The organism is Psychrobacter luti (assembly GCF_014192115.1).
GTDB classification, from domain to species: domain Bacteria; phylum Pseudomonadota; class Gammaproteobacteria; order Pseudomonadales; family Moraxellaceae; genus Psychrobacter; species Psychrobacter luti.
In genome coordinates, this window is sequence record NZ_JACHXL010000006.1 from 1 (window position 1) to 55,474 (window position 55,474).

A 55,474-nucleotide genomic window follows, 5' to 3' on the forward strand; every position below is an offset into this window, starting at 1 on the left:
TATTCAACTTAAATTAAAAGGACTGAGTCCTGTGCAATACAGAACTCAGTCCTTGTTATAAACTAAACCGTCCAACATTTGGGGGTCAGTTCAATCTCATTTAATAAGATAGGCGCTTTTTATGGCATAAGTTTTATTAATAAAACTATTTGCTGCTTACTTTCGCTATGACTTCTTCACGGCTTAGCATTTGCTTTTCTGTCTCACGGCGATTGACGTATTCGTACTTACCTTCAGCCAAGTTACGGTCTGAAACTACAATACGATGCGGAATACCAATCAGTTCAAGATCGGCAAACTTAACGCCTGGACGTTCATTACGGTCATCGAGTATGACATTGACGCCTTGAGCCTTTAGCTCTTCATACAAAGCGGTCGCCGTTTGCATGACGGTTTCTTCTTTTGACTTCATCGGAATGATAGCCACTTCAAAAGGCGCAATCGAGTCATCAACGGTTGGCGTTTTTGGCCACATGATGCCGTTTTCGTCGTTGTTCTGCTCGATAGCAGCAGCGATGATACGGCTAACGCCAATACCATAACAACCCATCATTAGGGTAACAGGCTTACCATCTTCACCAGATACGGTACAGTTCATCGCTTGCGAATACTTATCACCCAACTGGAAGATATGACCGACTTCGATGCCGCGTTTGATTTTTAGTGTACCTTTACCATCTGGAGAAGGGTCGCCTTCTTGTACATTGCGCACATCAACAATACGAGTAATACTTGCGTCACGTACCCAGTTCATGCCGATAGTATGTTTGTCCACTTCATTCGCGCCCGTGACAAAATCTGACAAGGTGGCGGCTGAGCGATCGACAAATACTGGCATATCCAAATCAACACCGATGAAGCCTTTATGTAGGCCAGCGGCTTTTAGCTCTTCATCAGAAGCCATCGTAAGCGGCACATTGGCTTCTTCGATTTTTTCAGCTTTGATAGTATTCAGCTGATGATCACCACGTAAAACGATAGCGATCAACTGCGGCTCATCATCTTCAGTATGACCATGAACGATTAAAGTTTTCACCGTGGTTGCTAGTGGCACATCTAAATGCTCAGCAACCATTTTACAGCTGGTCATATTTTCTGTTAAGACGTCTTCGCGTTCCAACTTTGGCGGCTGACGCTCAGCGATGCTCACCGATTCAGCCAGCTCAACGTTAGCTGCATAATCAGAAGAGTCAGAGAAGGCGATATCGTCCTCGCCGCTGTCTGCCAACACATGGAACTCATGCGAAGCAAAACCACCGATAGAACCCGTATCCGCTTGTACCGCACGGAAATCTAAACCCAAACGGGTAAAGATGCGCGTATAAGCGTCATACATATCATGATAAGTCTTGGCGAGTGACGCTTGGTCAACGTGGAACGAGTAGGCGTCTTTCATAGTGAATTCACGCGCACGCATTACGCCAAAACGCGGACGAATCTCATCACGGAACTTACCTTGGATTTGGAAAAAGGTAATCGGCAACTGCTTATAACTGCGCAGCTCGCCTTGGGCAAGATTGGTGATGACTTCTTCGTGCGTCGGGCCCAAGACAAAATCGCGGTCATGACGGTCTTTAAAGCGTAATAGCTCAGGACCATAATCGTCAAAACGACCGGTCATCTGCCAAAGCTCAGCAGGTTGGGTCATTGGCATCAGCACTTCTTGAGCGCCTACGTTTTGCATCTCTTCGCGAACGATGCGTTCGACTTTTTGCAACACGCGCAAACCCATCGGCAACCAGATATATAGTCCAGAGGCGATTTTACGAATAAGACCTGCTCTTACCATTAATTGGCTTGAGGCGATATCAGCGTCGCTGGGAGTTTCTTTTAGCGTGGCAAACAAAAATTGACTGGCTTTCATAAATAAAGCATAACCTTATCAACGATAAAATAAATAAGAAATAGGAGGATATTGAGCGTGTGCTTTGATGGCCGACGCCAGCTTACCTTTTATCACTTGGTAATAGTCTAGGGCATGCCTAGCTAAAAAGTACTGCAACAAACAGTACATCAGTAGAAAGTACGTTCATAAAACGCCTTGCAAAAAGGCTGGAACTTTTCATTTCGTATTAAACGTCTATATTGGCAACGTCATATTTTAGACAGATAAGCCAGAAAAGTAGGTGTACGCCAACATTTTGCTTATACAATCTGACTATGTTAGGTAAAGTTCGCCTAAGACGCAATGACTTTTTGTTTTTTCAGTCAGAACATTACTTAAAGAGCCAAATATGTTGGTTTTAATTCGATTGTTTACCAATTTTAAGCATATTTATAGCAAATAATTAGCTGACTTCTTCGCCATAGCACTATTGAGAATTATGTAGAGTATTGGTAGTTATTACTTGAAGTTAACGTGAGCAACTAGCATTTATATCTTAGATTTCGATACTAAATATTTAGATTTTTAACTCTCTTATAAAAACAAAAAAAACTTTGAGGTAGTTTACATGACCAATCCTGAGAACCATTCTTCTACCAGTAATAATAATGCCAATCAGCCGCCCACGAAAAAACCCATCGCTATGATGTCGTGGCTGGTATTAATTATCGGTCTTGCCGCGCTCGTTTTTGCGATTTATAGTCTGCAAAAAAGTAGTAAAGAAGAGCCGATAGAAACCATAACCCGTGAAGGGGTGGTAATGCAGATTCAGAAATTGAATCGCTTGGAGACGGTGGCGTTTAGTGTCGATACGGTGATTACCAGTCAAAAACCAGGCAGTTGGATGAAGTTATGGCAAGATGAGCAAAAAGGCTTGTTTATCGCCCGTGGGCGCGTAGAAGCAGGGATTGATTTGAGTGCTTTAACGCCTGAGATGGTACAAGTAATAGCGCCTGCTGAATCTGCTATAAAAAATGCTGAAAGCGTTGATGCCAATAATCCCGTCTCTATCATGCCGCAGATTCATATTACTTTGCCGCCATCAGAGATATTTTCGGTCTATTTAGACGATATTGAAATTTATGATTGGCAGACGGGCGCTTTTGGCATGATGCAGGTTGATCCAAAGATTTTGCAACAAGCGCAAAGTATGGCAAAGAAAGAAGTGCTTGAACGTGCTTGCCACGGTGATGTGATGAATATGGCATTAGAAAATGCGCAAACCCAGTTGCAGCAGTTGTTTTCATTAACTGGCGCAGTAGTCACGGTAACCACGCAGGGCGCAGGGGCGTGTCAGATGCCAGTGGTGACTAAAGCTTAAATGACTTAGACTTCGGCATTATAAGGGGTTAGGACTAGGAGACAGACTTAGACAGTTTAATAGAGATCCTTGCCAGTTAACAAATGTTGCTTGAAGTTATGAGTAATAAGCTTACTATATTATATAGCAGTACTTATTTATCATTATCGATATCCTTATAGATGTTATCGATAAATAAGTCCATATAATATAATAGGTGGCCTATATGAAAACTCCTAATAATCAGCTGTCTGCTAACGATAAACAACGTAAACTAACCAAACAACCTAAGGCGAAAGAGTCGCTCTCGTTTGCTACTTGGGTTTTATTAATAATAAGTTTTACCTTATTAGCTTATGCCATTTATACCATCAAGACGCGGATATTAGAGTCAGATACTGATAAAGAGAGTGCGCCACAAAGTAGTTTGGTGCAAATAGAAAGCTAAGATTGTTTAAATCATAACTGTGTTTTAGTTCATGACTTTTTTCAACTCATGACTCTTTTTAAATGTAGAGCTGTTTGAACTTAATCTTATTTTTTAAATTCAGCAATGGCTAATTGGCGAGCTGCTTTATGTTCAACCATCGGTAGTGGGTAATCGGTATCAGAAAACTTACCACCCTTTGCCAGTTCTTTACGCATTTTATCTTCGCTATGCAAGATGCTGGCAGGAACGTCTTTTAATTCTGGTAGCCAAGTCTTGATAAATTCGCCATCGGTATCATGGGTCTTGGCTTGGCTAAAGGGATTCATGATACGGAAGTATGGCGCAGAGTCCGTACCTGTCGATGCGCTCCATTGCCAGCCGCCGTTGTTGGAAGCAAAATCTGCATCTATCAGCTGCTGCATAAAGTAGCGCTCGCCTAAGCGCCAATCAATCAATAAATCCTTGGTTAAAAACATCGCTGTGACCATGCGCAGCCGATTATGCATAAAGCCTGTCGCATTGAGACTGCGCATCGCGGCATCGACTAAGGGCACGCCAGTCTCGCCTTTACACCACGACTTAAAATCATCCTCACTATATGACCAATGAATCTTGCTATCTGTTTCTTCTTTATAAGCCTTGTGGCGTATCAACGTAGGTTTTTCGACCAGTACATGACGATAAAAATCTCGCCAAGCAAGCTCGCTTATCCAGCGATTAATGTCATTATTGTCAGAGTTTCTAAGAGTATTGCCATCATTACGGTGCAATTCTTCCAGTGCTTTCGTGGCTTGCAAATAGCACAGTCTGGGACTGATTGAACCAATGTTAAGGTAGGCTGATAGCTGGCTAGTCGCGTGCAAGCTTGGCACATCGCGACTGATATCGTAGTCATCAATATCAGTCGCGATAAACTCATCTAAACGTTGGCAAGCTGCCTCTTCGCCAGCAGGGTAAGCTTCTCGAGCGTAATCAAGCTGTGCGTCTATATCAATGTGTGCTAATAGACCATTAGTTTGCAGTACATTTTGATAATTGTTGACGGTCTTTTTACTTAAATTTTCGATATCGTTGATAGTAGTGGCGCTAGATTTTGAGGTTTTCAGCTTGGCTTTGTTATTTACCGCTGGTGCTTCATGCGTTTGTATGGTGCTGACATCTAAAGTATGCCGCCATTTTTTATAAAACGGGGTGAATACTTTATACATGCTATCGCCATCGTTGGTCATAATGCTTTGCGGCGGTAAGATACATTGGTCGTGCCAGCGGATAAACTCGATATCATTTTTTGCCAGTTGTTTGGTGAGTCGTTCATCACGCTCAATCTCATTGCCTTCATACTCATGATTGGCCATGATAAGGCTGATTTTATTCGCCTCACATAATGTGCTTAACGCATTCACGCAATCAGCAAAATTGAGGCAGACTTGCACCGTTAAGTTGATATTCAAGTGTTTTTGCAAAGATGTTGCTAAGATTGGCAATGTGCGGGCGATATGGTCGAGCTGTGTGAGTGACATATCATGCGCGTGCCATTGCTCAGGCGTCATAAAGAAAATAGCACTTACTAAGGCGTTATCCTCATTCGCCCGTTCACTAAGCGCAGCCAGTGCCGTATTGTCATGCAGCCGCAAATCACGACGAAACCACATTAAGTAATGCGGCATACTGACATTCGTATTATCATGGTTTTCGCCATTAGCTGACGCCGTCTTAGACATTCAATTATCCCTATTTTAATCAATCGCAATCATAAACAAAACTACGAATAAAAGTATGCTAGGATAAGTTTTTGGATGCAATTGATTTACCATTCAATTAACAAATCATCATATTTACGCTTTAGCGTTGGCAAAGGACATTTTCCCTCAGTCAATTTAGCTAACACAGTCTAACTCTAACAATGTCATATTCAGTGTTATATCTAAGGTCGCATCATGCACGTTAAGTTTTGTGGTTTTACCCAGCCTAGTGATATTAAAATTGCTGCCCAGTTGGGTGTTGATGCGGTTGGCTTGGTATTTTATCCACCCAGTCCGCGCGCTGTAACTATTGAGCAAGCGCAATTACTAAGTGCTTCTTTGCCAGCTTTTATAAGCGTTGTGGCATTAGTGGTTAATATGAGTCAAGATGAATTGGTTAAGCTAGCAAACCGTGTCTCTTTTGATATCATTCAGTTTCACGGTGATGAAACACCTGAGCAGTGTCAGCAGTTGGCAAGTGCAGTCAATAAACGTTGGATAAAAGCATTGCGTATCAATACTGAACAACACACCGCTGCTAGCGTAAGCGTCGAGATTAATGAATTTGCCGCAGCGGGAGCGAACAGTATCTTGTTAGATGCTTACCATCCTTATAAGTATGGCGGTACTGGGGCACGATTTGATTGGAATCTATTACCGCAAGACAGCTCGCTGCCTATTATTCTAGCGGGTGGGCTCGACGCCGATAATGTCGCTGCTACTTTAGAGCTGCCTATTTATGCTGTTGATGTCAGCGGTGGGATTGAGTCTGACAAAGGCAAAAAAGACGCTGCCAAAATGCGCGCCTTTATGAAAGCGGTCAAACGCGACCGATGGCAAAACGAGACGCTTAGCGAACCTTCGAATATCAGTAATTAGCTTTGTAGCCGTGAACTTCTAGCCTTTAAATAGCTAATTACGTAAAATATTTCCCCTTATTTATTCTAAAAATACCACTTATTATAGTAGGAATTATCATGAGTCATGTCGCGAGCAAAGATGTATCTGCCACTGCTAAAGCCATCAATACCTTTACCAATCCAGAAAATGTACAAGACTTTAATCAATATCCTGATGCGCGTGGACATTTCGGCGTTCATGGCGGTCGTTTTGTTTCTGAAACGCTGATGGCAGCATTAGAAGAGCTAGAGGCGCTATACACCAAAGTAAAAGCCGATCCGGCGTTTTGGGAAGAGTATCACAATGATTTGGTCAATTATGTTGGTCGTCCAACGCCGCTTTATCATGCTAAGCGTCTCAGTGATGAGATTGGTGGCGCGCAAATTTATTTTAAACGTGAAGACCTCAACCATACTGGCGCGCATAAAGTTAATAACACCATTGGACAAGCGCTCCTTGCCAAAATGAGTGGTAAAAAACGTATTATTGCGGAAACTGGAGCAGGGCAACATGGCGTTGCGACGGCGACGATTGCTGCGCGCTTAGGGTTAGAATGTATCGTTTATATGGGCGCGGACGATGTCGAGCGCCAAAAGATGAACGTCTATCGTATGCGTTTGCTTGGTGCGACAGTGGTGCCAGTGACTTCAGGTTCACGGACGCTGAAAGACGCCATGAACGAAGCCATGCGTGATTGGGTCACTAATGTAGATAGCACTTATTATATTATCGGCACAGTTGCAGGCCCGCATCCTTATCCATTAGTGGTACGTGACTTCCAAGCGATTATCGGCAAAGAAGCGCGCATTCAGCATTTACAAAAAACCGGCAAATTACCAGATGCCTTAGTCGCTTGTGTCGGTGGTGGCTCGAATGCCATTGGTTTATTCTTTGACTTTCTCAATGACACTGAAGTCAAAATGTATGGCGTTGAAGCGACAGGTGACGGCATTGAAACCGGTCGTCATTCAGCGCCATTAGCTGCTGGTCGTATCGGCGTGTTACATGGCAACCGTACCTACCTGATGGCAGACGATGAAGGTCAAATTCAAGAGACGCATTCTATCTCAGCTGGTCTTGATTATCCTGGTGTCGGTCCTGAGCATAGCTTCTTAAAAGATATGAAACGTGTTGAATATGTTGGCTGTACCGATAAAGAGTCGTTAGAAGCTTTCCATGAAGCGACACGTAAGGAAGGGATTATCCCTGCGCTTGAATCTGCCCATGCGGTTGCTTATGCGCTTAAGCTGGCTAAAACTATGACCCCTAATCAAACCATTATCGTCAATATGTCAGGTCGTGGTGATAAAGATTTGCATTCGGTAATGAAGGCGGAAGGGATTGAGTTGTAGTAAAAACAGAAGAGTTTAGATTATTGTACAAGAAGGTTTAGCAGCGTATTAAGTTGAATAAATTTTCTATATCTCAATACGGTAATTACTTTGCTCTATAGAGTAAAGTAATTACAAATGTTGCTGGCTATGTTTTTATTATCGATAGTATACCTTCATGAATTTGAACCGCTTAATACCTAGTAAGCCTAGCCAGTTGAGCAAGTATCCAGATCAAGCGGTGCTAACAGCGCCAGTCACAATAAGTGTGGGCGTGCCTACTGAAAGAGTCAGTTTTTGGCAGAGTTATGGTTTCTTTGTAGTTGTCACTGTATGGGCAGTGATGTATGTCTTGATTGTCGTTTGGGAGTTTTCGACAAGTTATACGGTTACGACAATTGATGAAATTGTAAGAAATATCCTTGGGCTTTGTTCTCTTTTAACTATACCCATGTTGTTTTTCGTTATGATGACGTATTGGGTGCATCGTGCCTATAACAGTTTTGTCGTTCCAAATCCATGGGTCGCAAAGCGGTTGACTTGGAAGCATGTGCCAATTATGGTTATCAAAGAAGATAGTATTAGCTTTCTATCTAATTTCTTTATATTTATTGATAATCTACATCATGATCAAATAGTAAGCTTTGATGATGTTGAAAAATTTCTCTAAATCAAAGCAGGTATTCTGGTATTGGTTTTTCGATAATATATAAAAAACAACATGTTGAAGCTATGAAAAATGAAGGTAAAAGGATTCACGGCTTGTTGGCTCACAAAAAATTTACATTATATGAGCATTACAATATTTTGAATGGTCAACATTATATTGATCTACGTGAAATATTAAATATTATGAATACCTTTCATAAGCAAAAAGCTAATAGTATCGAATATTTGTCGCAGGATAATCCTGATAATTTAATGGATGTTGGCTGGTAAAAACACGTTCAGATAAGCTGAAAATTTATTTAACAAAATTATAAGAGAATACTATGACTCGAATTGAAAGCACTTTTGAAACCTTAAAGTCACAAAATAAAAAAGCCTTGATTCCCTATGTAATGGCAGGCGACCCAACACCTGATAGCTTTGTTGGCTTACTACATGACTTGGTCAAGCACGGCGCAGATATGATTGAAGTAGGCTTACCATTCTCTGACCCAATGGCAGATGGCCCAACTGTTGCATTGGCTGGCGAGCGCGCCTTAGCAGCGGGTACCAGTACTCGCGATGCGCTAAAGATGGTCGCAGAGTTCCGTCAGCAAGACAGCCAAACGCCAATTATCTTGATGGGTTATCTGAATCCAGTGGAGATTATTGGTTATGATAACTTCGTTGCGCTATGTGAGCAGTCAGGCGTTGATGGTATTTTGATGGTTGATTTGCCACCGGCAGAGGCGGGTAGTTTTACTCAGCATTTAACTGAGCATTCGATGAATGAGATTTTCTTGTTATCGCCGACGACCTTACCTGAGCGCCGTGAACAAGTCCTAACCCATTGTGGTGGGTATATTTATTATGTGTCGCTGAAAGGGGTGACGGGCTCGGCAACGCTAGATACCGATGATGTTGCGACCCAAGTGCAAGCGATTAAAGCGGAGACAAATTTGCCAGTATGCGTGGGCTTTGGTATTCGTGATGCAGCATCAGCTAAAGCAATTGGCGCTCATGCGGACGGTATTATCGTTGGTAGTGCATTGGTGCAGAATTTTGCGGATATTGATGCCAATGATGCATCGGCTGTTGCTAATGCGCAGCAAAAAATCATGGCGAAAATGGACGAGCTACGCGGCGCACTTGATAGTTTAACAGCCTAATATTATATCGAGTTTATTAGTATCTAAATTTGAAAGACGTAGTAAAGTCGGCGCTTCTTTATTTATCATAGAAACGATAACGGTATTTTTATAACAATGTTTATAAAGACACAGGCAAATGACTTTGCTAAAGTTAGTTTACGTGTGTAAACTAACATCATATATAAATTGTTACAGTTGCGCATAAGCGTGCTTTATAACTGCTGATGTTATAAAGATATGTGACTTTTAAATTGATTCTTATAAACGGACTTCTTAGGGGCAAGTAACTAAGCCAACTTGTCGATAAGCCTTTGATAATGGCGAATACTATGACTGATACTATAACACTAGATACTATAAATAATGCTGCTGCGAATAACGGCGTTGCGCCAAACGGTAATACCGCAGGACAATCGTGGTTTAACCGCCCGATACCGGGTATTAAGCAGCAATTGACCGCACCTTTGACGGCGGTAGAAACCGAACCGTCAACGAAATGTAGCAGCTGTCATTCAATGATTACCAATACCGCGCTGATTTTTAATTGTTATGTCTGCCCGCATTGTGATCATCATTTACCGATGAGTGCACGTGAGCGCTTAAACTGGTTGCTCGATCAAGTAGAAGGCGAGCTAGGACAACAGTTTACTGCCAAAGATCCATTGAGCTTTGTGGATAGTAAACCTTATCCGCAGCGCATGACCGAAGCACAGGACAAGACCGGTGAGTCTGAAGCGCTAATTGTGATGTATGGTAAATTACGCAATCTTGATATCGTTACGTGTGCCTTTGATTTCCGCTTTATGGGCGGCTCTATGGGCTCGGTGGTCGGCGACCGTTTTGTAGAGGCGGCTGAAAAAGCCCTCAACGATAAATCTCCTTTGGTCTGCTTTGCTGCTTCTGGCGGTGCGCGCATGCAAGAAGGTTTGCTATCATTAATGCAAATGGCTCGTACTGCGGCGGCGATTGAACGCTTACGAATTGCTGGCGTGCCATATATTGTGGTATTGACCAATCCTGTTTATGGCGGGGTGACTGCATCGCTTGCTATGCTTGGTGATATCCATTTAGCAGAGCCAAAAGCTATGATTGGCTTTGCAGGTAAACGCGTTATTGAACAAACCGTGCGTGAGACGTTAGAAGAGCCGTTCCAGCGTGCCGAGTTCTTATTAGAGCATGGCGTGGTTGATGAAGTGGTGCATCGCCATCAGCTAATTGATACGATTTATCGTCTGCTCGCCAAGCTATGCCGTGTTCCGAATGTCGATGCTTAATACGCTTAACTTGTTAGCAAATAAGAACATTAGAAATAGCGTTTTTCTGGTATAAATTTTCCTTGCTTACTGTGTGCTTCGCATTCCAGAGACTTTGCAAATTTATCCCAGTAGCACTGTATTCTTTTTAAATTAAATCGACTAAGTCACACTCACTAATAGCATTTATCGTCAATAACGGTAAATGCTATTTTTGCTTTTTGGTCAGGTAGTTATATACTGTCTCTATTTTCTTAATGAATGCTTTCTAATCCTCTATTTTTTATTCGAAAAATTCTATATAGGTTCCGTCCATGTCTGACTCTTCACTTTCTACCTCTAACACTCCTACTGAGCAGTCGAGCTTAACTGAATGGCTTGATTATATGCAGCAGATTCATGTCTCGGCGATAGATATGGGGTTGTCGCGAGTATTGCCGGTTGCTGAGGCGTTAGGCGTGGTACAGTCAGCCAAAGACGATGCTTATGTATTTACCGTAGCGGGCACCAACGGTAAAGGCTCAACGACTGCGGTCATTGCGCAAATGTGCCAAGCGGCAGGTTATAAAATTGCGCTGTATCAATCACCGCATCTGAGTATATTTAACGAGCGCGTGCGCATCAATGGTGAGATGGTCAGTGATGAGACCTTAATTGATGCCTTTAGCAAGGTAGAGGATGCGCGGTTACAGTGCGCTTTGACCTTGTCATTCTTTGAGATGACAACGCTTGCAGCATTATTAATATTTGCCGAAGCAGATTGCGATGTTTGGGTGTTAGAAGTTGGGTTGGGCGGTCGCTTAGATGTGGTCAATATTATCGATCCTGATATGGCAGTGATTACCAATATCGCTATCGATCATGTCGATTGGCTAGGGGATAATGTCGAAGATATCGGCCGTGAAAAAGCGGGTATTTTACGTGATGGCATTACTCTGGTTTATGGCGCTACTGCGATGCCAGCTAGCGTGCAGCAAGCGATTGATACGCATCAGGCAACCTGTTATCAAGCTGGGCAAGACTTTGATTATCGTGAAGTGGATCCCGACGTTTGGCAATACAGTAATGCCGCTGTCACCATGCAGCTACCACGTCCAGCACTGTCATTGACCAATACGGCCAATGCCTTATCAGCGGTGCTGGCAAGTCCATTAAATATTGATAAAAAGGCTATCGAACAAGCGTTACAGACGGTCAAGCTCGCTGGTCGTTTTGATTGTCGTGAGACGCATAACCGCCATTGGCTGTTTGATGTGGCGCATAATGAGCAAGGCGTTGAGTTTTTATTGGCGCAATTATTACCGCTTTGGCAACAGCATCTAGCGAAGAAAAATAGTTCCGAACAAGTAACTAGTAAATCTGCTAGCATTAAAATGCTGTTTTCTATGTTGGGCGATAAGGATGTTAATAAGGTCGTTCAGCGTTTGACCGAAGCCGGCTTGCCTATTAGCGATTGGTTTATTGCTGAGATTGATTATCCACGGGCGGCGAGCACTGAGCAGCTGCAAAGTATCTTAGCAAGCTATGTCGATAGTGCGCAAATACATGAGTTTAAACGTTTGTCAGAAGCCACCGATGCCATTATAAATGATAGTCAAGCGCAAGACTTAATCGTGGTATGTGGCTCGTTCCATACGATTGGCGAAGCGCTAGCGGCACTTGCCGATGATGATTTAAGTTAAAATCGTATTTATATAATGTTAATCTTAGCAGTAGCATGATGGCAGACAGTATTAAATATATGCTTTATAATCAAATTGATTTAGCATCCTGCTATACAATGCTATGAGATAGATGCTCGGCATAAGCTTTATAAATGGATGGACGTAACCGGCGGCAATGGCAACTATTTAACTATCAAAGCTATTTATCAAAGCGATTTAAACTATTTAAGCATAGTTTTAAGACGACCGTTTTTGAAATAATAGTTTTTGAGACGACAGTTGCGCCGCTCAATCAACCTTATTACCAACTAAGAGACGTAAACGGATGAACTTTTCGAGACAAGCCTTATTGGGCATTGGGATGATTATAGGCGGTAGCGTGATGCTATACGCCATGGTGCAACAAATTGGTGATAGCAATAAGCCCCAACCAGCGTCAGCAATGATAGATAAGCCAAGCCCCGCGCAAGAGCCTCCGCAGCCATTGACGACTGATATCGAGACTGAAAAGCGCATCTTGGCACAAAAACAAAAAGAGCGCGCTGCTCGTGTTGCAGAACAAGAAAAGCGTGCTCAGCAGTTCTTAACCGAACAAGAAGCGGCTGAAGCACAAGCATTGGCAAAAGCCCGTGCGGAAAGTCAGCAATATATGGCCAGTAGCGCACCAGCTGCTGAAGAAAGTAAAGAGTCAGAGGCTGCAAAAAACAACCTTGCAACGCCAACGGTAAAGCCTCGTACTGATAGCAGTGATAGCGCTACTGCTTCAGCTGAAAATGATGTAAAAGCTCGAGAGCAGCAAGAGCAAAAAGCTGCCCAGGCGCAACAAGAAGCTCAGCGCCAAGCTGCTCTTAAAGAACAAGCGGCTGCTAAGAAATTAGCAGATAGTAAAAAGGAAGCTGAGGCAAAAAAGCAGGCTGATGCTCAGAGACAATCGCAAGCTGCCGCTGAGAAAAAGCGAGAAGCAGCAGAAGTAGCTAAAAATGAGCCACCAAAGTCGCCTTCTGACTATCAAGTGAAAAAAGGTGACGGGCTGATTAAACTGGCGCGGCAATATAACATGCCCGTGGAGGTCTTGGCACAAGCGAATAATCTATCACCTTCGACATCTCTACAACTGGGTCAAAGTCTTGCCATTCCATCGCGTAAGCAGGTAGAGCGGTTAGCGCGTGAAGCAGCGGCAGCTGAAAAGGCACGTGAAGATAAGCTTCAAAAAGAGGAAGCGTTAGCCAAGAAATCGGCCGATGCCAAGCGTGAAGCGCAGCAGAAACTTAGCGAAGCGCGTAAAGAGGTCAAAGAAACCGATGCTAAAGGTAGCTTTGGCGTACAAGTAGCATTGGCAAATGATCAAGCCAAAGCGGATGAGCTGGCAAAGAAATTCCAATCTGCCGGCTATCAAGTTAAGACCAGCTCTACCAGTCGCGGTGTGCGCGTTATCGTTGGTCCTGAGCGTGGTAAAGTCGCGGCATTGGCGTTAAAAGATAAGATTAATAGCGACCCTAAAGTTAATACAACAAGCGCTTGGGTCTTATACTGGCGTTAAAATGGCATTTATAGCGCTGTAACCTAATGACCATTATTGCTAAACAACTAGCTATATTTTAATTAGGCTCGTTTATATTTCTATCGCTGTAGCTAGTTTTATTCAAACACGACATCTATTGTCGTGTTTTTTGTTTTATCGTTTGCTGATTGGCGTAAGCTTGGTTACGATGAGCGCCGCTCCTTTTTGTTCCTCTCTGTATAACCTGTCAGCCTACAAAGGCTGCCCTGTCGCGGTTAGGTATGTGTCGTCACTTTACTGACATCATTACACATAGCTGACGGCTTTCATTATGTATAAGGTAAAACCATGTCATTTGGCGTTATATTTTTAATATTGGCAGTTGGATTTGTAGGGCTGATCACCTTGCCAAAACTGTTTTCTTCTAAACAAGTTACTGAGCCTGAGCCGCCCCCTGTGCGTGGTGATGAGCTGGCTATTTGGCCATTTGCGATGATGCCCATCATGACGGACACGGAAGTGATATTCTTTAATAAGTTAAAAAACGCTTTACCTGAATATCATATTTTTGTCCAAGTTCAGCTGTCACGTATCATCGAAGCCAATAGCAGTGAAACCTCAGAACGCAGTTTTTGGTTTAATCGTATTTGTCGTCAAAGTGTCGACTATGTGATTGTTGATGTCGATGCCCAGACTACTTTGCTCGCTATCGAGCTTGATGATTGGACGCACAGCAGTAAAGCACGTCAAAAGGCCGATGATAAAAAAGATAAAGCGCTTGCCAGTGCGGGTATTGCTATCGTGCGTTTTCATGCCGAGCGTATGCCAAGTGCCGATATGCTGAGATATGAGCTGATGCAGGTGATTGAGAGTTATTAAAAATTATTAAGATTATAATAAAAGCTTAAAGTTAATCTTCTGCTTGGTCGGATTTTTTAGGATAAATGACAATCGGTCTATCTCCTTCAAAGTATAGCCCTGTTTTTAAGATACCGTTTTCAGAAATAATAAGTGGCGATCGACGGTCATCGTAAAAGTCGCGCTTGCTAAACCATTCTATATAGTGAGCTGCGCGCAATGCGCTGATGTCAATCTTCGCAAGGGTTTCGTTATCCGTCTTATCGCACCATTTATGCATGGGGAAGCTAGGTGTTAGCCAATGAGGATAGACGAAATTAGCGATGTTCATTGGCAAAAAGAATCGCCCTTTTATGACGCCATAACGTTTATCAACCTTAACTTGCCCATGCTTTTCAGTATTCACCCAAATGCTACAAAACTGCTTGGTTTGCATATGAATCATTTTGCGTTGTAGATTGTCGTTGGAGTTTATGCCAACCCAGTTTATCGGCGCAAAAGGGGCGGCGCCCATAAAAAACTTAATCGCCAATTCCCAATGTTCAGTGAGCTTTTCCTCATGATTATACAAAATCAAATCCAGCTCACCAGTCGTCTGTTTGCCATTGTATAACTGCACATTATTAGCAAGGGTCTCGTACGGATGCAACTTGCGCGCAAAGCCATCCTCTAGCCAAAATGACAATAAGCCTTCAAAGTGAAAACCCAAACGATTAGGGCTGGGACGTTTTAATAAGTAGCGGGTCAGCGCCTGATAAGCACTGGTAGTATCCAACTCTTTCAAACGCTGCTTATATGCCTCAAACTGCATTTGCCAAAATGCTGCGTTATGTACTGAGATAGGATGAGTATTTTGATGAGGTGCAAAGTCTAGCCACTCGGTCAATACATTAGGGCACGCAAGCACATACGCCAAGTCACGCACATAAGGTCGCTGGTAAGCTTCCCAGGGCGCATAAGTTTTAGGAGTGGTATGGTATAGAGTGCGAAGCTCAGACATAGGTCAAATCAGAATAGATATAAAGTATTTACCCTAGCGTCTCAATTGCTAAAAGTCTATAGGCAATCGTAATATGTTAAGATTGTAGTCATCTGGCAGCATAATATTTTGCCGACCTATTTGATAATAATGAGGATTAATAGATGAAATATCTTTTACAAATCGACTTTCCCTATAGCGGACCTTTTGGCAGTGCGTTTTTTGATGCCATGAAAGAGCTGGCCGAAAACATCGCCACTGAAAACGGTCTGGTCTATAAACTATGGACAGAAAACGAAGAGACGCAAGAAGCAGGTGGTATTTATGTATTTGATAATCTGGACGATGCCAACCGATATTTAGAGAAGCATACCCAAAGACTGACCTCATTTGGTTTTAAAGACATTAAATCTAAAGTATTTGTCATCAATGAAGCGTTAAGTGCGATTACTAAAACTTCTTTGTAATATTAAATGAAAAGTAATGAACATAAAAAAAGCCAACCATTAAAAAATGATTGGCTTTCCTGTATTACTGCTATGTTTGGTCGGAACGGCAGGAAGTAAATTGTAAGCTGTATGCCTTGTTTTATAAAGGTCCGATATTATTTTATATTGACGATACCAACAATAATACCAACAATCGTTTTTAATATTCGATATTCATCCCTATTTTTGACTATCTAATATAATGCACTCTTAAACATCGGTGTTAGTAACTTATTGCCGTATTCATTCCTATGGTCTGCGTAAAGGGTTCCTTACGTAGACCGAAACTTCAATGAGTGGGAGTTTCAATCGATTATTTGGAAATTAGATCCTGTAGTAACCTAATATGCTACTTGCCTTATCTCTAATTCTTATTTCCAATGTAATTAATTAAATTAGCGTCGTATCTATTATCTTTAAAAAACTTGTACGCGTACAAAGAGCCTTCTTGTGATATGTGACCTCCGTCAAGACTATAAGGAAATTCTAAATCACTCTTTAAATAGAAATCTTTTTCATCAAAAATGGTATCTCTTTTAACAAAGAAAACTCCTTTTTCATCCGCTATGTTATGAACGTAGTCATTAGCCTCTTGATTAAAAGTATCATTACTTTTTTGATGCTTGTAAGCTTTCTCTGACCATAACGAAGATTCCATTCGAGCAATTGGGTTTGATGCATAAGCTACAGGACTAGCCATTAAGATAACTTTAACTCCTTTAGATAATGCTAAGTCAATTGTTGGTTTAATATAGTGTAGTGATCCAGATTGATATCTAACCGACCATAAACCTGCAAGGACTATAGCATCAAAATCTTCTATATTTTCAGAGACATACCTTCTGTTATATAGACACTGTGTATGTTGCTCTGTATTTAGCTGTGTTTTTGGAAAGTCATCATTAAGATAAGGTGCGCACCATGACGTAGTTATGGACTGCAGAAGGTAGTTATTATCTTTTGCAAACTCTTTCCAAAAAGGTTCGTACATTCCAGCATACGAAGAGCCGAAAAGTAAAATCTTTTTATCTCCAGTGTTAGTCAATAAACAAGAAGTTCCAAGATCTTTGTCGGGATAACCTAGGTCTGTGTCATTAAAGAAACAGTATCCTGTTGCTCTTGAAGGAAAAATGATATTTTTCATTTGCTCTTTGACGTATGGCTCTCTATCAACAAACCTTGTTTTGGCTCCATCAGTTGCAATTATTATGATTGAAATTAAAAAAATTGAGGCAGCAATATAAATAGGCTTACATTTTAAATAACTTAAAAGAGTTGGAAAACTTCTTGGGAAATTAATTTTTTCAACATACTTATAACTTAGGAAGCCAAGAAGTATTGATAACGCCAAGCCTAAATAAATATAGTATTCAGGCAATGCGAATGTATAAATAATGACTACCAAAGGCCAGTGCCACAAATAAATAGAGTAAGACCAAGTACCTATTTTTTGGAATATGATGTTGTTTGTGATGATACTGTCATTGCGTTGTGCCTGAATAATAAGAAACGAACCCACAACAGGAAATAGTGCTAAGTAACCTGGCCAAGCGTTTTCTGCTGAGATGAGGAAGTAAGACCCCACCACTAAAACTAACCCTATTCTCTCTAAAAGCTTTTTTCTATTCTCTTGTAATGCAAAAGGATAGAGATAGGCGACCCCACCAATCATCATCTCCCATGCCCTCATAGGGAGAAGGTAATATGATGCGTTAGGTAATTTGTAGGTTGCTATAACAGAGAATATAAAACCAAGTACTGTCCCCACTATTAGTATAGATTTCATCGTCTTGATAGACAGAAACTTGCGCATAGCGACTAGTATTAGCGGATAGATGATATAAAACTGCCACTCTACTGATAGTGTCCAAGTGTGTAACAGCCATTTCTCATGAGAAGCCGCGTCAAAATAACCTGCTTCTGACCAATAAACAAAGTTAGATAAGAAACCGACACTACTGGCAGCATGCTTCCCTAATGCTCTGTACTCTATAGGTGTCAGATAGAACCAGCCAAAGACTAACAATACCAAGCACAGTAACGCCAAGGCAGGGATAATCCTATTAGCACGAGCCACATAGAAATTTAGAATAGAAAATTTTTCTTGCTCAATACCTCTAAATATAATTCCAGTCATTAAAAACCCTGAAATTACAAAGAAGACATCAACACCAGCAAAACCACCAGGCATCCAAGAGGCGTTAAAGTGAAATAGCAAAACACCGATGACTGCAAATGCCCTAAGGCCATTGATATCTTTTCTAAATTTCATAGAGTTATTTACCGAACATGATTATTAAAAATGTCGGTAGTATATAGCTTGTGTAAGTATATGTATATCGAACTAATGTTTTGGCATTTATTATATCTGCATAGCAGGGCATTGTAATTGTTCAAGATGTTTTCACTAATTCATCAATAATCCTTATCCTATCTAAGTAACTATCCTCTATATCCATATATTCTAAAAATAGCCGTTTATGTGTAGCGCGGTGCATACCTTTGGGCTTACGTTGATATGCGCCATACTGCCAGCCTAAACGCTTTCTAATTGCTTGCATACGTGCATCAGGTCGCTGCCACGGCTGCATAAGTTGTGTTTGATAGTTCGCTCCTATGCAATGCCTACAAACGTAAATCCCAGCACAATAAAGCACGCCCACACGTTTACAGCATTTAGGGCATGACCACCAATAGCGATAATGCCCATAGTTGCACGGTGTCGTTAATAGATCAATGTTATAGCGGTATGCTTTGCCGTTGTAGTTATAGCCCACTGGTAGGCTGTCAGGCTTTGTTATGCGTAAATACTCACGATAGCTCGCTATGCTTAGCTGTGGGTAGTCATCAAGGCTGTAAGTATTTGCAGTGGTAGGCATGGTTATATTTCGTAGGTTATCTAAATCATTAAGCAAGTTTGCCTTTTCTATCATATCTTGTCTGTTTGCTGCTCTCAATCACATGGCTAGCATCTTGGTTAATGGGTCGTTTCTGTCTTTTTCTCTATACTCTAAGCGTATGCCACCGCCTAGCAGTTTTGATTTGCTCATGGTGCATGACAACGCTGTTTTATAATCGTCATCAGTGAGTGCCATTTGCCTAACTTGTTCTATTTCATCGAGTAGGCTATCTAATGTAATTATATCCCTTGTTCTATCGCTCATAGCTTGCCCTGCCTTTGTTTTTATTAATTGCCACCATAGTTGCACCGCATATCTTTTGTACTAGCTTGTTATGCTCATTTATTAGCCTGTAGTAGGTAGAGAAGTGCATGTGTTTTGGTCTGCCTTGATTACCATGCGCTATCCCTGCTTGCCAGCCTAAACGCCTCCTGATTGCTTCAGCACGGCTAAATAAACGGTCTATAGGTTGTTTTAGCTGTGAACCATAATTAGCACCTATGCAGTGTCTGCAAACGTATAAGCCAGCACAATATAATACTGATACTCTTTTGCTGCACTTTGGACATAACCACCAATGACGGTAATTGCCATAGTGACAAGCGGTGTTATCTAATTTTATGCTGTAGCTGTAAGACTTGCCACCATAGCTATAACCTAACTCGATACTGTAAGCTTTGCCTTGCCTCAACTGCTCACGATAGCTGCTAATGCTCAATCTAGGGTAGTTATTCAAGCTTGAAGTAGTGGCAATGGCTGGCATGATGATTTCTAATTGTTATCTAAATCATTAAGTAGTTTTATAACCCTTATTCTAACATGGATTAATTTATATCTATTTCAAAGTAAATTTTTATAAACATCAGGCACAAAAAAAGGCAGACGCTAAACGCCTACCTTTGATTATTATGCTGTACCTTAGTTTTTTGCTTGGGACACTTGGGACAACGGGACAACGCCCGTCCTTAATGGCTTGTAGCTGTCCCAGTCTATTTTTAGCCTTTGGGACACTTGGGACAAACTAGCATATTGATGTATTCTGTCCCAGCTGTCCCAGTGGTTTTTTAGTGCTTGGGACAGTGCTTATCCCTTGCGGTGTATGGGTTGTCCCAGTTGTCCCGCCTGTCCCAATGCTTTTATCAGTTTCATAACTTAATATGTCGTTTTTGATAGCATAGACACGCTTACGGTTTTTTTCAAACGGTAAAGCAATCCTGCATGTTTTGCGGTCATTCTCAGTCACATTCAGTAATTTAGCATCGTCTAATACCTGTAGTACTTTGCTTTTACTAAATGGTGAACATACTTCATCAAACATGCTAGTAGAGAAATAATATTCGCCTGTATCGTAGTTATGATAGCCTGCGCGGTTAATGATTTTATGCTCAAAATCTTGATAGGCGGTGCTGTGACAAGGCTGAAAGCGACTTGATCCGTGCTGTTCAATAAATGCTTTGATATGTTCTATAATTTGGCGTTGCTCATGCTCACCATCACGGCCATAGTTATCAAGCCAATTATCTAAACATACCCTAACGGCTGTGGTTGCTTGTCCTACTTGCCAGCCTGTAATGCCTGCGCTTGTTGCTATCTCTCCAGCTGTTGCCACAATAGCGAACCGTTTAGCCACTCTATGCGCTTGCGGTGCTAGCTTTGGGTAATGGCTCATAAAGTCGTTTACAAGCTGCCTAGCGGTTGCTGTGGTCGCTGCTTTGTCATTGGTGATATGTTCTAGCCACGCCATACCAGCTACACCATAGAAAGTATTTGATAACTCTTTTATTTTATCGGCTTGTGCTGCGCCCGTTTTTGCCATTACCAAACTATCAAACGTCTTTAAGCCTTTGCCAGCATCAGCATCTATATGAGCTATGCGAACCTCAATACCTGCATTAGTCTTTTGACCTGCTTGCGCCATAAGGTTCTGTAGTGACTCCTCACCATTAGATAAAAAAATAATGCGCCATGTTTTGGCTATACGGTTATGCCCTGTAGTGGTGCTGCGCCCTTTACCTTGACCATTAGCTAGCATATAGCTACTTTTGCCAATAATTTTGGGATCACATTCGCTTATTTCATCGAGGGGTAAAAAACTATCGTTATACTCGCTTGCTGTGCCCTCTAAGGCGTTATCTGTGCTGCGCCATGTCTTAGTGTAGCTGTCAGGCTTGCCCTATACACTAGCAGCCGTTTTTAGCGATAATGACTTACCCATACTTGATGAACCTAGTATGTGAAAACCGCCTCCGTCATCATCTAGTAGCGCGAGTAATTGCCCTGCAAACGCGCAAGCAATAGAGAAAACAAAACGGCTTTGTTCGGCTAGTGGTTTGCATAATTCATCACGCCATTGTTCTAATGTCCCTTGCTGGGTTATCGTGCTGTTGATTGCATGGGCAGACTGGTAAACAATCAACTCCTTACCATCACTACCTATTGCACCATTAGGCAATATATATTGCTCATCGTGCCAGCCTAGCTTATCCACGCATAACGCCCGCTTGTGAATAGGGTAGTCCTGAATATAAGTATCTAAATAGCTACGCTGTTTGGGGTTGGTGGTAATGTTCAAGCCTTGACTAGCCAATTCTCTACGATATTCACGGGCATCACCTTGTAGCAGTGATAACGGCATTGACCACGTATGTAGCACGCTATCATCATCACGCCATTGTAATAACCGCCCCCATGTACCGCTGCTTGTGTCCCTTACTTTTGCGATAACCTCAATCGGTGAACAAACAAACGCCTTAAACTTAAAGGTTATATTTGCTGGGTTATCATCGTTATACTTCACAAAAAACAATCCATCGTGATATAGCTCAAAACGTCCATCAGCATAAATCATCGGCTCATTCAGCTGTGGATCATCGCGCCATTCAGGATAGTAGGCAGACTCTTTTAAATTAATGATTTGGCTGTCATCAGCTGCCAGTATCGCCTCATAGCTATGGTTAGCATGTAGCAAGGTGACAATATCAGCCATAGTAACCAATGCCCTAGCATTCACACCTGCTAGTAGATTTATCATGCGTTTGTTATCTATGGTCATTGGTACGGTTAGCAGTGATCCGCTACTCCAATGCTGCACCATCTTTTTGAGGTGCTGACTTGTCTTTTGAGGACTAACAATAATAGTTATATCATCAGCTGCCATACATTGATAAGCATCAATAGCATGGGTTATATCATCAAACGCTATCACCTCATTGGCTTTGTTTAGCTCACCCATGACGATAGCGCCATACCCCGTAGGGTCAATAACAATGGGCTTTGCTTTGCTGTTTGGTGTGTAGAATACCGCGCCTACAATATCGCCTTGTTTATCGGTCAATCTTAGGGCTATCGTGCCAGCTGTCGGTACTACTTTGTCGTCATCTGTAGTAAGATTGTCGGTGACGTTAAGCAAGCTATTAGGCGGTAGTAGGTCAAATAGTTTAAGCAATAGCTTATCGTTTGCCAGTCCTTGCCGTGTGACTGCATCAAAGCTATTTATTACCACTGTAAAGCCTGTGCTAAATGCACGGGCTTTTTCATGGACGGCTGTTTGTGGTGTAGTGGTCATCTAGTCCCCCTTGCTTGCGACTGGTTCGGCTGGCGTGTGGCTCTATATTTTTTATAGTAGCTTTTGCGCTTGGCGTGCTTGCGGCTTTGCTTTGGTGGGTAGCTCTTATTAGTAGGCACAAGCATCTACCTTACCAAAACCAGTTTGGGCTAAGGGTTCGTTGATAGTGTCCAGTTGGCTATAAAGCAGATTAATCCAAGTATCGGCGGCATCTTGTGACAGACGCGCCATTGCTATAACTGTACTTGGCTCTACTTTTTGCTGATAGACAAGGTTTAATAACTGCCCTAAATCATGTAAGACAGTAGCAGCCCCGTTAATGTCACAAGCAATATCCGATAGCATGATAGACGGCATTAAAATAACTTCGTCATCATCAGCACTGGTTAAGTCGATAACCTTACGCTGTTTGTTTTGCACAATAGACACGCCGTTATCATACGAACCATTAAGGGTTTGATTAGATAGTGTAGGGGTGTTTGTGTTTGAGGTCGTGCGGATTGAATTAGGCATGATAATGCCCTCCTTGCGTTGTTTTTTGAGTGAATGCCACGCTATACGGTAAAAGTATAGGGTGACGGGTCTTACTCTCGGTCACGCAAGCAACCGCCCTGCATATTCGCCTTTCGGCTATTGTATTTTGCAGCGTCAACCCGTCATAGTCGGTTAGCAAGTGATTTGCTATAGATATGATGGTTTGCCCCCTTGTTGCACTCGAGTGTGCTTGTGGGGTTATGCTTGAATAGATAGGGACAGCTTGAGAGGCTGCGCTATTATCAGGCATAAAAAAAGCCAATAAGTAACGGTATGGCTTACCGCTTGCGTGTTTTGAGAGGTCTATATAGTAACCGCTGCTATCATCAGTTGCAATCTGTTTTGCTTGTGCTGGCTGGCAAGCTACCAGTGAGAGTAGCAAGCCAATACCTATCACCCATGCCATAAAGATGATAAAGCTAAGTAGTAAGCCACGCTTATGTGGCTCATTGCGATTGTGTGCCCCGTGGCTGGCTTTTAGACTGGTTCTGTTATCGTTGGTCATTTCTTACGTCCTCCACGTTGAAAGCTATTTCTGCTATTTTTATAGATAGGTTTTTTAGCGACTCCACTTGTCGGCTGCCTGTAGGTAACAAGCTGCCTAACATCTTGGTTTCAAGTTCTGCAAGTTCTGTCATGGTTTTAATGATGGTCACATTGGCGTGTAAGGTAATGATTAGCTGGTCAATAAAGTCATCAGGTATCATTAACATACCCTCTCTTTTCAGCCCGTCCATGACTTCGTTTATTAAATCGTCACTACTCATGATCTGCTACCTCCTCTTGTGGCGCTGACAACATGCCGTGTAACTGGTCGGCTATGTCCTCAGTAGTAGCGGCATTGCCTGATAGCGCCATGATGACCGCATTGATAACGCCACCTGATACCGCGCAATCTACTTGCACGGCTTGTAATGCCATTGCTAGATGACCGTTATCAATATTCAATAAGACTATCTGCTCACTGATACTTTCCAAGTGGTCGGCTGATACTAATATTTGATTACTCATTAACTTTCACCTCGTCTTGTGCGATTAGGTCGCTCATGATGTCAGCACTCATTTTGCTGGCATGTTCGCTGTGTGCCAGTAGCGCGGAACGTATCGCCACAATCACGCCCTGACTTGCTGGGTCGGTTGTTTCGATGGTGTTCAGCGCATAAGCAAGGCTTTCACAATCGTTCGATACGTCTTGTATGTAGTCGTCCACATGGCACAGCGTATAAGTGTCCACTGCTACCAGTCGCGGCTCTAATACTTCCAATGGTTCGGTTATGCTCATGGTGTCACCTCGCTGTTAGATAGTTCGCTTTCAAGTAAAGTCTGCTCATCAAGCCAATAGACTGAAAAACGCTTGTCATTGTGCGTGACCATCTCACTTTGAATGGTTAGCCCTGCGGTTCTTAGGTCGTGTATGCGCTGCGCTAGGCATGTGATTTGATAAAGGCGGTATGCGTCCCATGTGGTGATCGTTGCCCCTGTCATCAGGTGTGCTCTAACAATATCAATCTGTGTCTTAGGCGCTGGCTGGTTGGTCACTGGGGCGGTGGTGCTGGCTGTAGTCATCATGGGTTACACCTCGCTAGTGGTTGAGGTGTGAGAATTAAGCCATTCGTGAATGTCTGCATAGCTCCATGCGGTCATAGTAGGGCTTAACTTCTTGCCAGCTGGGAAACGTCCATCTTTTGACCATTCAAAAAGGGTGGTTTTGCTAAAGGGTAGGAACGGCAAAATGTCCTTTGCTCTGCCCATACCAGTAGTAGGCATTTGCATAGCTGGACTGTTTGCGTTGGTTGGTTCGGTATCGTGCGAGGTGTCACCAGTAAAAGGAATTACTGGCGCGTTTTGGGTGGCTTGTTGCTGTGTCATTTTCATATCTCCATGTTAGCCGTAAAGGTGTTCTACGGCTTTCAACATGGCTCTATGGTATGTGGTGGGGTTGTTCGATAGTTCTAGTTAGATAGTTAAGAGTTCTAACTAGAAGCTAATTAGAATTAAATACTATTTTCATGGGCAAGTTTTAACCAGTAAGCAATAACGTCTTTACTCATGGTATTACCTTGTTTCTCAATAGCTTTCTGTATTCTCCCATTACTATCAATCGCATAAGGTTGTGTTAAGTCTATGTTTAACAGCTCACTAGTAAGTGCTGATATTATTTTACTAGCATTATTAGCTGTTCTAGGGTGCATTGGCTCATCTTCACTTGATAAAGACTTACTTTCTAAATTTCTTATTTTTTCTAGTAAACCTTTTACTTCAGCTTCCTTTTTCTTCAACTCTTCAATAGCACTATCATATATATCAAGGTCAATATTCTGACTTCTAGCTGTCTTTTGCTGTTCTATTTTTAGTTTCTCTTTGAATTGCTGTCTTTCTTTTATATAACTAAGAGTTGTGCGAGCGTCTATCGTTAATGCTTTCTCACATTCTCTATATGAATGCCTATCTAAGCCTATGTGCTGCATACAATCTAATTCTAGTATGTCCTCTATCTTCCAGCACTTATCGTTAAAAGAATCATCTATGTCATCTTCTAGCAATCGCTCTAAGAATTCTTCAGTTGGGTAAAAGCTCGGGTCATCGTTGCTATAGGCATCATAACTATGACGGACATAGGTAGGAACATGGTCTAAAGACTCTATAAATTCTCTACTAGTCCCTTCGTTAATACTACACAATATATCTACTTCTGCTCCATTTTCATCTACTGCCATATAGTCATAACGGTAAAAATCTAGCTTTAAAAATTCATCGTCATTGATTAAATATTGGATTATCAGTTGCTTTCTATCATCAGCATAAAGTTCTAGCAACTCTATAAACAAGTGGAAGCTAATAAACTTGTCATCGTCCTCTGTTTCCCAAGACAGTTCTTCATCTTCTGCTTTTCTTATCGCTTCGTAAATAATTCCCACAAATCACACCCCTACACCCTTAAATCAAAGTAGGTGCAAGGCACTGACAGCTTAAGGGTGTGAATAGCCGCCGTTCGGGTAATTAGTCCTAGCCTTGCATGGTCGTTATAGCATGACGTTAGCCATGCTTTTGTGCTTGTTGTTTGAAGTCTGCACGTATCAAGTTATCAATCTTGCCAGCATAGGCATCATCAATAAATTTTGCCCATTCATTCATCATCTTAGTTCTGTAAGGTAAATGCTGCGCCCCGTTGTATGCTTTGCTTATCTTGTTTTCTTTTTCATGTGCCAGCTGTAGCTCTATAGCTTCGTGCATAAATTCCTGTTCATGTAGGGTAGTGCTGGCAAGCCCTCTAAAGCCGTGCCCCGTCATTCTACCCTTATAACCCATGCGCCATAGGGCAGTGATAAAAGCGTTCATACTGTACGGCTTACGGGTTGAGGTATTAAAGAAAACGTATTGATCCGAAAAACCTAACGCCTTGATTTGCTCTAAGATTGCCATTGTTTGCGGTGCTAATGGTACTAAATGCGGTCTATCCATTTTCATCTTGTCGGCTGGTATGCGCCATATTTTGGCTTTGTAGTCTATCTCGCTCCATTCCATAAAGCGTAGTTCTTGCGTTCTTACAAACGTATAGCATAGAAACCATAAGCCAAGCTTCACCAGTAGATCACCATCATAGGCATTAATATCTTGAAGTAGTTTAGGTAGTTGCTGGCTAGTGATACGGCTATGGTGCTTCACCTTATGCGGTTTTAATGCTTCGGTTAGGTCGTTGGCTGGGTTGAGATTAGTTAAGCCCTCACGTATTGCTTGTTTAAAGATTTGCCCTGTTTGACGTATTGCACGCCTTGCCATATCAGCTGCGCCCCTTGCTTCGATAGATTTGCCAATAGCCAAAATATCAGGCGCGGTTATGTCCTCTATGTTCATGTGACCAATAAAGGGCTTAATATCGCGTTGGTACTGTGAATAATCACGGCTATAGGTAGTAGGGGCTATATGCGCTTTGCGGTCATCATGCCAACGCTGGGCTATCGTATCAAATGCCCTTGATCCGTCATTGTCGGCTTGTGTCTTTTTCTTATCGTCTTTAGGGTTCACACCATCAGCTATTAATCTTTTAATCTCAATATTGCGCTGGCGTGCATTTTGTAGGCTCATTATTGGATAAGTGCCAATAGTAAGGGTTTGCTGTTTGCCTTGCCAACGGTATGCGCTGATCCATGACTTAACGCCCGTATAACGAACCCATAGTTGCAGCCCGTTACCATCGCTATGTTTATCAGGTCGTTTTGTAGCAATAGAGGTGTTACTAGGCTGTAGCTTGTTGATACCTGTATGGGTTAGGGGCATGGGTCTATCCTTTGTTGGTATTGTCGAGGTAAAAATACTTCGATACCAACAATAATACCAACATTCTATATGGAACGCCATACACCTATAAGGTAGTGAAAACCTGAAAAACGCCCAAAATAAAGGGCAGACGGTCAATGACGGTCTGCCCTAAATCTATGTTTGGTCGGAACGGCAGGATTTGAACCTGCGACCACTACACCCCCAGTGTAGTGCGCTACCAGACTGCGCTACGCCCCGAATGACTGACTATTTTACGCAAAATTATGCATATTGCAAGGGCTATTTATTTTAGCCAAAATCTACAATGGTATTTTATTTATCATAGTCAGCATAACCAATGAGCAGTTAACCTTAACCCAGTAACTCTTTTAGGATCTGGTTTACTTGCTGGGGATTAGCACTACCGCGGCTGGCTTTCATTACTTGACCGACCAGACCGTTAAAGGCTTTTTCTTTACCGCCGCGATACTCTTCGACCATCGCTTGGTTTTTTGCGATGACGTCTTCGACGATGGCTTTGATAGCGCCGGTATCGGTCTCTTGCTTAAGTCCTTTTTCCTCGATGATTTTATCTGCTGCGTCATCAGCATCGCCACCTTCGCGCTCATATAAGGAGCTAAAGACTTTCTTCGCCAATTTGCCAGATAAGGTATCGTCTTTAATACGGGCTAGCATGCTAGCCAATTGCTTGGCGCTGATAGGAGAGTCAGTAATTTCTTTGTCATCTTTATTCAGCGCACCGAGTAGATCGCCCATCACCCAGTTAGCTGCCATTTTGGCATCTGCCTGCCCAACTTCTGCGACTACAGCCTCAAAGTAATTCGCAATTTGACGGCTACCAGTCAAGATACGAGCATCATATTCTGAAAGACCAAGCGCCTCTTCAAAACGCGCACGACGGGCAACCGGTAGCTCAGGCATAGCTGCACGAATGCTATCAACCGTATGCTGTTCGATACGCACAGGTAGCAAGTCAGGATCAGGGAAGTAGCGATAGTCGTTGGCGTCTTCTTTGGTACGCATAACACGAGTTTCATCGCGCTCTGGATCATAAAGCATCGTTGCTTGCACGACCTTGCCACCGTCTTCTAAGATATCAATTTGACGCTCGATTTCGCGATTGATGGCACGCTCGATAAAGCGGAATGAGTTTAAGTTCTTCAGCTCAGTACGCGTACCCAGCTCTGCACCAGGCTTACGGATAGAGACGTTACAATCACAGCGGAATGAGCCTTCTGCCATGATGGCATCTGAAATACCAAGCCAAGTGACCAACTGATGAATGGCTTTGATATAAGCAAGAGCTTCATGAGCTGAGCGCATATCAGGCTCAGAGACGATTTCGATTAATGGTGTACCAGCACGGTTCAAATCAACGCCCGTCATGCCATCGACGGCATCGTGCACTGATTTACCAGCATCTTCTTCTAAATGTGCGCGGGTGATGCCCATACGTTTTGGATATTCGTTTTTCTCGCCCTCATTGACCACGACATCAATATAACCCTTGCCAACGATAGGATTGGCCATTTGGGTAATTTGATAGCCTTTTGGTAAATCAGGGTAGAAGTAGTTTTTACGATCAAAAGTGTTGAATAATCCTAGCTCAGCATGGACGCCGATACCGAATTTTAAGGCACGATCGACCACACCAGCATTTAGCACTGGTAAGACACCAGGCAGACCTAAGTCTACAATACTGGCTTGGCTGTTTGGCTCATGACCAAAGTCAGTGGGCGCGCTAGAGAATATTTTACTTTCCGTATTCAGCTGGCAGTGAATCTCAATACCGATGACGACTTCATAGCCATCTACGAACAGCTCTTTGCGGACTATTTCTTGATGCGCGGCATTATCAGTAGTAGTTGCTGTGTTCATTATACCGTCTCCTTCGCGATGGTAGAGTGTTGCAAATGGTGGTCTGTATGCTGCTGGAATAGATGCGCGGTAGAGAGCAGCTTGCTCTCTTGCCAATATTGACCAATCAATTGTAAACCAATTGGTAAACCGTTTGAGGTTAAACCAACAGGCTGACTAAGCGCAGGTAGACCAGCTAAGTTGACACCGATGGTATATACGTCACCCAAGTACATTGTCGCAGGGTCAAGATCTTCACCAAGTTTATAAGCAGCGGTTGGCGCGGTTGGACTGGCGATGACATCACAGTTAGCAAAGGCGTCTTCAAAGTCTTTCACGATTAGACGACGCACTTTTTGTGCCTTGGTGTAATAAGCATCAAAGTAACCAGCAGATAGCGCATAAGTACCGGTCAAAATACGACGTTGTACTTCAGGGCCAAAGCCTTCTGAGCGTGAGCGCGTATATAAGTCGAGAAGGTCGGTTGGGTTTTCACAGCGATAACCAAAACGCACGCCGTCAAAGCGTGATAGGTTCGATGATGCTTCCGCTGGTGCGAGCATATAATAAGTGGCAAGGGTAATCTCAGGGTCAGTAATATTGACCTCTACAATCGTTGCACCAAGCGCTTCATATTGTTTGAGCGCTGCACGTACCGTTTGCTCAACTTCCGTATTAAGTCCGCTGGTAAAGTACTCTTTTGCCACGCCAATACGTAAGCCTTCTAATGGTTTCGCATTATCACCAGCAGCCGTTACCGCAGCATTCAAATCTTGGACATAATCTGGCATATCGTATTTGATAGAAGTGGCATCGCGTGGATCATGACCAATCATTGGTTGCAATAGATAGGCACAGTCCATCGCGCTGCGACCCATGCTACCTGCTTGGTCAAGACTTGACGCATAAGCAATCATACCGAAGCGCGAGATACGACCATAAGTTGGTTTGATACCTGTTAAACCACAAAATGACGCAGGCTGACGAATAGAGCCACCCGTATCACTAGCAGTAGCAACAGGAACAAAGCCTGCAGCGACGGCAGCAGCACTACCACCCGATGAGCCACCGGGGACGTGCGCTAGATTCCAAGGATTGTGTACCGCGCCATAATGCGAGCTCTCATTATCCGAGCCCATCGCAAACTCATCCATGTTGAGCTTACCAAGGCTAATCATGCCCGCTTTATCGATATTGGTGACGATAGTTGCGTCATAAGGTGAAATAAAGTTATGCAGCATTTTTGAGCCACAAGTCGTCAATACGCCTTGGGTACAAAAAATATCTTTGTGCGCCATCGGTACGCCAAGCAAAGGACGCTTATCACCTTGGGCACGCATCTCATCCGCCGCTTGTGCTTGCGCGCGCGCCGTTTCAGAGGTATGGGTTATAAAACTGTTAATCTTACTGTCGAGCGCATCGATGCGCTTAATATAGTGTTCAGTCAGCTCAAGGCTGCTAAATTGTTTGTCTTGCAAGCCCGTAATAAGCTGCTGGGTACTTAAGAGGTGAAGTTCAGACATAAGGTGTCGTCCGTCAAAATGTGAATAGCAGTAAATAGGATAAAGTAAAGGTAAAAAATTTTAGAGTTATTATTCAATCACTTGTGGCACAAGGTATAGACCCGCTTCAACAGCAGGCGCCATAGATTGATTGCGCTCGCGATTGATATCGTGTTTGGCGACGTCCGCGCGTAAATCTTGGCAAACTTCATGAATGTTTGACAAAGGTTTGATATCGGTGGTGTCTACATTGCCAAGCGTTTGCATTAGCTTTAGTACTTTGGTGATATCATCGGCGTAGCTGCTGGCGGTGTCTTCGTCGACACCTAAGCGCGCAAGGCGGGCAACTTCTAAGATTTCTTGACGGCTGACAGTATTTTCAGTCGCTGGGGTTGGCTGTGACATGATTTCTCCAGTTAAGGACAGTTTTTATTAGAGTAGGGTATGACTAAAAAGGGTCAGTCTTCAGACAGATAATCGTTAAAACATACTAAAACAGGTTAAAAAATATTAAAACACAGGCTCTATCTGTATGTTTTATAGAGAGTGTTCTTATTATAAAGCATCTCAGCCAAGATTACAGAGCATGGCTTTGATTGCTGCATTATTATCTATGCTTTAGTGGGCTTTATGCTTCATTCCTTTTTCTGTTTTGCTCGCTGGTTTTATCAGACGTTGCTGTTATCAAGCATAGCTGTTACTAGGCGCTGCTATTGGTAAGCACGTAACCGTTTTTTTAATAGACTTTCTCTATTAAAGTAGCCATATTTGCAAAATTGACCGGATAGTTATGGATTGATTATCAATTACTCACCATTTGGTTATGAAATACGTTACAGTATGCACCCACTGCTAAGCAAATTAATAAGTAAAACACTCAGCAGAAATGTCACATGGCTGTAGCGCCTTGTTAGTTAATGAATTAAATGATGTTTCAGATAATGGAGTGGTATTGTCCGCCATTTCAAACTTTGTAACAACTTTTAGCGCTTAAGAGCAAAATCCTAGCGTACTGATGCAAATATCTGTGTTTTTTTTGAGCTAAATCGGTATAATTTAGCTCAGTTTTTGCATTTCATCATTATGGCTTCGGTTTGACTTGTTGCGATGATAAACTCTCGCCACAGGTCATGTCTAACGACGACCTGCTCAACACTGACGAGTAAACCCTCAGTCAATTTCGTTCGCCTCATTCGCCTCATTTGTAAGACGCTGGATATATTAGTCATGAACCTGTTTGGATTTTTATCAAATAATATCGCAATCGACCTCGGTACTGCGAACACCCTTATTTTTATCCCTGGTAAAGGCGTGGTGCTCGACGAGCCTACGGTGGTTGCGCTACGAAGTAATCGTACCCAGAACCCTACCGTTGCTGCCGTTGGTATTGATGCCAAGCAAATGCTAGGTCGTACGCCTGCCAACATTACGGCGATTCGCCCGTTAAAAGACGGCGTGATTGCGGATTTTGAAGTGACGCAAAAAATGCTGAAGCATTTTATCACTAAGGTAAGAGCCAAGCGTTTTATGGCACAGCCTAACGTGGTGGTTTGTGTTCCTTGCAAATCAACTCTCGTTGAGCGTAAAGCGATTCGCGAAGCGGTCTCATCAGCAGGCGCAAGCAAAGTATTGTTGCTAGAAGAGCCTATGGCGGCAGCAATTGGTGCTGGCATGCCGGTTCATGAAGCCAGTGGTTCGATGGTCGTTGATATCGGTGGTGGTACCACTGAGATTGCTGTTATCGCCTTGTCAGGTTGCGTCTATGCGGAGTCGATTCGTATCGGTGGCGATATGTTTGATGAGGCGATTATCACTCATGTACGCCGTACCCATGGTTGCGTGATTGGTGAAACGACTGCTGAGCGTATCAAACAAGAAGTTGGCTCTGCATTAAATGAAGACAGCCAGCTAGAAGTTGAAGTTCGTGGTCGTAGTATGGCAGAAGGCGTACCAAAAACCTTTACGGTCAATTCAGAAGAAGTACAAAAAGCCCTTAGCGATCCATTAAGCGGTATCGTCAGCGCGGTGAAAACTGCACTCGAGCAAACACCACCTGAGCTGTCATCAGATATCGCAGAGCGTGGTATTGTCTTAACGGGCGGCGGTGCGTTATTAAGAGGTTTAGATAAGCTGATTTCAAAAGAGACGGGTCTACCTGTCACTGTTGCTGAAGACCCATTAACTTGCGTCAGCCGTGGCGGTGGTATTGCGCTTGATTTTATCAATAACAAAAGCCTAAATATGATTTTTGTCTAAATAGCTAATGTTAACCATAGTTAGTACTGTTTATATAGTTGGTAATTGAGCATGGCTGTATTTGCTCTGCTTAATGAATGCTAGCATGACATTGCGTGAGCACTTTATCATAACAACCGTTTTTTCTTATTCGTTTTATTCTATTAAAGGTAGCCAATCAGGTTGCCTTTAATAACATTAACCTATGCCAAAACCCATGCTAAAAATTAAGTAGCAGCGAGATATCACTTTCTTGGTCATTTTGGTCACTGGTTTATAGCATTTATCATTGCTATCGATGAGATGCTAGGTACAAAATTTTGATAGGGTCATATTTTATATCTTGATATTTGTTACTGTTATGTCGAGTAGCAATTATTGCTCACATTAAAACCTCTAGATTAGACCAACTATGATTCCAAGTATTTTTGCTCGCCAACCGCTAGCGCTTCGTAAGACTGCTATTGTATTGATAGTGGCGCTGATATTGATGTGGTTTGATAGCAAAAATCCAGAATGGTTCAATCCCATACGTACGACCACCCATGCCGCCATGCAGCCCATTTATGAGCTGTCGTTATTACCAAGCTATGCAAAACATTGGTCAAGCGGTAGTCTACAATCTAAAGAAGCGCTACGCCGCGAAAACATGCAGCTAAAATCGCAACTAATCCATGCCCAAGCTAAGCTGCAGCAGCAAGATTATATCTTGGCACAAAATGCCCGCCTGCAAGGTATCCTATCGACCACGCGCCCTGAACAGTTTGATTTGAACTTAGCTCAAGTGATTGGCACTGATACCAATCTGCTCAGGCAAATCGTGGTGCTCAATAAAGGCGAGCAAGATGGCGTGCAAGTGGGTCAAACGGTCATTGATGAAGACGGTGTTTTAGGTCAGATTATCAATGTCTATCCTAATACCAGCCGCTTATTACTGATTACCGATGAGCAGCAGTCAGTTGCCGTAACGGTCAAGCGTACAGGACAGCGCGCTATCGTCACCGGTGAAGGTATACCGACCTCTTTACGTCTCAATTACGTCTTTAAAACCTCTGATGTGCGCGTCGGCGATGAGCTGGTGTCATCAGGATTGGGCGGGCGTATACCGGCAGGTTATCGAGTGGGCCGCATTGCTCATATCGAAGACACGCAAGCGGACAACTTTAGAAGCATTGAAGTCACGCCAGCGGCAAACTTTATCGACAATGCGTATGTATTGGTATTACAGGACAAGCTGGTCAATAAACGCAATGCGGACATCAGTGAAAATTAATAGCTTGATAGTTTATTCATCAGCAAGCATAGCTTGTCATAATACATAGCGTGCATGCATATATAGATAATATCCAAAGGTATTATTAACCATCAATTGCCACTTTATTTCTCTCAATGCTAGATTAATCGTTAAATAGCAGCCGCTAAACACTCGCTAAAGGTAAGTATTCATGGCATATCCTGATTCTGACAACGCAACTGGGCTGTTGCTTGCCGTGATTGCCCTGAGCTTTATTGTCGCCTCATCGCTCAGTGTTTATCCGTTAAGCCCGAGCATGGCAATATTGCGCCCGATGGTTATGATGATGGTGCTGATTTTTTGGTTACTGTTTCAACCGCGTTATGTTGGAGTTTTTGGCGCCTTTATCATTGGCATCATCGCTGATTTATTGATGGACACACATTTAGGTCAGCAAGCTTTTGCTGCTGTGATGGTAGCAATGGTGATAAAAATCACTAGTATCTATATCAGACAGCTAAATACCATTAGTGCGTGGCTAATCGCTAGCCTAGGATTGGTCATCTTCCAAGTCGCTTTGTGGATATTACAGATGTATATCCAAGATACCTTTGTCGCCCAATCAGCCTTATCTCTATTGATGAGTATTATAAGCTGGCCATTGGTCCTATTTATATTACGCAAATTTGCGCGCTGATTTTAAATGTTTATTAGTCTACAACAATAAAAAGTCATAAATTTATAAAATAAGAGAATAGCGATGAAACTCATTTTAGCGTCTGGCTCACCGCGCCGTCATGAGCTGTTAACCAGAGCGCAACTGGACTTTACGGTCATGAGCGTTGATATTGATGAGACGCCCCATATTGATGAAGCGCCCAAAGCGTATATTGAACGTATGGTCGCTACCAAGGCAGATGCCGCAGTCGAACAAATCAATAAAGCATTAAATGAAAAATTAAAAAACAATCAAGCTGATTTACCTGAATCTATTATTATTTTAACCGCTGATACCATCGGTGTCCTAGCAGATGGCACGACAGTGCTGGTTAAACCGTCTAACCGTGAAGACGCTTATCGCATGTGGCAGCAGATGTCTGATAATGTCCATGAAGTCTGGACAGCGGTGCAAGCAACCCATGTATCATTATCCTCTGAGAAGGCTAGCAGCCCAAATCATAATCCAGTATTGCAAGTCGTTAATCAGCTACAAATCACTGAACGTACCGAAGTGACCTTTATAGCGCTCACCGCAGAGATGATGAGTAATTACTGGGACAGCGGTGAGCCTGCTGATAAAGCGGGTGGTTACGGTATTCAAGGTTTAGGCGCAGCATGGGTTAGTCGTATCAATGGCAGCTATACCAATGTGGTTGGTTTGCCGCTTGCACAGACATTGGCGCTTATCAATGACATGCAAGTAAATGACATACAAGTAAAAGAGGTATAAAAAGGATAAAGCTGAGGCTGTCAATTCGCTAAAAGTAGATGGCTAACCCTTATGCACATAATGACACGGTAGGGTGATGGGCAAACGCAAGGTGCATTTGATACACTGTGAGGCTACCAAACTATGAACGCTTCACAAGAAAGCTGAGTGATAAGAGAAAATATTATGTCCGAAGAGCTGCTGATTAATATTAGTCCCATGGAATCTCGGGTCGCCGTATTGGATAACGGTGTCTTAGGCGAGATTTATATTGAGCGTCATAATAAACTGGGTTTGGTCGGCAATATCTATCTAGGGACGGTGGTACGTGTGCTTCCCGGTATGCAGGCAGCCTTTGTTGATATTGGACAATCGCGCACCGCATTTTTACATGTCAACGATATGCAGCGTGAGCCGCGTCCAGTCGCCGAAAAGAAAAATAAAGCCCAAGACTCGATCAATAACGAACGCACTATTATAGATGCTGCTACTGATGAATTAGCAATCACGCCGCCCGTTGTCAGTGCGCAAAGCACTGAAGTCGTACCCGTTGCAAAAACTCTGATTCAGCATCGTCTGCACGAAAGCCAACGTATTCTAGTACAAGTCACTAAAGACCAGCTCGGTAGCAAGGGCGCGCGTCTAACCACCAATATCTCGCTGCCATCACGCTATTTGGTTTACCTGCCATCAAGTGAGCATATCGGTATCTCGCAACGTATTGATGGTGATGAAGAGCGTACACGGCTGAAAACTGAGCTGAGTAGCCTGATGCAAACCGTCAACCTAAAAGGCGGTCTCATTGCCCGTACAGCGGCTGAGCGTGTACCCGTCGATAAGCTTGAAGAAGACATTTACTATTTATTGCAGCTGTGGCGCACCATTTGCGCACGTCGCCAAGAAATGAAGCCCAATCAAAGCTCCGAGCTTATCTATCAAGAGTTATCGCTACCTTTGCGCTCCATTCGTGACTTGGTACATGCTGATACCGAAAAAGTTATTATTGATAATGCACAAATCTATGAGCAGGTTAGGTACTTTGCAAAAGAATTTGTCCCCTTTGTTTATGATCGAATTGTGCATTATAACGCTGAGCAGTCACTGTTTGACGTGCACCGTGTCGAGGACGATTTACGTGACGCCTTAAAACGCCGTGTTGATTTAAAATCCGGCGGCTATCTAATTATTGATCAAACCGAAGCGATGACCACGATTGATGTTAATACCGGCTCTTTCGTTGGTGCGCGCTCGTTAGAAGATACTGTTTATAAAACCAATCTTGAAGCCACCCATGCGATAGCGCGGCAGCTACGTCTACGTAATCTAGGCGGTATTATCATTCTAGATTTTATCGATATGCTTGAGCAGCAGCATAAAGACGATATTCTTGAGAGTTTGCAGGCACAGCTCACACAAGATTATGCTAAAACCAAAATCACTCAAGTCAGTGAGCTTGGCTTGGTTGAGATGACGCGTAAACGTACCCGTGAATCGCTCGGTCAGCAGCTTTGTGAGCCGTGTTCAACCTGTCAGGGTCGCGGCTTTGTTAAGACCGCTGAAACCGTCTGCTTTGAGATATTCCGTGAAATCATGCGCTGTGCTCGCACTTATAATTCGCCAAAGAAATTTACCGTCGTTGCTCATGCCGCAGTCATTGACTTATTATTGACATCAGAGTCGGACACCGTGGCAGATTTAGAGTACCTATTGGGTCGGGTTATTACTTTTGATGTCGAAAATCTTTATACCCAAGAGCAGTATGATATTGTTCTAGATTAAGCGGTTATTATTAAATACCCAAATCAAGTAGTTTAGAAGTTAGCGACTGCAGTTAACCTTTAATGACCAATACTCCTATAAAGAGTAGGGATGTAGTGTACAAATAATGTTTTATATCAACCATTATCTGCCATCATTGCAAATAACCTCCTTGCAATGGGTCAAAAATTATGTATAATACACACCACTGAATTATATATGCGCAGCCAATCAAACAGCTGGCGCTATGACAGCTAGAGCATCGTTTCTAGCACTATTTCATTATGCCTTTGCTGACATCCTATAATGGAAGGGTCGGCGGGGCTTTAAACTATTTTGCTTTTGGCACGCTATAAGTTCCGTTAACGAACTCATTCTGGTTTAGAACAGAAGGCCGCTTTAAGTGAATATTTAACCAAACGGCTTTTGCTCATTTACTTGCAAAGCAAGAATGACAAAGGCACATATTAGGAGCTTGCTGGCATGGCTAACCAGAGAATCCGTATCCGTCTTAAGTCTTTTGATCATCGTCTGATTGATCAATCTGCACAAGAGATTGTTGATACTGCAAAGCGCACCGGTGCGCAAGTTTGTGGTCCTGTACCGTTGCCGACTCGCATTGAGCGCTTCAACGTTCTAACTTCACCACACGTAAACAAAGACGCTCGTGATCAGTACGAAATCCGTACTCATAAGCGTATGGTTGACATCGTTCAACCTACCGACAAAACTGTGGATGCGCTAATGAAGCTTGACTTGGCGGCGGGTGTTGACGTTCAAATTGCTTTGGGTTAATGCACATAAACACCCAACCCATTAATATAAGATATAAAGAGGTCTAAAATGGCGATCGGTTTAGTCGGTAAAAAATGCGGCATGACCCGTGTCTTCACTGAAGCAGGCGCATCTATCCCTGTAACAGTAGTTGAGATCAGTGCTAACCGCATTACTCAAGTAAAAAATACTGATGTAGATGGCTATCAAGCCATCCAAGTTACCACAGGTACCCGTCGTGACAGCCGCGTAACAGCAGCTCAAAAAGGTCACTTCGCTAAAGCTGGTGTTGCAGCTGGCCGTGGTGTTTGGGAATTTCGTGCCAATGAAAGCGATCTTGAAGGTCGTGAAATTGGTGGTGAGATCCTAGCTGACTTGTTCGAACAAGGTCAGATGGTTGATGTCACAGGACAGAGTAAAGGTAAAGGCTTTCAAGGCGGCGTGAAGCGTCACAACTTCAGCATGCAAGATGCCACTCATGGTAACTCAGTATCTCACCGTGCACTTGGTTCAACTGGTCAAAACCAGTCACCAGGTAAAGTCTTCAAAGGCAAAAAAATGCCAGGTCAGATGGGTAACAAACGTGTTACCGTTCAGGGCCTAGAAGTGATATCGGTTGATGTTGAAAATGGGTTACTTGTCATCAAGGGTGCTATCCCAGGTGCCACCGGTGGCGATGTCATCGTACGTCCGTCAGTCAAAGCCTAAGCAAGGGGATTAACGTGGATTTAAAAACAGTTACAGGGGCGGCAGTTGAGCTTTCTGATACGGCTTTCGGTCGTGAATTCAACGAAGCACTAGTGCATCAAGTCGTCACCGCATATCTTGCTGGTGCTCGCCAAGGTACACGCGCTCAAAAAACCCGTGCCGAAGTTTCTGGCGGTGGCATTAAGCCATGGCGCCAAAAAGGTACTGGTCGCGCTCGTGCAGGTTCTATTCGTAGCCCAATCTGGCGTTCTGGTGGTCGTGCATTCGCTGCAAAACCACAAGATTGGTCACAGAAAGTTAACCGTAAGATGTATCGCGGTGCGATGCAGTGCATCCTAGCCGAATTGATTCGTCAAGATCGTCTAATTCTGGTTGAAGAGCTAAGCGTTTCTGGCCCTAAGACCAAAGAGCTGATTGCGAAGTTAAATGACTTAGGCGCACCTCGTGCACTAATCGTCACCAAAGAAGTTGACGAAAACTTATACTTAGCTGCTCGCAACATTCCACACGTCAATGTACTTGGTACAAACGAAGTGGATCCAGTGAGCTTGATTGCTTTTGATAAAGTAATCATGTCAGTTGAAGCTGCGAAACAATTTGAGGAAGCACTAGCATGAATAACGCAAGACTTTATCAGATCCTAAGAGGACCTGTATTCTCAGAGAAATCTCAAATGCTTGGCGATTCACTTGGCGTGCAGGTATTTAAAATTGACTCTAACGCTACTAAGTTAGAAGTTAAAAAAGCAGTTGAGATGATGTTCGAAGGCGTTGAAGTTTTAAAAGTAAACACTTTGAATGTTAAAGGTAAGACAAAGCGTTTTGGTAAGAATATCGGCCGTCGTAATGACTATAAAAAAGCCTATGTTACCTTAAAAGCTGGTCAAGATGTACAAATGGCTGATGCTGGTGAAGACGTCGCAAAAACGACTGCTTCTACTAGTGAAACAGCGAACAACGAATAAGGATTACACTCATGCCTATCGTAAAAGCAAAGCCAACATCACCAGGCCGTCGTTTTGTTGAAAAAGTGGTGCATCCACACCTTTACAAAGGTCGTCCTTTTGCAGCGCTTCTCGAATCAAAAAGTAAGTCAGGTGGTCGTAACAATAATGGTCGCATCACGACTCGTCACATCGGTGGTGGTCATAAGCAACATTATCGTATTATCGATTTCAAACGTACTAAAGACAATATCCCAGCCACGGTAGAGCGTATCGAATACGATCCTAACCGTACTGCGCACATTGCTTTACTTAAGTACGCTGATGGTGAACGCCGCTATATCATTGCTGCTAAAAAACAAGCAGTTGGTGATACAGTAATGTCAGGAGAGAACTCTCCAATCCGTCCAGGTAACTGTTTACCGCTGAAAAACATCCCATTGGGTACTGTTATTCACAATATCGAACTTAAAATCGGTAAAGGTGCACAGATTGCTCGTTCTGCGGGTGCTAGCGTTCAACTACTAGGTCGTGACGGTATTTATGCTATTTTACGTCTACGTTCTGGCGAAACACGCCGTGTACACGTGAACTGCCGTGCCGTTATTGGTGAAGTTTCTAACACTGAAAACAACTTGAAATCACTTGGTAAAGCCGGTGCTTCACGTTGGCGTGGTGTTCGTCCTTCTGTTCGTGGTGTTGCTATGAACCCGGTTGATCACCCACATGGTGGTGGTGAAGGTCGTAACAAAGGTCGCCATCCAACCAGCCCTTGGGGTCAGAAGTCTAAAGGACTTAAAACGCGTCATAATAAGCGTACTGACAGTATGATCATCCGCCGCCGCGCCAAGAAGAAATAAAGGAAGAATTTCATGCCTCGTTCATTGAAAAAAGGTCCATTCATAGACGCGCACTTGTTTGCCAAAGTTGAGAATGCATTAGATACCAACTCACGCAAACCAATTAAGACTTGGTCGCGCCGCTCGATGATTTTGCCACAAATGGTTGGCCTAACTTTATCTGTTCACAACGGCCGTACTCATGTACCGGTTATCGTGAGTGAACAGATGGTTGGTCATAAACTAGGTGAATTTGCCCCGACTCGTACGTATCGTGGTCATGGCATTGACAGAAAAGCTAAGAAATAAGGTGCTTACCATGGAAGTAACTGCAAAATTACGCGGTGCCGCCATTTCGGCACAAAAAGTTAGACTCGTTGCTGATGAAGTTCGTGGCAAATCTATCGAGCGTGCTTTGGATATCCTAACGTATAGTAATAAAAAAGGCGCTGTGTTCGTTAAGAAATGTCTTGACTCAGCCATCGCCAATGCCGAACATAACAACGGTCTAGATATTGATACTCTTAAAGTATCAACCATCTACGTTGATGAAGGCATTACGCTAAAACGTATCCTACCACGTGCTAAAGGTCGCGCTGATCGTATCAGTAAGCGTACTTGTCACATCACTATAAAGGTAGGAGAATAAGTTATGGGTCAAAAAGTACATCCAATCGGAATTCGTCTTGGTGTTGTCAAAAAGCATAATGCAAACTGGTATGCTAACCCTAAACAATACTCAGAATACCTGATCAACGACATTCAAGTCCGCGAGTATCTACGCAAAAAACTAGATAATGCTATGATTAGCAATATCATGATTGAGCGTCCTACTGGTGCTGCTAAGATTACCATCGCCACTGCGCGTCCTGGTATTGTTATCGGTAAGAAAGGCGAAGATATCGAAAGACTTCAAAAAGAATTGACCAAGATTATGGGCGTACCTGCTCAGGTCAACATTGAAGAAATCACTTCACCTGATCTTGATGCACGTTTGGTCGCTGATGGTATCGGCAGCCAGCTTGAGCGTCGTGTTATGTTCCGTCGTGCGATGAAACGTGCTGTACAGAACAGCATGCGCTCTGGTGCTAAAGGTATTAAAGTTGAGTTGTCTGGCCGTCTTGGCGGTGCTGAGATCGCTCGTACTGAATGGTACCGTGAAGGTCGTGTGCCATTACATACGCTCCGCGCTGATATTGACTATGCGTCAGTACGTGCAGAGACAACTTACGGCACTATCGGTGTAAAAGTTTGGATTTTCCGTGGCGAAATCCTTGACGGCATGAACAGTGTATACAATCCCGTCAAAGAAGAGCAGACTCGTGCGCCAAAACGCCGTGGTCGTGGAAACGGAAACCGTCGAAACACAGACAGAGGTTAAACTATGTTACAGCCAAAACGTACCAAGTTTCGTAAAATGCACAAAGGTCGTAACACTGGGCTAGCTCATCGTGGAAGCACCGTTGCATTCGGACAAATTGGTCTAAAATCGTTGACTCGTGGTCGTATGACTGCCCGTCAAATTGAAGCAGCACGTCGTACCATCACTCGTAAAATTAAGCGTGGCGGTAAGATTTGGATTCGTGTATTCCCAGACAAACCGATTACCAATAAACCACTAGAAGTACGTATGGGTAAAGGTAAAGGTCCTGTAGAATATTGGGTATGCGAAGTCAAGCCTGGTAAAATGCTATATGAAATCGAAGGGGTTTCAGAAGACCTTGCTCGCGAAGCGTTAACGCTTGCTGCAGCAAAACTACCCTTTAAAACTACCATTGTTAAGCGGACGATAATGTAATGAAGATCAGTGAATTACGTGATAAATCATTAGAAGAACTGACCCAGTTACTTGATGAAAAGCAACTTGATGCTTTCCGTATTCGTATGGCTAAAGCAACTGGTCAGTTGGGGAATACCCATGAAGTGCGTGTCAATCGTCGTGCGATTGCTCAGCTTCAGACTTTGATTAACGAGAAACAACGAGGCGACTCATGAGCGATAACAATCAAACAGAGACCAATGCTAGCGTATTGACAGGACGAGTTGTCAGCGACAAGATGGACAAGTCCATCACAGTTTTGATTGAGCGTCTGGTTCGTCATCCTTTGTATGGCAAACAGCTTCGTCGTTCTACAAAAATCAAGGCTCATGATGAGAATAACGTTTGCCAACAAGGCGACCTTGTCCGCATCAAAGAAACGCGTCCAATCTCAAAAACCAAGTCTTGGACTTTGGTTGAAGTGGTTGAAAAAGTAGAAAAAATCTAAGTAAATTGCATTAAAAGCCAGAAGCTGTTAAAATAGCCGCCTTTTTAAGGATGCTGATTGCGCCGAGCGTATATCACTCACATTAAGAGTAGCAGCGGTTATTATTATTAAAATGCCGACTACTCATACTGTGCTAGCGGCAGCAACTGGTTTTTATTGCTCATACGTGTGGAGTAACGCTATGATTCAGGTTGAATCGATGCTGGAAGTTGCAGATAATAGCGGTGCAAGACGAGTTCAGTGCATTAAAGTACTGGGTGGCTCTCATCGTCGTTATGCATCAGTTGGCGACATTATTAAAGTAACGGTTAAAGAAGCCATTCCTCGTGGTCGTGTTAAAAAAGGCGACGTGATGAATGCTGTAGTTGTACGTACCAAAAAAGGCGTTCGTCGTCCTGATGGTTCTGTTCTGCGTTTTGACGACAATGCTGCGGTATTGTTGAACCAAAACAAAGCACCGATTGCAACTCGTATTTTTGGACCGGTAACTCGTGAACTACGTGGTGATCAGTTTATGAAAATTGTATCACTAGCACCAGAAGTATTGTGAGGTAATCCATGTCAAAATTACGTAAAGGCGATACAGTTATCGTGATTGCTGGGAAAGACAAAGGCAAGCAAGGTACTGTACAAGCTGTAAAAAACGATCGTATTAAAGTTGAAGGCATTAATATTGTCACTAAACATCAGAAGCCAAATCAGGCAACTGGCGTTGAAGGTGGCATTCTTAAGCAAGAAGCTTTTCTGCATATCTCAAATGTCGCAATATTAAATGCGCAAACCCAAAAAGCTGATCGTATTACTTATCAGTTCGGCGAAGACGGCAAGAAACAACGCGTCTATCGTTCGAACGGTGAAGTAGTGGCGACTGCGTAAGACACTAAGGGTGTAATGGTAATGGCAAGATTAAAATCTTTATATAACGAAGAATTAAAGCAGCAAATCAAAGAAGAGCTTGGTTTGGCGAACGTGATGCAGGTGCCTAAAATCACTAAAATCACACTAAACATGGGTGTAGGCGGCGCGTCTCAAGACAAGAAATTGCTTGAAGGTGCAGTAGCTGACATGACCGCTATCGCTGGTCAAAAACCTGTTGTCACCAAAGCGCGTAAATCAGTTGCTGGCTTTAAAATTCGTGAAGAATGGCCAATTGGCTGTAAAGTAACGCTACGCGGTGAGCAAATGTACGAATTTTTAGATCGTCTCATTGCCATTGCAATTCCTCGTATTCGTGATTTCCGCGGTTTTTCACCTAAAGCCTTTGACGGACGTGGTAACTACTCATTGGGTATCAAAGAACAAATTGTATTCCCAGAAGTAGACTTTGACAAGATTGATCGTATCCGCGGTATGGATGTGACAATCACCACGTCAGCTGGTACTGATGAAGAAGGTCGTGCGTTGCTTAAAGCATTCGGCTTCCCATTTAAATAAGGTAAAGACGTTATGGCAAAGAAGAGCATGATTAACCGCGAATTAAAGCGCGAAAAAATGGTTGCTAAATACGCTGACAAGCGTATCAAGCTAAAAGAAACTATCAGTGATATGACTGCAAGTGACGAAACTCGTATGGAAGCGATGTTAGAGCTACAAGCTCTACCACGTAACGCATCACCAGTACGTCTGCGCAATCGTTGTGCTATCACAGGTCGTCCTCACGGTTACTTCCGCAAGTTTGGCTTATCACGCAATATGCTGCGTGAGCGTGTCATGCAAGGCGATGTGCCTGGTGTTCGTAAAGCAAGCTGGTAAGGAGTAACTATATGAGTATGCAAGATACCGTTGGGGATATGCTAACCCGTATTCGTAACGCACAAACGGCCAATAAAGTATCGGTAGCAATGCCGAGCTCTAAGCTACGTAAATCAATCGCTGACTTATTGGTTAGTGAAGGTTATGTAGCGAACGCTGTTGTTACTGAAGAAGACAACAACAAAGCAACTTTATCTATCGAATTGAAATATTTCGAAGGCAAACCTGTTATCGAAACGATTCAACGTTTTAGCCGTCCTGGTTTACGCCAGCATCGCGGTAAAGACGCTATCCCTACTGTTAAACAAGGTATGGGTGTTGCTATCGTATCAACTAGCCAAGGTATCATGAGCGATCGTGCTGCACGCGCTGCTGGTATCGGTGGTGAAATCGTTGCATTCGTTGCCTAATTAGCAGTTGTTGCTATGGGTAATGAGACGATAAAGTCTACTTGAACCCCTTTGAGATACTGGTAACTCTACATAGAGTTCACGAATTTCAAAGAAAGCTAAGCATTTGATATTGATAAAATTGAATGATGTTTATTGGGAACAATTATGCTAAACTAGCAGGCTTTTTAGCCTGTTAGTTTTTTCGCTAATATAAAGAAGTTAATTTTTTAAGGAATATTCCTATGTCTCGTGTGGCTAAAGCCCCAGTGACGCTGCCAAACGGCGTAAGCGTTACTTTGAACGATCGGCAGGTCGAAGTTAAAGGCAAGAACGGCAATTTGTCTTTACGCCTGCATGATTTGGTCGAGCTGAAACAGGAAGATGATGCAATCATTTTCTCACCTACAGTCGATTCAAAAGAAGCCATGATGCATACTGGCACCATGCGCGCTCTGCTTAACAACTATGTTACAGGCGTTAATGAAGGCTTCGAAAGACGTCTTCAACTAATTGGTGTTGGTTATCGTGCTCAAGCTACTGGTAATAAAGTAACGCTAAACGTTGGTTACTCACATCCAGTAGAATATACGTTACCTGAAGGTGTATCGGCTGAAACACCAACGCAAACTGAAATTGTTTTGAAATCAAACAATAAGCAGCAGCTTGGTCAAGCAGCGGCTAATATCCGCGCTTTCCGCCCACCAGAGCCTTACAAAGGTAAAGGTATTCGTTATAGTGACGAGCATGTGATTCGCAAAGAAGCCAAGAAAAAATAAGGTGAGTTGAAATGTTTGATAAAAAAGCAGCTCGTCTACGTCGAGCTAAGAAAACCCGCGCACATATCCGTTTCTTGGGCGTTCATCGTCTAACGGTTAACCGTACGCCGAAACACATTTATGCCCAGATTATCTCTCCGAACGGTGGTGAAGTGATTGCTCAGGCATCTACCTTAGACAGCAGTTTGCGTTCAGGCGCGACTGGTAACGCTGATGCAGCGACGTCTGTGGGCCAATTGATCGCAGAACGCGCAAAAGCAGCTGGTATCACTAAAGTTGCCTTTGACCGTAGTGGTTTTAAATATCATGGTCGAGTAAAAGCTTTAGCTGAAGCTGCTCGCGAAAACGGATTGGAGTTTTAATCATGGCTAGAAATGATAAAAATGATAAAAATGAACAGACTGACGGTCTAGTAGAACGCTTAGTTACCGTTGATCGCGTTGCAAAAGTTGTTAAAGGTGGTCGTATTTTCTCTTTCACCGCGCTAACTGTAGTTGGTGATGGCAATGGTCGTGTTGGTTTTGGTCGCGGTAAAGCACGTGAAGTGCCAGCTGCTATTCAAAAAGCACTAGAAGCTGCCAAACGTAATATGATTACTGTTGAGCTAAATGATGCAACTTTGTATCATCCAATCAAAGCACGTCATGGTGCTAGTAAAGTTTATATGCAACCTGCATCTGAAGGTACTGGCGTAATCGCTGGTGGCGCAATGCGTGCTGTATTAGAAGTTGCTGGTGTCAAAGATGTTTTGACTAAATGTTATGGTTCTACCAATACCGCTAACGTTGTTCGCGCAACGTTCAATGGTTTACGTGATATGTCAACTCCAGAAAAGATGGCAGCGAAACGTGGTAAATCTGTAGACGAAATCTTGGGTTAACTTAGACTAGGTGAGTTACGATGAAAAAAATGAAAGTCACTCAATTTAAATCGGGTGCCCATCGCCTCAAGAGCCACAAAGCGAGCTTGAAAGGATTGGGTTTACGCCGTATTAATCATACTGTTGAAGTAGAAGATACTCCTTCAACACGTGGTATGGTCAATCGCGTCAACTACATGGTAAAAGTGGAGGAAGCGTAATGGGACTTAGATTAAATGAATTATCACCAGGTGTTGGCGCAAAGAAAACTGCCCAACGTCGTGGTCGCGGTATCGGTTCAGGTCTTGGTAAGACTGGTGGTCGTGGTGTAAAAGGTCAGAAATCTCGTTCAGGTTCTAGCATTCGCTCAGGATTTGAAGGTGGTCAAATGCCTTTATATCGCCGTCTACCAAAATTTGGTTTTACCAGTAAAATGGCAATGACAACTGCTGAAGTTCGTCTGTCTGAACTGAATAAAATCGAAGGCGATGTGGTTAGCATTGAAACATTGAAAGCTGCTAACCTTATCCGTCATGACATGAAACGCGCTCGTATTATGTTGTCAGGCGAAGTTACTAAAGCTTATACCTTTAAAGGTATCAAAGTGACTAAAGGCGCCAAGCAAGCAATCGAAGCTGCTGGTGGTAGCATCGAGGAGTAGTAACGTGTCAAAACAATCAATGTCATCGGCTGGTATACCGCTCAATCCATTTGCATTTATACGTAAGTATGATGAATTATGGACGCGTTTATTATTCTTAATCGGCGCATTGATTGTTTATCGTTTAGGGTCACATATTCCAGTGCCGGGCATCAATCCGGTTAACTTGGCTGATCTGTTTTCGCGCAACGAAAATACCATTTTGAGCATGTTTAACATGTTCTCAGGTGGTGCACTAGAGCGTATGTCTATTATGGCGCTTGGCATCATGCCATATATTTCAGCATCGATTATTGTACAGATGATGTCTGCAGTATTGCCATCGCTTGAAGCCCTCAAAAAAGAAGGTGAAGCGGGACGACGTAAGCTAAACAAGTATACCCGTCAGGGCACACTTGCTTTAGCACTAGTACAGTCATTAGGAATGTGTGCTGGCTTAATCAGTCAGAATCTTACTTTATCGTCTGGACTAACCTTTTATATTCCAGCGGTTACCTCATTGGTAGCTGGCGCTATGTTCTTAATGTGGCTTGGTGAGCAGATTACAGAGCGCGGCGTAGGTAATGGTATCTCAATGCTCATTTTTGCGAGTATTGTGGCTGGTACGCCAGGTATGATTTCGCAGTCTATTGAACAGGTCAATCAAGGGCAGATGAACTTGATTGTACTCTTTATCTTTGTATTGCTAGGCATCGCGGTGACCGCCGGTATCGTTTATATTGAACGTGCTCAGCGCCGTGTACCCGTAAACTATGCGCAGAAGCAACAACAAGGTCGCAAGATATATGCTCAGCAGCAGTCACATTTGCCGTTGAAGCTGAACATGGCAGGGGTTATCCCAGCCATTTTTGCTAGCTCGTTATTGTTGTTTCCAGCAAGTTTAGGGCAGTGGGTTGGTCAATCGGCTGATCCTACCTTAACGCAAAAGATATTGCAGAATATGGCATTGGTGTTGTCTCCAGGACAGCCGCTATATTTGGTTCTGTTTGGTGCAATGATTATTTTCTTTTGTTACTTCTATACGGCTTTGGTATTTAGTCCACGTGAAGTTGCAGAGAACCTTAAACGTAGTGGTGCGTATATCCCAGGTATTCGCCCCGGACAACAAACTCAGCGTTACCTCGATCATGTATTAAACCGACTGACCTTTATTGGCGCGATGTATATGACGGTTATTTGTTTAATGCCAATGGTCGTCCAGTCATCGTTTGGTGTACCGTTTCAACTTGGTGGTACGTCGTTACTGATTATGGTGGTTGTGGTGATGGACTTCATCTCGCAAATCCAAGCGCATTTGATGACCCATCAATATCATGATCAGACGTTAATTCAATCGCCCACTCAACCTTAAATGAGCGGTACGATATCTCAAAGGAGTATGCTATGAAAGTTCAAGCATCAGTTAAGAAGATTTGTGGTAGCTGTAAAGTTGTGCGCCGTAAAGGCCGTGTACATATTATTTGTACTGCAGAACCTCGCCACAAGCAACGTCAAGGTTAATACTTTAATAGGGCAACGCGCTAAGCTTGTGCTATTAATTAAATTAATACTTGAAAAATGACGGCGGATGGGATATCATCCGCCACTTGCCGTAGTTTATGCAAAATCTTTTATAACATGGTCAATGAATGGGCTTGGTTACCAAGTCAAAACAGCGATAATAATTATAAAAGCTTTAGTATTGACAGCAACAAATCTGAAAAATAACGCCTTATCTATAGATAAAGCTTGTTTTTCTTTAATGGAGAGAAATCAATGGCTCGTATTGCCGGCGTAAACATTCCGGATAATAAGCATGCTGTTATTTCACTAACTTACATCTTTGGTGTAGGTCGTACCACTGCTCAGAAAATCTTAGAAGCAGTTGGCATTGCCCCTACTACTAAAGTCAGTCAGTTAGATGATACACAGTTAGACGCTATCCGTGCACAAGTTGCAAATTACATGACTGAAGGTGATCTTCGTCGTGAAGTGTCAATGAATATCAAGCGTTTGGTTGATCTTGGTTGTTACCGTGGCATCCGCCATCGCCGTAACTTACCAGTTAGAGGTCAGAATACCAAGAACAACGCTCGTACTCGTAAGGGTCCGACACGCCCTCTCAAAAGATAATTAACTTAGGAAGCTAAAAGATGGCAAAAGACACTCGCAGTCGCAAAAAGGTGGCTCGTCGTTCAGTATCGGAGGGCATTGCCCATATCCATGCGTCTTTTAATAACACCATTGTTACGATTACCGATCGTCAGGGTAATGCATTGGCTTGGGCCACTTCAGGTGGACAAGGCTTCCGTGGTTCACGTAAATCTACACCATTTGCAGCTCAGGTTGCAGCTGAAGTCGCTGGTAAAGCGGCTCAAGAATACGGTGTTAAGAATATCGACGTTTTGGTCAAAGGACCAGGACCGGGTCGTGAGTCTGCGGTAAGAGCACTAGGTGCATTGGGTTATAAAGTCAACAGCATCTCTGATGTAACCCCAATCCCACACAATGGTTGCCGTGCGCCGAAAAAGCGCCGCGTCTAATATTAAAGACGAAGCTTTTTATCATAAGAGCTTATAGGAGACATAACAATGGCCCGTTATATTGGACCAAAACTCAAATTATCACGTCGTGAAGGTACAGACTTAGGCCTTAAGTCTGGTGTTAAACCATACGATGTAAAAACGAAAAAATCGGCTCGTCCACCTGGTCAACATGGTGTTAGCCGTAATAAAAGTTCAGAATACTCTCTACAGTTACGTGAAAAACAAAAAGTTAAGCGTATCTATGGTGTATTAGAGCGTCAGTTTGCAAACTACTACAAAGAAGCTGCTCGTAAGCGTGGCGCTACTGGTGAAAACTTGTTAGCAATGCTTGAGAGTCGCCTTGATAACGTAGTATACCGCATGGGCTTCGGCTCAACTCGCGCTGAAGCACGTCAGCTAGTTAGCCATCGTACTGTGATGGTAAAAAAAGCTGGCCGTGATGAGTTTGTTCGTGTGAACATTCCATCAATTCAGTTGCAAGATGGTGATGTCATCGCTATCCAAGAGAAATCTCGCGAACAACTACGTATTAAAAACGCTATCGAACTAGCGACACAACGTGGTATTCCAGAATGGCTAGATGTTGACCACAGCAAACTACAAGGCACGTTTAAGAAAGCGCCTGATCGTATTGATCTACCTGCTGAAATCAACGAAAGCTTGATCGTTGAGCTATACTCTAAGTAAGTAACGTGATGCTCGATGTTATGAAAATAGCATTGAGCAATTGACGTTAATTAAACCAGTTTAATAAATCGAGGTGACATCATGATGCTAAGTGCAACTGAGTTTCTAACGCCGAATGCCATTAACGTGGATACGGTTAATGAAACGATTGCGAAAGTCACGCTCGAACCGTTAGAACGCGGCTTTGGGCATACCTTAGGTAATGCCTTACGTCGCATCTTGTTATCTTCATTACCTGGTGCTGCAGTCATTGAAGCTGAGATTGATGGTGTTGACCATGAATACTCAACGCTTGAAGGGCTACAAGAAGACGTGCTTGACTTGCTTTTGAACTTAAAAGGCTTGGCAATCACCCTTCATGACCAAAATGAAGTATTTTTGACCTTGGATAAACAAGGTCCAGGCACTATTACTGCTGCAGACATCACCTTGCCGCATAATGTTGACATTATCAATCCAGAATTGGTATTAGGCACATTAAGCGACCGTGGTCATCTTAAGATGCGTCTGCGTGTAGTAATGGGTCGTGGATATGAGCCAGCAAACCAGCGCCGTGAAGATGGTGACACTAAAGCAATTGGACGCTTAAAGCTTGATGCAAGTTTTAGTCCAGTACTTCGTGTTGCTTATCAGGTTGAGAACGCACGTGTAGAACAACGTACCGATCTTGATCGTCTTATCATTGAGCTTGAAACTAATGGCACTATAGATCCAGAAGAAGCAATTCGTAAAGCAGCCACTATTTTACAACAACAGATTTCTATCTTTGTTGACCTAGAAGCTGAAGAAGCGCCTGAGCCTGTGAAAGAAAAAGAAGAGGTTGATCCGGTGCTATTACGCCCTGTGGACGATCTCGAACTAACGGTTCGCTCAGCCAACTGCTTGAAAGCTGAAAACATTTACTATATCGGTGATTTGGTACAGCGTTCAGAGACTGAACTACTAAAAACCCCAAATCTTGGTAAGAAATCATTAACGGAAATCAAGGACGTATTAGCGTCTAAAGATTTGGAGCTTGGTATGCGCCTAGATAACTGGCCGCCAGCTGACCTTCGTGTTGATGATCGATTTTCTTATCGTAGCCGTTAAACTTTAAGGATTTTTGACTATGCGCCATCGTAAGAGTGGAGTCAAGCTGGGTCGTACCGGCAGTCATCGTAAGGCAATGTTTCAGAACATGACTAACTCATTATTTGAGCATGAACTGATCAAAACAACTTTACCAAAAGCAAAAGAGTTACGTCGCGTTGCTGAGCCATTAATCACTATGGCTAAAGAAGACAACGTTGCTAACCGTCGTTTGGCATTCAGCCGTATGCGTAGCAAAGCTATGGTAGGCAAACTATTTGGTACTCTTGGTCCTCGTTACCAAGCACGTCCAGGTGGCTATTTGCGTATCGTAAAATGCGGTTACCGTGATGGTGACAATGCGCCAATGGCTTATGTAGAACTGGTTGATCGTGACTAATTTTACACGCTAATTGTAAGATAAAAAAAGCTCCAATTAATTGGAGCTTTTTTTTATGCGTTTTTTTATAAAAGCTTTTATTTATAACAATAGCGAGCTGACGTCAGCAGCACCTTGTCTGATAATTTCAGGTTGGCTGCTAGTCATATCAACGATGGTAGTGAGCTTAGTGGTTTTGATGCCAGCATTGATTAGCCCATCTATTTGATTACTCAATAACTCTTCGATCTCAAAGGGATCGTCCAATATATCATCGCGATTTGGTAATACTAATGAGCTGGTTAAAATAGGCTCATCCATCGCTTCTAAAAGCGCTTGTGCAATCGGGTTGCTTGGTACTCGAATACCAATGGTCTTTTTTTTAGGATGCGCCAATTTCTTCGGTACGTCTTTGGTAGCGTTTAAAATAAAGGTAATCGGTGCTGGTGTATGCGCTTTTAGCTGTTTAAATTGCACATTATCTACGCTTGCATAATTGGCAATCTCACTTAAGTCGCGACATAGCAGCGTAAATTGATGCTTATCATCAAGTTCACGAATATGTTTAAGCTTCTCTAATGCGTCTTTTGCGCCTAAGCGACAGCCAAAAGCATAACTGGTGTCAGTGGGATAAATGATTAGTTGATCCTTACGCAATAATTCTGCCGCTTGTTCAATGAGTCGCGGTTGTGGATTCTCTGGATGAATGTAGAATACTTGCATAATCATTCCTTATTTTATAATTATAGATTATTTAATATGGGCTTTCTTAATATAACAATTTAATCGCTTCATGATTGAAGCGAATAATTTTAATATCAGACTTTCTTCTGACCGGCTATCCTAATAAGTTATTAGTTATAGAAAAAATTAAAACCACCTATGCAGTATAGCGCAAAGCAAATATAAGTTTATTGGCAAGGCGTTACTGTGAGTAGGAAAACGTTAACGCTATAAAGTAGGTTGTTTTAATAATTAGCGAATATGAGGTGAGCAGTATTGTGCAGCTAATTAGCATTACATATAGTCAAGAATGCCTGCAATAACGTTTTGGCATCACGCGGTAGCGTATGAGGCTCAGCAACATAGGCCTTGGCTTGTTGATACACATCATGAGCAAAGGTGCTGGTGCTGGTATCAAAGTCTGCAAATAGGTTGTCCTGTGATACTTTAAAATTACGACCGCAAGCCAAGCTAAACAAACACTCAAGTGCTTGTGGTTTAATCTCTACACGCTCAAATGCCTGCTGCTGCGCTGCCGTGCGTCCATCAGGTGCATACCAGTAGCCAAAGTCGCTCAAGCTTCTACGTGCATCACCAGTGAGGCTCCAGTGGCTTAATTCATGTAAGGCACTTTGAAAAAAGCCATGGGCAAATTCAATACGTGCTGGCTGATTGTCTTGAGCAGGAAAATACTCTGGTTCGCCCGCGCCGCGCACTAAGATAACTTCTTGATTCGCAAACAAGGTATTGAATAATGCTATCAGCCAATCGGTCGCTGCTTTTTCATTCTCATCAAAAGGGTTTATATCTTCAGCATGGATAATTTTCTGCCATTGCTCTGACAGTGCGTCTAACTGCGGCTTTATTCTGTCACTATCATTTGGTTTTTCACTTTCCAATATATGAAGACGCTTTAGTAAGCGTTTGGAGGCAGGAGTAGAGAGTAGGTGAGAAAAATCAGGATCAACCACGGGCGATATCATATTGAAATAGCAACCAAGTAAGAGGTTCATTACGCTTTATAAAGGTACGCGGAAAATATAAAACGAGAGGCAAACCTATTGCGAAAATTAGTTTATAGCAATTAGCATCAAAACCAGTGCTATAACTATTACTAAAGTTAGTGCCAAAAAATCTTAACATACTAGCGCTAGCGCTAATCAGTGCTTTCCGTTAGTATGGCAGGCAATATTATACACCGTTTTTGATGAATGAGGCCGCGCATGTCAAGCACCCCAATAAACAAGCCCTCAGCGCTTCAGGCTGATAAAGCATCAGCTACTACGTCAGCGAATCTGCCAGAACATATTTCCTTAAGTAAATGGGAAGACAGTGGTTTTGAATGGGCAGGTCAAGTCGCATCGCGCTCGTTTGAGCGTCTTAATGCCTTATTGACGACCGAGCATCTACAGTCAGACCTTGAGATCAAAGCCAATCTCTACCGCCGTAATAATGTTTTGCATCTCTCTTTTACCTTAACCGGTGAAGTATGGTTAACTTGCCAACGTTGTTTGCAACCGATTGCGATTGATTTGACCGATGATTATGATATTGCATTGCTCGATAATGAAAGCCAAGTGCGCTTAGTCGGTGAAGAGCAGGATTGTTTATTGCTTGATGAAATTATTACTGAGCCTGCACCTGAGCGTTTATTGCCGCTTAAGAAGCTGGTCGAAGATGAGATTTTACTGAAAACACCTATGGCACCAAAGCATGATGACTGCGAGATGAGTGTTGAGCAGTTTGGTGAGATACCAGAAGAAGAAGAAAATGAAAACCCTTTTGCGGCGTTAGCCTCGTTAAAAGGTAAATTGTAGTCGTATAATTTTGCAGTATCAGTACAATTAATGGTGGCTTCTGACCTTTTATCAACTTTCTGCAGAAGAGTGGAAGGCAGGGCTTTATTAATTGGCGAAACATGCGTATAATGTCCCGTTTATTGCATTCTAGCAACCTGTCACTGGCAGAGAGAAGCTAACCTTGCAAACGAACTATAGATTTTAGACGTAATCAACACTTTAATACGTGGCAATCTATTTAACTAATGATGCGTAAGACTTAGGTTGTTGTGATTATATAGCCTCTGTCAGTGTCGATTAAAGCTGAATTTCAAGCTTATCCCTTTTAAGTATAGGAGCTATATCATGGCCGTTCAAAAAAGTCGTAAAAGTCGTTCACGTCGTGACATGCGCCGTTCACATCATCGTATGGAAATCGCTGAAATAAGCGTTGATGCTACTACTGGTGAAAAACATCGTCGTCATCACATGACTAAAGATGGTTTCTATCGTGGTCGTCAGTTGTTTAAAGTAAGTCAAGACGCTTAATTTATTGTTATTTAATGGCTACTGAAGATGATGATGGTTTTTATGACTGTCGATGTTCTTTATAAAGCTGTTATTGAGCAATTGGTTTGAGCTAACGAAAGCCAAGTTATTTCGCTATCATATATTATGTAGCTAGATAACTTGGCTTTTTGTTATTCGTTTTTTATCAGTCATTCATCTTATCAGTAAATGTCATAAATGAATCATTTTAAGCAATCGGCTTTTTGGCAGCTATGCTAATTGCCTGCGTCAGTGTATAGTTTAACCACCGTTAGCTGTCTTAAAGGAATAATGATAGCCATCACTTTATATAATAAGTCTTCTAATTATTTTCTAACTCTATAATGCACCCCATTAATTTAGGGGTAT

The 55,474-nt window shown here is 42.8% G+C and carries 70 protein-coding genes, 1 tRNA gene and 2 pseudogenes; 49 read left to right on the forward strand and 24 right to left on the reverse strand.

The annotated features are described in order from the left end of the window. Position 1: 1 nt before the first annotated feature. Entirely contained in the window at positions 2-61 is a 60-nt protein-coding gene (locus FHS24_RS12655) for an IS3 family transposase (protein WP_183620800.1), read from the forward strand. Positions 62-145: 84 nt separating this feature from the next. Here FHS24_RS12655 and FHS24_RS10530 read toward each other — a convergent pair whose 3' ends face one another. Then, on the reverse strand, positions 146-1,864 hold the full coding sequence (locus FHS24_RS10530; protein WP_183621102.1) for a proline--tRNA ligase: 1,719 nt from the start codon (positions 1,862-1,864) through the stop codon (positions 146-148). A gap of 589 nt (positions 1,865-2,453) precedes the next feature. Between FHS24_RS10530 and FHS24_RS10535 the strand changes: the two genes are divergently transcribed. Then, the gene (locus FHS24_RS10535; protein ID WP_183621103.1) at positions 2,454-3,206 is read left to right on the forward strand and encodes a DUF4230 domain-containing protein; all 753 of its coding nucleotides are present in this window, start codon (positions 2,454-2,456) and stop codon (positions 3,204-3,206) included. Positions 3,207-3,411: 205 nt separating this feature from the next. Then, entirely contained in the window at positions 3,412-3,633 is a 222-nt protein-coding gene (locus FHS24_RS10540; protein ID WP_183621104.1) for a hypothetical protein, read from the forward strand. Between the two features lie 86 nt (positions 3,634-3,719). On the opposite strand, the gene FHS24_RS10545 is transcribed toward FHS24_RS10540, so the two are convergent. Next, positions 3,720-5,336: a cryptochrome/photolyase family protein gene (locus FHS24_RS10545; RefSeq protein WP_183621105.1), complete on the reverse strand. Its 1,617-nt coding sequence runs from the start codon at positions 5,334-5,336 to the stop codon at positions 3,720-3,722. Between the two features lie 216 nt (positions 5,337-5,552). On the opposite strand from FHS24_RS10545, the gene FHS24_RS10550 reads away from it, so the two are divergent. The 9 genes from FHS24_RS10550 to FHS24_RS10590 all read left to right on the forward strand — a co-directional run bounded on the left by FHS24_RS10550 (position 5,553) and on the right by FHS24_RS10590 (position 14,684). Next, positions 5,553-6,236 (forward strand): phosphoribosylanthranilate isomerase, encoded by a 684-nt coding sequence (locus FHS24_RS10550; RefSeq protein WP_183621106.1) that lies wholly within the window; start codon positions 5,553-5,555, stop codon positions 6,234-6,236. 98 nt (positions 6,237-6,334) lie between these two features. After that, complete coding sequence (trpB, locus tag FHS24_RS10555) at positions 6,335-7,609, forward strand: tryptophan synthase subunit beta (protein ID WP_221185060.1); 1,275 nt, start codon at positions 6,335-6,337, stop codon at positions 7,607-7,609. A gap of 157 nt (positions 7,610-7,766) precedes the next feature. Continuing rightward, positions 7,767-8,258: a hypothetical protein gene (locus FHS24_RS10560; RefSeq protein WP_183621107.1), complete on the forward strand. Its 492-nt coding sequence runs from the start codon at positions 7,767-7,769 to the stop codon at positions 8,256-8,258. Positions 8,259-8,320: 62 nt separating this feature from the next. After that, positions 8,321-8,527, forward strand: a complete 207-nt coding sequence (locus FHS24_RS10565; protein ID WP_183621108.1) for a hypothetical protein — start codon at positions 8,321-8,323, stop codon at positions 8,525-8,527. A 53-nt stretch (positions 8,528-8,580) separates the two neighbouring features. Beyond that, a complete protein-coding gene (gene trpA / locus FHS24_RS10570; protein WP_183621109.1) occupies positions 8,581-9,405 on the forward strand; it encodes a tryptophan synthase subunit alpha in 825 nt (274 codons plus the stop codon). 299 nt (positions 9,406-9,704) lie between these two features. Then, a complete protein-coding gene (gene accD, locus FHS24_RS10575) occupies positions 9,705-10,661 on the forward strand; it encodes an acetyl-CoA carboxylase, carboxyltransferase subunit beta (RefSeq protein ID WP_183621110.1) in 957 nt (318 codons plus the stop codon). 293 nt (positions 10,662-10,954) lie between these two features. Continuing rightward, positions 10,955-12,322: a bifunctional tetrahydrofolate synthase/dihydrofolate synthase gene (folC, locus tag FHS24_RS10580; RefSeq protein ID WP_183621111.1), complete on the forward strand. Its 1,368-nt coding sequence runs from the start codon at positions 10,955-10,957 to the stop codon at positions 12,320-12,322. Between the two features lie 307 nt (positions 12,323-12,629). Continuing rightward, positions 12,630-13,844, forward strand: coding sequence for an SPOR and LysM peptidoglycan-binding domain-containing protein (locus tag FHS24_RS10585; RefSeq protein WP_183621112.1), 1,215 nt, complete (start codon positions 12,630-12,632; stop codon positions 13,842-13,844). A gap of 309 nt (positions 13,845-14,153) precedes the next feature. Further along, a complete protein-coding gene (locus tag FHS24_RS10590; protein WP_183621113.1) occupies positions 14,154-14,684 on the forward strand; it encodes a DUF2726 domain-containing protein in 531 nt (176 codons plus the stop codon). Positions 14,685-14,715: 31 nt separating this feature from the next. Here the strand turns inward: FHS24_RS10590 and FHS24_RS10595 are convergent, their stop codons facing one another. Next, positions 14,716-15,663, reverse strand: coding sequence for a DUF1853 family protein (locus FHS24_RS10595; RefSeq protein ID WP_183621114.1), 948 nt, complete (start codon positions 15,661-15,663; stop codon positions 14,716-14,718). Positions 15,664-15,806: 143 nt separating this feature from the next. Here FHS24_RS10595 and FHS24_RS10600 point away from each other — a divergent pair, with 143 nt between their 5' ends. Continuing rightward, positions 15,807-16,109, forward strand: coding sequence for a monooxygenase (locus tag FHS24_RS10600; RefSeq protein ID WP_183621115.1), 303 nt, complete (start codon positions 15,807-15,809; stop codon positions 16,107-16,109). Positions 16,110-16,494: 385 nt separating this feature from the next. Here FHS24_RS10600 and FHS24_RS12355 read toward each other — a convergent pair whose 3' ends face one another. The 19 genes and pseudogenes from FHS24_RS12355 to gatC all read right to left on the reverse strand — a co-directional run bounded on the left by FHS24_RS12355 (position 16,495) and on the right by gatC (position 31,174). Further along, entirely contained in the window at positions 16,495-18,402 is a 1,908-nt protein-coding gene (locus FHS24_RS12355; RefSeq protein ID WP_221185061.1) for an acyltransferase family protein, read from the reverse strand. A 121-nt stretch (positions 18,403-18,523) separates the two neighbouring features. After that, positions 18,524-19,063, reverse strand: coding sequence for a hypothetical protein (locus FHS24_RS10610; RefSeq protein ID WP_183621116.1), 540 nt, complete (start codon positions 19,061-19,063; stop codon positions 18,524-18,526). Positions 19,064-19,087: 24 nt separating this feature from the next. Next, on the reverse strand, positions 19,088-19,294 hold the full coding sequence (locus FHS24_RS10615) for a hypothetical protein (protein ID WP_183621117.1): 207 nt from the start codon (positions 19,292-19,294) through the stop codon (positions 19,088-19,090). Continuing rightward, positions 19,284-19,793 carry a hypothetical protein gene (locus tag FHS24_RS10620; protein WP_183621118.1) on the reverse strand — a complete coding sequence of 170 codons (510 nt, stop codon included), beginning with the start codon at positions 19,791-19,793 and terminating at the stop codon, positions 19,284-19,286. The genes FHS24_RS10615 and FHS24_RS10620 overlap by 11 nt, the downstream gene beginning before the upstream one ends. A 258-nt stretch (positions 19,794-20,051) precedes the next feature. Next, positions 20,052-21,062 carry a hypothetical protein gene (locus FHS24_RS12660; protein ID WP_233449120.1) on the reverse strand — a complete coding sequence of 337 codons (1,011 nt, stop codon included), beginning with the start codon at positions 21,060-21,062 and terminating at the stop codon, positions 20,052-20,054. 3 nt (positions 21,063-21,065) lie between these two features. Next, positions 21,066-22,595: pseudogene (locus FHS24_RS12665) on the reverse strand (DUF927 domain-containing protein); the annotation flags it as partial. A gap of 108 nt (positions 22,596-22,703) precedes the next feature. After that, the gene (locus tag FHS24_RS10630; RefSeq protein WP_183621119.1) at positions 22,704-23,108 is read right to left on the reverse strand and encodes a hypothetical protein; all 405 of its coding nucleotides are present in this window, start codon (positions 23,106-23,108) and stop codon (positions 22,704-22,706) included. Beyond that, a complete protein-coding gene (locus FHS24_RS10635) occupies positions 23,101-23,634 on the reverse strand; it encodes a hypothetical protein (RefSeq protein WP_183621120.1) in 534 nt (177 codons plus the stop codon). Before FHS24_RS10635 ends, FHS24_RS10630 begins: the two co-directional genes overlap by 8 nt. Continuing rightward, positions 23,621-23,896 (reverse strand): hypothetical protein, encoded by a 276-nt coding sequence (locus tag FHS24_RS10640; RefSeq protein WP_183621121.1) that lies wholly within the window; start codon positions 23,894-23,896, stop codon positions 23,621-23,623. Before FHS24_RS10640 ends, FHS24_RS10635 begins: the two co-directional genes overlap by 14 nt. Then, entirely contained in the window at positions 23,889-24,140 is a 252-nt protein-coding gene (locus FHS24_RS10645; RefSeq protein WP_183621122.1) for a hypothetical protein, read from the reverse strand. Before FHS24_RS10645 ends, FHS24_RS10640 begins: the two co-directional genes overlap by 8 nt. After that, the gene (locus FHS24_RS10650) at positions 24,133-24,411 is read right to left on the reverse strand and encodes a hypothetical protein (RefSeq protein WP_221185062.1); all 279 of its coding nucleotides are present in this window, start codon (positions 24,409-24,411) and stop codon (positions 24,133-24,135) included. Before FHS24_RS10650 ends, FHS24_RS10645 begins: the two co-directional genes overlap by 8 nt. Further along, the gene (locus tag FHS24_RS10655; protein ID WP_183621123.1) at positions 24,408-24,698 is read right to left on the reverse strand and encodes a helix-turn-helix domain-containing protein; all 291 of its coding nucleotides are present in this window, start codon (positions 24,696-24,698) and stop codon (positions 24,408-24,410) included. The genes FHS24_RS10650 and FHS24_RS10655 overlap by 4 nt, the downstream gene beginning before the upstream one ends. A 3-nt stretch (positions 24,699-24,701) precedes the next feature. Then, positions 24,702-24,998, reverse strand: a complete 297-nt coding sequence (locus FHS24_RS10660; RefSeq protein WP_227671800.1) for a helix-turn-helix transcriptional regulator — start codon at positions 24,996-24,998, stop codon at positions 24,702-24,704. A gap of 125 nt (positions 24,999-25,123) precedes the next feature. After that, a complete protein-coding gene (locus tag FHS24_RS10665) occupies positions 25,124-26,047 on the reverse strand; it encodes a hypothetical protein (RefSeq protein ID WP_183621124.1) in 924 nt (307 codons plus the stop codon). Positions 26,048-26,165: 118 nt separating this feature from the next. Next, on the reverse strand, positions 26,166-27,407 hold the full coding sequence (locus FHS24_RS10670; protein WP_183621125.1) for a tyrosine-type recombinase/integrase: 1,242 nt from the start codon (positions 27,405-27,407) through the stop codon (positions 26,166-26,168). A 163-nt stretch (positions 27,408-27,570) separates the two neighbouring features. Beyond that, positions 27,571-27,647, reverse strand: a tRNA-Pro gene (locus FHS24_RS10675). Between the two features lie 114 nt (positions 27,648-27,761). Further along, on the reverse strand, positions 27,762-29,288 hold the full coding sequence (gene gatB, locus FHS24_RS10680; protein WP_183621126.1) for an Asp-tRNA(Asn)/Glu-tRNA(Gln) amidotransferase subunit GatB: 1,527 nt from the start codon (positions 29,286-29,288) through the stop codon (positions 27,762-27,764). Then, complete coding sequence (gatA, locus tag FHS24_RS10685; protein WP_183621127.1) at positions 29,288-30,790, reverse strand: Asp-tRNA(Asn)/Glu-tRNA(Gln) amidotransferase subunit GatA; 1,503 nt, start codon at positions 30,788-30,790, stop codon at positions 29,288-29,290. The genes gatB and gatA overlap by 1 nt, the downstream gene beginning before the upstream one ends. 69 nt (positions 30,791-30,859) lie before the next feature. Then, positions 30,860-31,174, reverse strand: coding sequence for an Asp-tRNA(Asn)/Glu-tRNA(Gln) amidotransferase subunit GatC (gatC, locus tag FHS24_RS10690; protein ID WP_183621128.1), 315 nt, complete (start codon positions 31,172-31,174; stop codon positions 30,860-30,862). Between the two features lie 813 nt (positions 31,175-31,987). Between gatC and FHS24_RS10695 the strand changes: the two genes are divergently transcribed. From FHS24_RS10695 to rplQ, 34 genes and pseudogenes are all read left to right on the forward strand, one after another. Further along, positions 31,988-33,025: a rod shape-determining protein gene (locus FHS24_RS10695; protein ID WP_201599047.1), complete on the forward strand. Its 1,038-nt coding sequence runs from the start codon at positions 31,988-31,990 to the stop codon at positions 33,023-33,025. 391 nt (positions 33,026-33,416) lie between these two features. Next, positions 33,417-34,277, forward strand: a complete 861-nt coding sequence (gene mreC, locus FHS24_RS10700; protein ID WP_183621130.1) for a rod shape-determining protein MreC — start codon at positions 33,417-33,419, stop codon at positions 34,275-34,277. Positions 34,278-34,449: 172 nt separating this feature from the next. Continuing rightward, on the forward strand, positions 34,450-34,935 hold the full coding sequence (mreD, locus tag FHS24_RS10705) for a rod shape-determining protein MreD (RefSeq protein ID WP_183621131.1): 486 nt from the start codon (positions 34,450-34,452) through the stop codon (positions 34,933-34,935). A 63-nt stretch (positions 34,936-34,998) separates the two neighbouring features. After that, complete coding sequence (locus FHS24_RS10710; RefSeq protein WP_183621132.1) at positions 34,999-35,688, forward strand: Maf family protein; 690 nt, start codon at positions 34,999-35,001, stop codon at positions 35,686-35,688. A gap of 165 nt (positions 35,689-35,853) precedes the next feature. After that, positions 35,854-37,446 carry an Rne/Rng family ribonuclease gene (locus tag FHS24_RS10715; RefSeq protein WP_183621133.1) on the forward strand — a complete coding sequence of 531 codons (1,593 nt, stop codon included), beginning with the start codon at positions 35,854-35,856 and terminating at the stop codon, positions 37,444-37,446. Positions 37,447-37,908: 462 nt separating this feature from the next. Then, positions 37,909-38,220, forward strand: a complete 312-nt coding sequence (rpsJ, locus tag FHS24_RS10720) for a 30S ribosomal protein S10 (protein WP_010196670.1) — start codon at positions 37,909-37,911, stop codon at positions 38,218-38,220. A 48-nt stretch (positions 38,221-38,268) separates the two neighbouring features. Further along, entirely contained in the window at positions 38,269-38,907 is a 639-nt protein-coding gene (gene rplC / locus FHS24_RS10725; RefSeq protein WP_183621134.1) for a 50S ribosomal protein L3, read from the forward strand. Positions 38,908-38,921: 14 nt separating this feature from the next. Further along, positions 38,922-39,524: a 50S ribosomal protein L4 gene (gene rplD / locus FHS24_RS10730; protein ID WP_149490930.1), complete on the forward strand. Its 603-nt coding sequence runs from the start codon at positions 38,922-38,924 to the stop codon at positions 39,522-39,524. Continuing rightward, entirely contained in the window at positions 39,521-39,871 is a 351-nt protein-coding gene (rplW, locus tag FHS24_RS10735) for a 50S ribosomal protein L23 (protein ID WP_183621135.1), read from the forward strand. Before rplD ends, rplW begins: the two co-directional genes overlap by 4 nt. An 11-nt stretch (positions 39,872-39,882) precedes the next feature. Next, positions 39,883-40,710, forward strand: coding sequence for a 50S ribosomal protein L2 (gene rplB / locus FHS24_RS10740; RefSeq protein WP_183621136.1), 828 nt, complete (start codon positions 39,883-39,885; stop codon positions 40,708-40,710). Between the two features lie 12 nt (positions 40,711-40,722). Next, positions 40,723-40,998: a 30S ribosomal protein S19 gene (gene rpsS, locus FHS24_RS10745; RefSeq protein ID WP_021813372.1), complete on the forward strand. Its 276-nt coding sequence runs from the start codon at positions 40,723-40,725 to the stop codon at positions 40,996-40,998. Positions 40,999-41,008: 10 nt separating this feature from the next. Then, the gene (rplV, locus tag FHS24_RS10750; protein WP_068408473.1) at positions 41,009-41,338 is read left to right on the forward strand and encodes a 50S ribosomal protein L22; all 330 of its coding nucleotides are present in this window, start codon (positions 41,009-41,011) and stop codon (positions 41,336-41,338) included. Between the two features lie 3 nt (positions 41,339-41,341). Beyond that, positions 41,342-42,134 (forward strand): annotated as a pseudogene (gene rpsC / locus FHS24_RS10755) (30S ribosomal protein S3). Next, positions 42,074-42,487: a 50S ribosomal protein L16 gene (rplP, locus tag FHS24_RS10760; protein ID WP_183621137.1), complete on the forward strand. Its 414-nt coding sequence runs from the start codon at positions 42,074-42,076 to the stop codon at positions 42,485-42,487. The pseudogene rpsC and the gene rplP overlap by 61 nt, the downstream one beginning before the upstream one ends. Further along, on the forward strand, positions 42,487-42,684 hold the full coding sequence (rpmC, locus tag FHS24_RS10765) for a 50S ribosomal protein L29 (RefSeq protein ID WP_011279794.1): 198 nt from the start codon (positions 42,487-42,489) through the stop codon (positions 42,682-42,684). The genes rplP and rpmC overlap by 1 nt, the downstream gene beginning before the upstream one ends. Beyond that, positions 42,681-42,956 (forward strand): 30S ribosomal protein S17, encoded by a 276-nt coding sequence (rpsQ, locus tag FHS24_RS10770; protein ID WP_183621138.1) that lies wholly within the window; start codon positions 42,681-42,683, stop codon positions 42,954-42,956. Before rpmC ends, rpsQ begins: the two co-directional genes overlap by 4 nt. A 181-nt stretch (positions 42,957-43,137) precedes the next feature. Beyond that, positions 43,138-43,506, forward strand: coding sequence for a 50S ribosomal protein L14 (gene rplN / locus FHS24_RS10775; RefSeq protein WP_010196702.1), 369 nt, complete (start codon positions 43,138-43,140; stop codon positions 43,504-43,506). Between the two features lie 8 nt (positions 43,507-43,514). After that, the gene (rplX, locus tag FHS24_RS10780) at positions 43,515-43,832 is read left to right on the forward strand and encodes a 50S ribosomal protein L24 (RefSeq protein WP_011279796.1); all 318 of its coding nucleotides are present in this window, start codon (positions 43,515-43,517) and stop codon (positions 43,830-43,832) included. A gap of 21 nt (positions 43,833-43,853) precedes the next feature. Continuing rightward, complete coding sequence (gene rplE, locus FHS24_RS10785) at positions 43,854-44,390, forward strand: 50S ribosomal protein L5 (protein WP_102077550.1); 537 nt, start codon at positions 43,854-43,856, stop codon at positions 44,388-44,390. A gap of 12 nt (positions 44,391-44,402) precedes the next feature. Further along, positions 44,403-44,708, forward strand: a complete 306-nt coding sequence (rpsN, locus tag FHS24_RS10790) for a 30S ribosomal protein S14 (RefSeq protein WP_011279798.1) — start codon at positions 44,403-44,405, stop codon at positions 44,706-44,708. An 11-nt stretch (positions 44,709-44,719) separates the two neighbouring features. Then, positions 44,720-45,118 (forward strand): 30S ribosomal protein S8, encoded by a 399-nt coding sequence (gene rpsH / locus FHS24_RS10795; RefSeq protein ID WP_183621139.1) that lies wholly within the window; start codon positions 44,720-44,722, stop codon positions 45,116-45,118. Between the two features lie 224 nt (positions 45,119-45,342). Continuing rightward, the gene (gene rplF, locus FHS24_RS10800) at positions 45,343-45,876 is read left to right on the forward strand and encodes a 50S ribosomal protein L6 (RefSeq protein WP_183621140.1); all 534 of its coding nucleotides are present in this window, start codon (positions 45,343-45,345) and stop codon (positions 45,874-45,876) included. 11 nt (positions 45,877-45,887) lie between these two features. Further along, entirely contained in the window at positions 45,888-46,238 is a 351-nt protein-coding gene (rplR, locus tag FHS24_RS10805) for a 50S ribosomal protein L18 (protein WP_149490924.1), read from the forward strand. A 2-nt stretch (positions 46,239-46,240) separates the two neighbouring features. Beyond that, positions 46,241-46,756 carry a 30S ribosomal protein S5 gene (rpsE, locus tag FHS24_RS10810; RefSeq protein WP_010196711.1) on the forward strand — a complete coding sequence of 172 codons (516 nt, stop codon included), beginning with the start codon at positions 46,241-46,243 and terminating at the stop codon, positions 46,754-46,756. Between the two features lie 20 nt (positions 46,757-46,776). Then, positions 46,777-46,956 carry a 50S ribosomal protein L30 gene (rpmD, locus tag FHS24_RS10815; protein ID WP_010196714.1) on the forward strand — a complete coding sequence of 60 codons (180 nt, stop codon included), beginning with the start codon at positions 46,777-46,779 and terminating at the stop codon, positions 46,954-46,956. Continuing rightward, on the forward strand, positions 46,956-47,396 hold the full coding sequence (rplO, locus tag FHS24_RS10820) for a 50S ribosomal protein L15 (RefSeq protein WP_068034621.1): 441 nt from the start codon (positions 46,956-46,958) through the stop codon (positions 47,394-47,396). Before rpmD ends, rplO begins: the two co-directional genes overlap by 1 nt. A gap of 19 nt (positions 47,397-47,415) precedes the next feature. Then, on the forward strand, positions 47,416-48,747 hold the full coding sequence (gene secY, locus FHS24_RS10825) for a preprotein translocase subunit SecY (RefSeq protein ID WP_183621185.1): 1,332 nt from the start codon (positions 47,416-47,418) through the stop codon (positions 48,745-48,747). A gap of 32 nt (positions 48,748-48,779) precedes the next feature. Then, the gene (gene rpmJ / locus FHS24_RS10830) at positions 48,780-48,896 is read left to right on the forward strand and encodes a 50S ribosomal protein L36 (protein ID WP_010196721.1); all 117 of its coding nucleotides are present in this window, start codon (positions 48,780-48,782) and stop codon (positions 48,894-48,896) included. A gap of 67 nt (positions 48,897-48,963) precedes the next feature. Continuing rightward, the gene (locus FHS24_RS10835; protein WP_183621141.1) at positions 48,964-49,173 is read left to right on the forward strand and encodes a hypothetical protein; all 210 of its coding nucleotides are present in this window, start codon (positions 48,964-48,966) and stop codon (positions 49,171-49,173) included. After that, positions 49,152-49,508, forward strand: a complete 357-nt coding sequence (gene rpsM, locus FHS24_RS10840) for a 30S ribosomal protein S13 (protein WP_021813384.1) — start codon at positions 49,152-49,154, stop codon at positions 49,506-49,508. Before FHS24_RS10835 ends, rpsM begins: the two co-directional genes overlap by 22 nt. A 20-nt stretch (positions 49,509-49,528) precedes the next feature. After that, entirely contained in the window at positions 49,529-49,918 is a 390-nt protein-coding gene (gene rpsK, locus FHS24_RS10845) for a 30S ribosomal protein S11 (RefSeq protein WP_010196728.1), read from the forward strand. Positions 49,919-49,966: 48 nt separating this feature from the next. Then, positions 49,967-50,608 carry a 30S ribosomal protein S4 gene (rpsD, locus tag FHS24_RS10850; RefSeq protein WP_011279807.1) on the forward strand — a complete coding sequence of 214 codons (642 nt, stop codon included), beginning with the start codon at positions 49,967-49,969 and terminating at the stop codon, positions 50,606-50,608. A gap of 81 nt (positions 50,609-50,689) precedes the next feature. Then, complete coding sequence (locus FHS24_RS10855) at positions 50,690-51,697, forward strand: DNA-directed RNA polymerase subunit alpha (protein ID WP_068408445.1); 1,008 nt, start codon at positions 50,690-50,692, stop codon at positions 51,695-51,697. A 19-nt stretch (positions 51,698-51,716) separates the two neighbouring features. Beyond that, complete coding sequence (rplQ, locus tag FHS24_RS10860) at positions 51,717-52,076, forward strand: 50S ribosomal protein L17 (protein WP_183621142.1); 360 nt, start codon at positions 51,717-51,719, stop codon at positions 52,074-52,076. 81 nt (positions 52,077-52,157) lie between these two features. Here rplQ and FHS24_RS10865 read toward each other — a convergent pair whose 3' ends face one another. Both FHS24_RS10865 and FHS24_RS10870 read right to left on the reverse strand, forming a co-directional pair. Beyond that, positions 52,158-52,778, reverse strand: a complete 621-nt coding sequence (locus tag FHS24_RS10865; RefSeq protein WP_183621143.1) for an L-threonylcarbamoyladenylate synthase — start codon at positions 52,776-52,778, stop codon at positions 52,158-52,160. A gap of 284 nt (positions 52,779-53,062) precedes the next feature. Continuing rightward, on the reverse strand, positions 53,063-53,761 hold the full coding sequence (locus FHS24_RS10870) for an elongation factor P hydroxylase (protein ID WP_183621144.1): 699 nt from the start codon (positions 53,759-53,761) through the stop codon (positions 53,063-53,065). 240 nt (positions 53,762-54,001) lie between these two features. Here FHS24_RS10870 and FHS24_RS10875 point away from each other — a divergent pair, with 240 nt between their 5' ends. Together FHS24_RS10875 and rpmF are read left to right on the forward strand one after the other, a co-directional pair. Next, complete coding sequence (locus FHS24_RS10875; protein WP_183621145.1) at positions 54,002-54,595, forward strand: YceD family protein; 594 nt, start codon at positions 54,002-54,004, stop codon at positions 54,593-54,595. Positions 54,596-54,922: 327 nt separating this feature from the next. Then, on the forward strand, positions 54,923-55,105 hold the full coding sequence (rpmF, locus tag FHS24_RS10880; protein ID WP_011512869.1) for a 50S ribosomal protein L32: 183 nt from the start codon (positions 54,923-54,925) through the stop codon (positions 55,103-55,105). The last annotated feature ends 369 nt before the right edge of the window (positions 55,106-55,474 follow it).

Coding starts and splice junctions, on each gene's coding strand:
- FHS24_RS10530 (WP_183621102.1), bottom strand. CDS start 1,864: ATGAAAGCCAGTCAATTTTTGTTTGCCACGCTAAAAGAAACTCCCAGC.
- FHS24_RS10535 (WP_183621103.1), top strand. CDS start 2,454: ATGACCAATCCTGAGAACCATTCTTCTACCAGTAATAATAATGCCAAT.
- FHS24_RS10540 (WP_183621104.1), top strand. CDS start 3,412: ATGAAAACTCCTAATAATCAGCTGTCTGCTAACGATAAACAACGTAAA.
- FHS24_RS10545 (WP_183621105.1), bottom strand. CDS start 5,336: ATGTCTAAGACGGCGTCAGCTAATGGCGAAAACCATGATAATACGAAT.
- FHS24_RS10550 (WP_183621106.1), top strand. CDS start 5,553: ATGCACGTTAAGTTTTGTGGTTTTACCCAGCCTAGTGATATTAAAATT.
- trpB (WP_221185060.1), top strand. CDS start 6,335: ATGAGTCATGTCGCGAGCAAAGATGTATCTGCCACTGCTAAAGCCATC.
- FHS24_RS10560 (WP_183621107.1), top strand. CDS start 7,767: ATGAATTTGAACCGCTTAATACCTAGTAAGCCTAGCCAGTTGAGCAAG.
- FHS24_RS10565 (WP_183621108.1), top strand. CDS start 8,321: ATGAAAAATGAAGGTAAAAGGATTCACGGCTTGTTGGCTCACAAAAAA.
- trpA (WP_183621109.1), top strand. CDS start 8,581: ATGACTCGAATTGAAAGCACTTTTGAAACCTTAAAGTCACAAAATAAA.
- accD (WP_183621110.1), top strand. CDS start 9,705: ATGGCGAATACTATGACTGATACTATAACACTAGATACTATAAATAAT.
- folC (WP_183621111.1), top strand. CDS start 10,955: ATGTCTGACTCTTCACTTTCTACCTCTAACACTCCTACTGAGCAGTCG.
- FHS24_RS10585 (WP_183621112.1), top strand. CDS start 12,630: ATGAACTTTTCGAGACAAGCCTTATTGGGCATTGGGATGATTATAGGC.
- FHS24_RS10590 (WP_183621113.1), top strand. CDS start 14,154: ATGTCATTTGGCGTTATATTTTTAATATTGGCAGTTGGATTTGTAGGG.
- FHS24_RS10595 (WP_183621114.1), bottom strand. CDS start 15,663: ATGTCTGAGCTTCGCACTCTATACCATACCACTCCTAAAACTTATGCG.
- FHS24_RS10600 (WP_183621115.1), top strand. CDS start 15,807: ATGAAATATCTTTTACAAATCGACTTTCCCTATAGCGGACCTTTTGGC.
- FHS24_RS12355 (WP_221185061.1), bottom strand. CDS start 18,402: ATGAAATTTAGAAAAGATATCAATGGCCTTAGGGCATTTGCAGTCATC.
- FHS24_RS10610 (WP_183621116.1), bottom strand. CDS start 19,063: ATGATAGAAAAGGCAAACTTGCTTAATGATTTAGATAACCTACGAAAT.
- FHS24_RS10615 (WP_183621117.1), bottom strand. CDS start 19,294: ATGAGCGATAGAACAAGGGATATAATTACATTAGATAGCCTACTCGAT.
- FHS24_RS10620 (WP_183621118.1), bottom strand. CDS start 19,793: ATGCCAGCCATTGCCACTACTTCAAGCTTGAATAACTACCCTAGATTG.
- FHS24_RS12660 (WP_233449120.1), bottom strand. CDS start 21,062: ATGCTAGCTAATGGTCAAGGTAAAGGGCGCAGCACCACTACAGGGCAT.
- FHS24_RS10630 (WP_183621119.1), bottom strand. CDS start 23,108: ATGCCTAATTCAATCCGCACGACCTCAAACACAAACACCCCTACACTA.
- FHS24_RS10635 (WP_183621120.1), bottom strand. CDS start 23,634: ATGACCAACGATAACAGAACCAGTCTAAAAGCCAGCCACGGGGCACAC.
- FHS24_RS10640 (WP_183621121.1), bottom strand. CDS start 23,896: ATGAGTAGTGACGATTTAATAAACGAAGTCATGGACGGGCTGAAAAGA.
- FHS24_RS10645 (WP_183621122.1), bottom strand. CDS start 24,140: ATGAGTAATCAAATATTAGTATCAGCCGACCACTTGGAAAGTATCAGT.
- FHS24_RS10650 (WP_221185062.1), bottom strand. CDS start 24,411: ATGAGCATAACCGAACCATTGGAAGTATTAGAGCCGCGACTGGTAGCA.
- FHS24_RS10655 (WP_183621123.1), bottom strand. CDS start 24,698: ATGATGACTACAGCCAGCACCACCGCCCCAGTGACCAACCAGCCAGCG.
- FHS24_RS10660 (WP_227671800.1), bottom strand. CDS start 24,998: ATGACACAGCAACAAGCCACCCAAAACGCGCCAGTAATTCCTTTTACT.
- FHS24_RS10670 (WP_183621125.1), bottom strand. CDS start 27,407: ATGCCCCTAACCCATACAGGTATCAACAAGCTACAGCCTAGTAACACC.
- gatB (WP_183621126.1), bottom strand. CDS start 29,288: ATGAACACAGCAACTACTACTGATAATGCCGCGCATCAAGAAATAGTC.
- gatA (WP_183621127.1), bottom strand. CDS start 30,790: ATGTCTGAACTTCACCTCTTAAGTACCCAGCAGCTTATTACGGGCTTG.
- gatC (WP_183621128.1), bottom strand. CDS start 31,174: ATGTCACAGCCAACCCCAGCGACTGAAAATACTGTCAGCCGTCAAGAA.
- mreC (WP_183621130.1), top strand. CDS start 33,417: ATGATTCCAAGTATTTTTGCTCGCCAACCGCTAGCGCTTCGTAAGACT.
- mreD (WP_183621131.1), top strand. CDS start 34,450: ATGGCATATCCTGATTCTGACAACGCAACTGGGCTGTTGCTTGCCGTG.
- FHS24_RS10710 (WP_183621132.1), top strand. CDS start 34,999: ATGAAACTCATTTTAGCGTCTGGCTCACCGCGCCGTCATGAGCTGTTA.
- FHS24_RS10715 (WP_183621133.1), top strand. CDS start 35,854: ATGTCCGAAGAGCTGCTGATTAATATTAGTCCCATGGAATCTCGGGTC.
- rpsJ (WP_010196670.1), top strand. CDS start 37,909: ATGGCTAACCAGAGAATCCGTATCCGTCTTAAGTCTTTTGATCATCGT.
- rplC (WP_183621134.1), top strand. CDS start 38,269: ATGGCGATCGGTTTAGTCGGTAAAAAATGCGGCATGACCCGTGTCTTC.
- rplW (WP_183621135.1), top strand. CDS start 39,521: ATGAATAACGCAAGACTTTATCAGATCCTAAGAGGACCTGTATTCTCA.
- rplB (WP_183621136.1), top strand. CDS start 39,883: ATGCCTATCGTAAAAGCAAAGCCAACATCACCAGGCCGTCGTTTTGTT.
- rpsS (WP_021813372.1), top strand. CDS start 40,723: ATGCCTCGTTCATTGAAAAAAGGTCCATTCATAGACGCGCACTTGTTT.
- rplV (WP_068408473.1), top strand. CDS start 41,009: ATGGAAGTAACTGCAAAATTACGCGGTGCCGCCATTTCGGCACAAAAA.
- rplP (WP_183621137.1), top strand. CDS start 42,074: ATGTTACAGCCAAAACGTACCAAGTTTCGTAAAATGCACAAAGGTCGT.
- rpmC (WP_011279794.1), top strand. CDS start 42,487: ATGAAGATCAGTGAATTACGTGATAAATCATTAGAAGAACTGACCCAG.
- rpsQ (WP_183621138.1), top strand. CDS start 42,681: ATGAGCGATAACAATCAAACAGAGACCAATGCTAGCGTATTGACAGGA.
- rplN (WP_010196702.1), top strand. CDS start 43,138: ATGATTCAGGTTGAATCGATGCTGGAAGTTGCAGATAATAGCGGTGCA.
- rplX (WP_011279796.1), top strand. CDS start 43,515: ATGTCAAAATTACGTAAAGGCGATACAGTTATCGTGATTGCTGGGAAA.
- rplE (WP_102077550.1), top strand. CDS start 43,854: ATGGCAAGATTAAAATCTTTATATAACGAAGAATTAAAGCAGCAAATC.
- rpsN (WP_011279798.1), top strand. CDS start 44,403: ATGGCAAAGAAGAGCATGATTAACCGCGAATTAAAGCGCGAAAAAATG.
- rpsH (WP_183621139.1), top strand. CDS start 44,720: ATGAGTATGCAAGATACCGTTGGGGATATGCTAACCCGTATTCGTAAC.
- rplF (WP_183621140.1), top strand. CDS start 45,343: ATGTCTCGTGTGGCTAAAGCCCCAGTGACGCTGCCAAACGGCGTAAGC.
- rplR (WP_149490924.1), top strand. CDS start 45,888: ATGTTTGATAAAAAAGCAGCTCGTCTACGTCGAGCTAAGAAAACCCGC.
- rpsE (WP_010196711.1), top strand. CDS start 46,241: ATGGCTAGAAATGATAAAAATGATAAAAATGAACAGACTGACGGTCTA.
- rpmD (WP_010196714.1), top strand. CDS start 46,777: ATGAAAAAAATGAAAGTCACTCAATTTAAATCGGGTGCCCATCGCCTC.
- rplO (WP_068034621.1), top strand. CDS start 46,956: ATGGGACTTAGATTAAATGAATTATCACCAGGTGTTGGCGCAAAGAAA.
- secY (WP_183621185.1), top strand. CDS start 47,416: ATGTCATCGGCTGGTATACCGCTCAATCCATTTGCATTTATACGTAAG.
- rpmJ (WP_010196721.1), top strand. CDS start 48,780: ATGAAAGTTCAAGCATCAGTTAAGAAGATTTGTGGTAGCTGTAAAGTT.
- FHS24_RS10835 (WP_183621141.1), top strand. CDS start 48,964: ATGGGATATCATCCGCCACTTGCCGTAGTTTATGCAAAATCTTTTATA.
- rpsM (WP_021813384.1), top strand. CDS start 49,152: ATGGCTCGTATTGCCGGCGTAAACATTCCGGATAATAAGCATGCTGTT.
- rpsK (WP_010196728.1), top strand. CDS start 49,529: ATGGCAAAAGACACTCGCAGTCGCAAAAAGGTGGCTCGTCGTTCAGTA.
- rpsD (WP_011279807.1), top strand. CDS start 49,967: ATGGCCCGTTATATTGGACCAAAACTCAAATTATCACGTCGTGAAGGT.
- FHS24_RS10855 (WP_068408445.1), top strand. CDS start 50,690: ATGATGCTAAGTGCAACTGAGTTTCTAACGCCGAATGCCATTAACGTG.
- rplQ (WP_183621142.1), top strand. CDS start 51,717: ATGCGCCATCGTAAGAGTGGAGTCAAGCTGGGTCGTACCGGCAGTCAT.
- FHS24_RS10865 (WP_183621143.1), bottom strand. CDS start 52,778: ATGCAAGTATTCTACATTCATCCAGAGAATCCACAACCGCGACTCATT.
- FHS24_RS10870 (WP_183621144.1), bottom strand. CDS start 53,761: ATGATATCGCCCGTGGTTGATCCTGATTTTTCTCACCTACTCTCTACT.
- FHS24_RS10875 (WP_183621145.1), top strand. CDS start 54,002: ATGTCAAGCACCCCAATAAACAAGCCCTCAGCGCTTCAGGCTGATAAA.
- rpmF (WP_011512869.1), top strand. CDS start 54,923: ATGGCCGTTCAAAAAAGTCGTAAAAGTCGTTCACGTCGTGACATGCGC.